This is a genomic window from Pseudonocardia sp. Ae331_Ps2 (genome assembly GCF_001932405.1).
Classification (GTDB): Bacteria; Actinomycetota; Actinomycetes; order Mycobacteriales; family Pseudonocardiaceae; genus Pseudonocardia.
The window spans coordinates 4555923-4613417 of record NZ_MCIM01000001.1 but is presented as its reverse complement, the minus strand read 5'-3'; the positions used below and the strand labels follow the sequence as shown (position 1 = coordinate 4613417).

Annotated in this window: 48 protein-coding genes and 1 pseudogene (1 of these 49 cut by a window edge); 23 read left to right on the top strand and 26 right to left on the bottom strand. The window is 74.8% G+C overall.

The genetic code is table 11. The annotated features are described in order from the left end of the window. Positions 1-738, top strand: partial view of a methyltransferase domain-containing protein gene (locus Ae331Ps2_RS21765; RefSeq protein WP_083695852.1) — the 3' portion only. Its footprint begins 66 nt before the window's first position; the window shows 738 of its 804 coding nt (coding positions 67-804); the start codon falls outside the window, past its left edge; it ends in the stop codon at positions 736-738. Between the two features lie 38 nt (positions 739-776). On the opposite strand, the gene Ae331Ps2_RS21760 is transcribed toward Ae331Ps2_RS21765, so the two are convergent. The 5 genes from Ae331Ps2_RS21760 to Ae331Ps2_RS21740 form a co-directional block, all read right to left on the bottom strand. Beyond that, positions 777-1379, bottom strand: coding sequence for a bifunctional 2-polyprenyl-6-hydroxyphenol methylase/3-demethylubiquinol 3-O-methyltransferase UbiG (locus tag Ae331Ps2_RS21760; protein WP_233147565.1), 603 nt, complete (start codon positions 1377-1379; stop codon positions 777-779). A 9-nt stretch (positions 1380-1388) separates the two neighbouring features. Further along, a complete protein-coding gene (locus Ae331Ps2_RS34350) occupies positions 1389-3041 on the bottom strand; it encodes a hypothetical protein (RefSeq protein WP_212567665.1) in 1653 nt (550 codons plus the stop codon). A gap of 303 nt (positions 3042-3344) precedes the next feature. Continuing rightward, complete coding sequence (locus Ae331Ps2_RS21750; protein WP_075306768.1) at positions 3345-3896, bottom strand: ACT domain-containing protein; 552 nt, start codon at positions 3894-3896, stop codon at positions 3345-3347. 78 nt (positions 3897-3974) lie between these two features. Beyond that, a complete protein-coding gene (ilvD, locus tag Ae331Ps2_RS21745) occupies positions 3975-5657 on the bottom strand; it encodes a dihydroxy-acid dehydratase (RefSeq protein ID WP_075306769.1) in 1683 nt (560 codons plus the stop codon). Between the two features lie 254 nt (positions 5658-5911). Next, positions 5912-7846, bottom strand: a complete 1935-nt coding sequence (locus tag Ae331Ps2_RS21740) for a DEAD/DEAH box helicase (RefSeq protein ID WP_233147566.1) — start codon at positions 7844-7846, stop codon at positions 5912-5914. Positions 7847-8131: 285 nt separating this feature from the next. Here Ae331Ps2_RS21740 and Ae331Ps2_RS32175 point away from each other — a divergent pair, with 285 nt between their 5' ends. Then, on the top strand, positions 8132-8881 hold the full coding sequence (locus Ae331Ps2_RS32175; protein WP_075306770.1) for a tyrosine-protein phosphatase: 750 nt from the start codon (positions 8132-8134) through the stop codon (positions 8879-8881). An 80-nt stretch (positions 8882-8961) separates the two neighbouring features. Here Ae331Ps2_RS32175 and Ae331Ps2_RS21730 read toward each other — a convergent pair whose 3' ends face one another. Next, positions 8962-11493 carry a Tex family protein gene (locus Ae331Ps2_RS21730; RefSeq protein WP_075306771.1) on the bottom strand — a complete coding sequence of 844 codons (2532 nt, stop codon included), beginning with the start codon at positions 11491-11493 and terminating at the stop codon, positions 8962-8964. Positions 11494-11764: 271 nt separating this feature from the next. Between Ae331Ps2_RS21730 and Ae331Ps2_RS21725 the strand changes: the two genes are divergently transcribed. Then, entirely contained in the window at positions 11765-12202 is a 438-nt protein-coding gene (locus Ae331Ps2_RS21725) for a hypothetical protein (protein ID WP_198932185.1), read from the top strand. A 5-nt stretch (positions 12203-12207) separates the two neighbouring features. Next, complete coding sequence (locus tag Ae331Ps2_RS21720; RefSeq protein ID WP_075306772.1) at positions 12208-13872, top strand: GMC oxidoreductase; 1665 nt, start codon at positions 12208-12210, stop codon at positions 13870-13872. Positions 13873-13972: 100 nt separating this feature from the next. Here the strand turns inward: Ae331Ps2_RS21720 and Ae331Ps2_RS21715 are convergent, their stop codons facing one another. Beyond that, complete coding sequence (locus Ae331Ps2_RS21715; protein WP_020622697.1) at positions 13973-15184, bottom strand: cytochrome P450; 1212 nt, start codon at positions 15182-15184, stop codon at positions 13973-13975. Positions 15185-15304: 120 nt separating this feature from the next. Here Ae331Ps2_RS21715 and Ae331Ps2_RS21710 point away from each other — a divergent pair, with 120 nt between their 5' ends. After that, positions 15305-16417, top strand: a complete 1113-nt coding sequence (locus Ae331Ps2_RS21710; RefSeq protein WP_075306773.1) for a YncE family protein — start codon at positions 15305-15307, stop codon at positions 16415-16417. Positions 16418-16506: 89 nt separating this feature from the next. Here Ae331Ps2_RS21710 and Ae331Ps2_RS21705 read toward each other — a convergent pair whose 3' ends face one another. The 3 genes from Ae331Ps2_RS21705 to Ae331Ps2_RS21695 all read right to left on the bottom strand — a co-directional run bounded on the left by Ae331Ps2_RS21705 (position 16507) and on the right by Ae331Ps2_RS21695 (position 19591). Beyond that, complete coding sequence (locus Ae331Ps2_RS21705) at positions 16507-17481, bottom strand: alpha/beta hydrolase (protein WP_075306774.1); 975 nt, start codon at positions 17479-17481, stop codon at positions 16507-16509. 179 nt (positions 17482-17660) lie between these two features. Then, the gene (locus Ae331Ps2_RS21700) at positions 17661-18206 is read right to left on the bottom strand and encodes a DUF4334 domain-containing protein (protein ID WP_060712062.1); all 546 of its coding nucleotides are present in this window, start codon (positions 18204-18206) and stop codon (positions 17661-17663) included. Between the two features lie 92 nt (positions 18207-18298). Beyond that, positions 18299-19591, bottom strand: coding sequence for an MFS transporter (locus tag Ae331Ps2_RS21695; RefSeq protein WP_075306775.1), 1293 nt, complete (start codon positions 19589-19591; stop codon positions 18299-18301). Positions 19592-19779: 188 nt separating this feature from the next. On the opposite strand from Ae331Ps2_RS21695, the gene Ae331Ps2_RS21690 reads away from it, so the two are divergent. The 4 genes from Ae331Ps2_RS21690 to Ae331Ps2_RS31425 are packed head-to-tail and all read left to right on the top strand — an operon-like array spanning position 19780 to position 22680. Beyond that, complete coding sequence (locus Ae331Ps2_RS21690) at positions 19780-20664, top strand: alpha/beta fold hydrolase (RefSeq protein WP_075306776.1); 885 nt, start codon at positions 19780-19782, stop codon at positions 20662-20664. Further along, positions 20664-21407 carry an enoyl-CoA hydratase/isomerase family protein gene (locus Ae331Ps2_RS21685; protein ID WP_075306777.1) on the top strand — a complete coding sequence of 248 codons (744 nt, stop codon included), beginning with the start codon at positions 20664-20666 and terminating at the stop codon, positions 21405-21407. The genes Ae331Ps2_RS21690 and Ae331Ps2_RS21685 overlap by 1 nt, the downstream gene beginning before the upstream one ends. Before the next feature lie 10 nt (positions 21408-21417). Further along, positions 21418-22464, top strand: a complete 1047-nt coding sequence (locus Ae331Ps2_RS21680; protein ID WP_075306778.1) for a DUF4185 domain-containing protein — start codon at positions 21418-21420, stop codon at positions 22462-22464. Between the two features lie 3 nt (positions 22465-22467). Then, a complete protein-coding gene (locus Ae331Ps2_RS31425; protein ID WP_139318745.1) occupies positions 22468-22680 on the top strand; it encodes a hypothetical protein in 213 nt (70 codons plus the stop codon). Here Ae331Ps2_RS31425 and Ae331Ps2_RS21675 read toward each other — a convergent pair. Then, the gene (locus Ae331Ps2_RS21675; RefSeq protein ID WP_075306779.1) at positions 22643-23035 is read right to left on the bottom strand and encodes a hypothetical protein; all 393 of its coding nucleotides are present in this window, start codon (positions 23033-23035) and stop codon (positions 22643-22645) included. The genes Ae331Ps2_RS31425 and Ae331Ps2_RS21675 overlap by 38 nt on opposite strands. A gap of 167 nt (positions 23036-23202) precedes the next feature. Between Ae331Ps2_RS21675 and Ae331Ps2_RS21670 the strand changes: the two genes are divergently transcribed. Beyond that, positions 23203-23865: a TVP38/TMEM64 family protein gene (locus Ae331Ps2_RS21670; RefSeq protein ID WP_075306780.1), complete on the top strand. Its 663-nt coding sequence runs from the start codon at positions 23203-23205 to the stop codon at positions 23863-23865. A gap of 21 nt (positions 23866-23886) precedes the next feature. On the opposite strand, the gene Ae331Ps2_RS21665 is transcribed toward Ae331Ps2_RS21670, so the two are convergent. The 8 genes from Ae331Ps2_RS21665 to Ae331Ps2_RS21630 form a co-directional block, all read right to left on the bottom strand. Further along, positions 23887-25236, bottom strand: a complete 1350-nt coding sequence (locus tag Ae331Ps2_RS21665) for a uracil-xanthine permease family protein (protein ID WP_020625934.1) — start codon at positions 25234-25236, stop codon at positions 23887-23889. A gap of 113 nt (positions 25237-25349) precedes the next feature. Beyond that, positions 25350-26519: an epoxide hydrolase family protein gene (locus Ae331Ps2_RS21660; protein ID WP_075306781.1), complete on the bottom strand. Its 1170-nt coding sequence runs from the start codon at positions 26517-26519 to the stop codon at positions 25350-25352. Between the two features lie 77 nt (positions 26520-26596). Further along, positions 26597-27406 (bottom strand): molybdenum storage protein subunit alpha, encoded by an 810-nt coding sequence (locus Ae331Ps2_RS21655; protein ID WP_075306782.1) that lies wholly within the window; start codon positions 27404-27406, stop codon positions 26597-26599. After that, positions 27403-28230 (bottom strand): uridine monophosphate kinase, encoded by an 828-nt coding sequence (locus tag Ae331Ps2_RS21650; RefSeq protein ID WP_020625931.1) that lies wholly within the window; start codon positions 28228-28230, stop codon positions 27403-27405. The genes Ae331Ps2_RS21655 and Ae331Ps2_RS21650 overlap by 4 nt, the downstream gene beginning before the upstream one ends. A 416-nt stretch (positions 28231-28646) precedes the next feature. Further along, positions 28647-29444: an ABC transporter ATP-binding protein gene (locus Ae331Ps2_RS21645; protein WP_075306783.1), complete on the bottom strand. Its 798-nt coding sequence runs from the start codon at positions 29442-29444 to the stop codon at positions 28647-28649. Then, positions 29441-30562 (bottom strand): iron ABC transporter permease, encoded by a 1122-nt coding sequence (locus Ae331Ps2_RS21640; RefSeq protein WP_075306784.1) that lies wholly within the window; start codon positions 30560-30562, stop codon positions 29441-29443. Before Ae331Ps2_RS21640 ends, Ae331Ps2_RS21645 begins: the two co-directional genes overlap by 4 nt. Next, the gene (locus tag Ae331Ps2_RS21635) at positions 30559-31755 is read right to left on the bottom strand and encodes an ABC transporter substrate-binding protein (RefSeq protein WP_075306785.1); all 1197 of its coding nucleotides are present in this window, start codon (positions 31753-31755) and stop codon (positions 30559-30561) included. Before Ae331Ps2_RS21635 ends, Ae331Ps2_RS21640 begins: the two co-directional genes overlap by 4 nt. Positions 31756-31778: 23 nt before the next feature. Beyond that, positions 31779-32978, bottom strand: coding sequence for a cysteine desulfurase-like protein (locus Ae331Ps2_RS21630; RefSeq protein WP_075306787.1), 1200 nt, complete (start codon positions 32976-32978; stop codon positions 31779-31781). Positions 32979-33085: 107 nt separating this feature from the next. Between Ae331Ps2_RS21630 and Ae331Ps2_RS21625 the strand changes: the two genes are divergently transcribed. Beyond that, complete coding sequence (locus tag Ae331Ps2_RS21625; protein ID WP_233147567.1) at positions 33086-34414, top strand: Ig-like domain-containing protein; 1329 nt, start codon at positions 33086-33088, stop codon at positions 34412-34414. Positions 34415-34445: 31 nt separating this feature from the next. Here Ae331Ps2_RS21625 and Ae331Ps2_RS21620 read toward each other — a convergent pair whose 3' ends face one another. Continuing rightward, complete coding sequence (locus tag Ae331Ps2_RS21620; protein WP_170918287.1) at positions 34446-36050, bottom strand: AMP-binding protein; 1605 nt, start codon at positions 36048-36050, stop codon at positions 34446-34448. Between the two features lie 942 nt (positions 36051-36992). On the opposite strand from Ae331Ps2_RS21620, the gene Ae331Ps2_RS21615 reads away from it, so the two are divergent. Beyond that, positions 36993-38279 carry an acyl-CoA dehydrogenase family protein gene (locus Ae331Ps2_RS21615; RefSeq protein ID WP_075306793.1) on the top strand — a complete coding sequence of 429 codons (1287 nt, stop codon included), beginning with the start codon at positions 36993-36995 and terminating at the stop codon, positions 38277-38279. A 5-nt stretch (positions 38280-38284) separates the two neighbouring features. Here the strand turns inward: Ae331Ps2_RS21615 and Ae331Ps2_RS21610 are convergent, their stop codons facing one another. Together Ae331Ps2_RS21610 and Ae331Ps2_RS21605 are read right to left on the bottom strand one after the other, a co-directional pair. Next, positions 38285-38776: a MarR family winged helix-turn-helix transcriptional regulator gene (locus Ae331Ps2_RS21610; RefSeq protein ID WP_075306795.1), complete on the bottom strand. Its 492-nt coding sequence runs from the start codon at positions 38774-38776 to the stop codon at positions 38285-38287. 46 nt (positions 38777-38822) lie between these two features. Beyond that, the gene (locus Ae331Ps2_RS21605) at positions 38823-39593 is read right to left on the bottom strand and encodes an enoyl-CoA hydratase-related protein (RefSeq protein WP_233147568.1); all 771 of its coding nucleotides are present in this window, start codon (positions 39591-39593) and stop codon (positions 38823-38825) included. 52 nt (positions 39594-39645) lie between these two features. Here Ae331Ps2_RS21605 and Ae331Ps2_RS21600 point away from each other — a divergent pair, with 52 nt between their 5' ends. The 3 genes from Ae331Ps2_RS21600 to Ae331Ps2_RS21590 all read left to right on the top strand — a co-directional run bounded on the left by Ae331Ps2_RS21600 (position 39646) and on the right by Ae331Ps2_RS21590 (position 42979). Then, on the top strand, positions 39646-40785 hold the full coding sequence (locus tag Ae331Ps2_RS21600; protein WP_233147569.1) for an MBL fold metallo-hydrolase: 1140 nt from the start codon (positions 39646-39648) through the stop codon (positions 40783-40785). Between the two features lie 219 nt (positions 40786-41004). After that, on the top strand, positions 41005-41346 hold the full coding sequence (locus tag Ae331Ps2_RS21595; protein ID WP_020626846.1) for an Lsr2 family protein: 342 nt from the start codon (positions 41005-41007) through the stop codon (positions 41344-41346). A 97-nt stretch (positions 41347-41443) separates the two neighbouring features. Continuing rightward, positions 41444-42979 (top strand): acyl-CoA synthetase, encoded by a 1536-nt coding sequence (locus Ae331Ps2_RS21590; protein WP_075306799.1) that lies wholly within the window; start codon positions 41444-41446, stop codon positions 42977-42979. 36 nt (positions 42980-43015) lie between these two features. Here the strand turns inward: Ae331Ps2_RS21590 and Ae331Ps2_RS21585 are convergent, their stop codons facing one another. After that, on the bottom strand, positions 43016-44287 hold the full coding sequence (locus Ae331Ps2_RS21585) for an MFS transporter (protein WP_139318746.1): 1272 nt from the start codon (positions 44285-44287) through the stop codon (positions 43016-43018). A gap of 115 nt (positions 44288-44402) precedes the next feature. On the opposite strand from Ae331Ps2_RS21585, the gene Ae331Ps2_RS21580 reads away from it, so the two are divergent. Both Ae331Ps2_RS21580 and Ae331Ps2_RS21575 read left to right on the top strand, forming a co-directional pair. Then, positions 44403-45938, top strand: coding sequence for a long-chain-fatty-acid--CoA ligase (locus tag Ae331Ps2_RS21580; protein WP_075306801.1), 1536 nt, complete (start codon positions 44403-44405; stop codon positions 45936-45938). 53 nt (positions 45939-45991) lie between these two features. Continuing rightward, entirely contained in the window at positions 45992-46630 is a 639-nt protein-coding gene (locus Ae331Ps2_RS21575; RefSeq protein ID WP_198932186.1) for an MOSC domain-containing protein, read from the top strand. Here Ae331Ps2_RS21575 and trpS read toward each other — a convergent pair. Further along, positions 46608-47669: a tryptophan--tRNA ligase gene (gene trpS / locus Ae331Ps2_RS21570; RefSeq protein ID WP_075306803.1), complete on the bottom strand. Its 1062-nt coding sequence runs from the start codon at positions 47667-47669 to the stop codon at positions 46608-46610. The two genes, Ae331Ps2_RS21575 and trpS, sit on opposite strands and share 23 nt — an antisense overlap. 185 nt (positions 47670-47854) lie before the next feature. Between trpS and Ae331Ps2_RS21565 the strand changes: the two genes are divergently transcribed. The 5 genes from Ae331Ps2_RS21565 (at position 47855) to Ae331Ps2_RS21545 (ending at position 55074) form a co-directional block, all read left to right on the top strand. Next, positions 47855-49003 (top strand): GTP-binding protein, encoded by a 1149-nt coding sequence (locus tag Ae331Ps2_RS21565; RefSeq protein ID WP_075306805.1) that lies wholly within the window; start codon positions 47855-47857, stop codon positions 49001-49003. An 11-nt stretch (positions 49004-49014) separates the two neighbouring features. Next, entirely contained in the window at positions 49015-50451 is a 1437-nt protein-coding gene (locus tag Ae331Ps2_RS21560) for a pyridoxal-dependent decarboxylase (RefSeq protein WP_075306807.1), read from the top strand. A 105-nt stretch (positions 50452-50556) separates the two neighbouring features. Continuing rightward, positions 50557-51543, top strand: a complete 987-nt coding sequence (locus Ae331Ps2_RS21555) for an ABC transporter substrate-binding protein (RefSeq protein WP_020625573.1) — start codon at positions 50557-50559, stop codon at positions 51541-51543. Positions 51544-51595: 52 nt separating this feature from the next. Next, positions 51596-53308, top strand: coding sequence for an ABC transporter ATP-binding protein (locus Ae331Ps2_RS21550; RefSeq protein ID WP_075306809.1), 1713 nt, complete (start codon positions 51596-51598; stop codon positions 53306-53308). Further along, positions 53305-55074, top strand: coding sequence for an ABC transporter ATP-binding protein (locus Ae331Ps2_RS21545; RefSeq protein ID WP_075306811.1), 1770 nt, complete (start codon positions 53305-53307; stop codon positions 55072-55074). Before Ae331Ps2_RS21550 ends, Ae331Ps2_RS21545 begins: the two co-directional genes overlap by 4 nt. Before the next feature lie 52 nt (positions 55075-55126). Here Ae331Ps2_RS21545 and Ae331Ps2_RS21540 read toward each other — a convergent pair whose 3' ends face one another. Both Ae331Ps2_RS21540 and Ae331Ps2_RS21535 read right to left on the bottom strand, forming a co-directional pair. Continuing rightward, positions 55127-55339 carry an MbtH family protein gene (locus Ae331Ps2_RS21540; RefSeq protein ID WP_020625570.1) on the bottom strand — a complete coding sequence of 71 codons (213 nt, stop codon included), beginning with the start codon at positions 55337-55339 and terminating at the stop codon, positions 55127-55129. Between the two features lie 34 nt (positions 55340-55373). Next, on the bottom strand, positions 55374-56768 hold the full coding sequence (locus Ae331Ps2_RS21535; protein ID WP_075306813.1) for a lysine N(6)-hydroxylase/L-ornithine N(5)-oxygenase family protein: 1395 nt from the start codon (positions 56766-56768) through the stop codon (positions 55374-55376). A 149-nt stretch (positions 56769-56917) separates the two neighbouring features. On the opposite strand from Ae331Ps2_RS21535, the pseudogene Ae331Ps2_RS21530 reads away from it, so the two are divergent. Beyond that, positions 56918-57495 (top strand): annotated as a pseudogene (locus Ae331Ps2_RS21530) (transposase); the annotation flags it as partial.

The following is a 57495-nucleotide window of genomic DNA, read 5'->3' as shown; positions in this document are numbered from 1 at the left end:
GCGCAGGACTCGTGCGCCTACCTGCTGGACCGGCTCGCGCCCGGCACCAGCCTGCTCGACGTCGGTTGCGGCCCCGGCAGCATCACCGCCGACCTCGCCGAGCGGGTCGCGCCCGGCCGGGTGCGCGGCGTCGAGGTGGTGCCCGGCCCCCTGGAGCAGGCCCGCGCCGGTGCCGCCGCCCGCGGCCTGGACGTGGAGTTCGCCGTCGACGACGGCTACGCCCTGTCCGACCCGGACGACACCTGGGACGTCGTGCACGCCCACCAGGTGCTCCAGCACGTGTCCGACCCGGTCGCGGTGCTGCGGGAGATGGGCCGGGTCGCCCGCCCCGGCGGACTGGTCGCCGCCCGCGACGCCGACTACGCCGGGTTCCACTGGTGGCCGCACGACCCGCGCCTGGACCGCTGGCTGGAGCTGTACCGGGCCGTCGCCCGCGGCAACGACGCCGAGCCCGACGCCGGACGGCGGCTGCTCGGCTGGGCGCACGCGGCCGGGTTCAGCGAGGTGACACCGTCGGCGTCGGTCTGGTGCCACGCGACCCCGCGGGCCCGCGCCGCCTGGGGCGGGATGTGGGCCGACCGCATCCACACCGGGGTCGGCCGGATGGCCGTCGACCGCGGGCTGGCCGAGGAGCCCGAGCTGGCGGACATCTCGGCGGCGTGGCGGGAGTGGGCCGCGCACCCGGACGGCTGGCTGGTGATCCCGCACGGCGAGATCCTCGCCCGGGTGCCCGGCTGAGCGGGGCCGGCCGGGCGGCCGACGGGGTTCAGTCGCGTTCAGTCGCGCCGGTGCAGCGCGACGACGTAGTCGCCCCCCGACCACGGCTCGCGGTCCCAGGTGGCCCAGCGCGCGACCGGCACGAGCCCGGCGGCGGCGCACCACGCGTCGTGGTCGTCGGGGGTCGGCCAGCCCGGCTGCGTCGCGAACCCGGCGAGCAGCAGCCCGCCGGCGCGCAGGTGCGCCGCGCACCCGGCGACCACTCCGGCACGGTCGCTCGCGTATGGGATCACGTTGCCCGCGAGCACCACCAGCGCGAACCGGTCCGGCAGGTCGAGGCGCTCCAGACCGGTGGCGACCCAGCGCAGCGCGGGCGCCTTGGCCCGGGCCGCGGCGATCATGTCCGGGTCGGGGTCGACGCCGGTGACGGCGATCCCGCGCCGGTCCAGCTCGATCGCGACGCGGCCGGTGCCGCAGCCGCCGTCGAGCACGGGGCCGTCGCCGCACAGCGCGGTGACCAGATCGGCCTCGCCGTGCGGGTTCTCCCCCGCCGCGGCCATCGCCGCCCACTTCCGGTCGTAGTCGGTGAGGTCGACGCGGTCCTTCCAGGAGTCCCAGTCGTCGGGCAGGTTCCCGGGGTCGAGCGTGCGGTCGTCGGACACCCCGACAGGCTAGACGGGGACGCCGGCGGCGAGCCGCCGCCGCAGCCACCGGCCCAGTCCGCGGCGGCGGTGCAGCGGGTGCACCACCACGACGGTCTCGGCACCGGTGTCCGGCGCGGTGAGCCGCGCAGCGACGGCGACGAGGTCTCCCGCCCGCGAGCGCAGCAGCAGGCAGCGCCCGCTGGGTGGCAGCAGCACCGAGCGCAGGTCGGCGTCGGTCCAGCTGGTCCCGGCCTCCGGCGACCCCGCGACGCAGGTGCGCAGCAGCGTCGCGAGCTCGGCGGTCTCGGCACCGGTCGCCGGGGTCGCGGTGAGCGCGTCACCGTCGTCGAGGAGCAGCTCACCGACCGGGCCCGCCGCGCCCGCGCGCAGGAACGCCTCGGCCCGGGCCCGCTCGGTGACGGTGAACGGCGCCCAGCCCCGGCGCGCGACGAGCGGGGTGCCGTCCGGACCGGTCAGCTCCAGCACGTGGGTTCCGGTCGCCGGGCCGGCGACGACGTCGTCGGCGTGCAGCAGGGCGGCGAGGGCCTCGCGCAGCCCGTCCGGGGTGCGGGACGCCGCGACGAGGTCGAGCGCCCGGGTGGGGGTGTCGACGAGCTCGTGCGGGTCGGCCGGGGTGACCCGCACCGTGTCCGGGGCGGAGCCGCGCAGCCGTCGCCGGATCACCCGGGAGAGCCGCTCGGCGGTGACCGGGCCGCCGACCAGCATCTCGTCGACCACCGACCCCGCGTCCTGGGCGTGCACCGACAGGGACAGGATGTTGCCGCCGACCTCGGCGACGGCCGCGGTGAGCCGCGCCAGCGCCCCGGACTCGTCGGGCAGCCGGACCCGGACCTTGTGCAGCTCCGGTGCCCCGACCACCCGCAGCACCGTCGGCTCCGGCAGCGCCGGGGCCTCCGACGGCACCGGGGGCTCCGACGGCGCCGCGACGGCGGGGCGCCCCTCGACGAGCGTCTGCCCCGGCCCGTCGGCGTCACGACCGACCGCGCGCAGCGCGGCCCACACCGTCACCTGGTTCGCGGTGAGGACGGGCTTGCCGAGCTCGCGTTCGAGGCCGGCGACGGCGTCGTAGGTGGCGAGGTTGGTGCACGAGACGAACACCGCCTGCGCGTCGGGGTGGTCGGCGGCACGCACGGCGGCGGCGACGTCGTCGGCGCGGACCTGCCAGATCCCGCCGAGCAGGCCCAGGCCGTGCCGGGCGACGGTGGCGACGCCGTGCTCGGCGAGGAAACCGGCGAGCAGGTCGGTGAGGTCGTCGACGTAGGGCGTGGCGACGGCGAGCCGGGTCACGCCCAGCTCGGCGCAGGCCGTGACGAGCGCTCCGGCCGTGGTGACCGCCGCCGGGGCGCCCGCGTCGAGGACCGCGGCACGCAGTGCCCGCTCCCCCGCGGCGCCGTCGACGAAGCTGCCCGAGGTGCACGAGTACGCGACGACGCCGGGCCCGGGTGTCAGCACCTCGCGCACCGCGGTCCGCACCATGGCCGGGTCCGAGATCAGCCGGGCCTGTCCGGCGTCGGCCGGGGTCTCGACGAACGGGGTGCGCGTGAGGTGCAGCGTCGCCCCCTCGGGGACCCAGCGCCACATCTCGTGGTCCAGCGCGAAGTCGTAGGGCACGACCACCCCGACGCCGCACCGCGGCGTCCCCTGCTGCTGCTCGTCCATGCCGGCCTCCACGCCGATGACGATCGCCGTCGTGGGTTGCGGCGGCGGGTCACCTGTGTTTCACGATGATGAGGACGCCGCCGGAGGCCGTGCGTTCCGTCCCGCCGTGGGCGGTGTGGAGGTCGTGCCCAGTTCTCGGATGTCCTGCGCGCAGGATGGCAGCGCCGCGGACGCGGTCACAAGCGTGCGCGGCGACCGTCGGCGCCGACCGGTGTCGGCACGTCGCCGAGCGCGGTGCCCGACCGGGAGCGTGCGCCGTGCCGCCGTGCCGCAGCGCCGCCATGCCGCAGCGCCGTCGTGCCGTCAGGCCGTCGGCCGGCCGCGCGGGTCGGACTCGGGACGCGTGGCGACCGCCCGCAGGAACGCCTCGGCCCTGGCGACCTCGGTCACGGTGAACGGCGCCGCCCGGCGGGCGACGATCCGGGTGCCGTCGGCGGCGCGCAGCTCGATGTCGTGCTCGTCGCGGGCCCCGGGGTCGTCCGGGCCCGGGGTGCGGACCGACGCGGCGCCGAGCAGCGCCGCGACGCCGTCGGCCGCCGTCCGGCCCGCCGCGACCAGGTCGAGCGCCCGGGTCGGCGGGTCGACCAGGTCGTGCGGGTCGGCCGGCAGCACCATGACCCCGCCGCCGGTGACCGCGTCGCAGATCGCGACCGACAGCTCCCCGACGCTGCACGGCCCCGACACCAGCAGCTCGTCGACGACCGAGTGGGCATCCTGGCCGTGCACCGACAGGGCGAGGATGTTGCAGTCCACCGCGGCCAGGGCCGCGGTGAGGCGGGCCAGGGCGCCCGGTTCGTCGGGCAGCCGCACCCGTACCCGGTAGAGGCCGTTCACGGTCCCGGCATCGGTGCTCATCCCCACCAGCGTCCGTCACCGATGTTGCGAACCCGTGTCGGCGCGATGTCGGCCGGGTCGCGACGGCGCTCGCGCGGGTCAGCCGCAGACCGCCCCGTCGGCCGCCGAGGAGACGAGCTTCGCGTACTTGCCGAGCACCCCGCGCCGGTTCGTCGGCTCGGGGCACGTCCACCCCGCGCGACGCCGCTCCAGCTCGGCGGGCTCGACGCCGATGTCGATCGTGCGGGCCTTCATGTCCAGGGTGATCGTGTCCCCGTCGTGGACCAGCGCGATCGGTCCGCCGTCGGCGGCCTCGGGCGCGACGTGCCCGACGCACAGCCCGGTCGTCGCCCCGGAGAAGCGGCCGTCGGTGACCAGCAGGACCTCCTTGCCGAGGCCAGCGCCCTTGATCCGCCCGGTGACGGCCAGCATCTCCCGCATCCCGGGTCCGCCGCGGGGGCCCTCGTAGCGGATCAGGACGATCGTGCCGGGCCCGATCTCCCCGGCGTCGACGGCGTCGAGCGCGCCCTGCTCGCCGTCGAAGACGCGAGCGGTGCCGGTGAAGGTGGTGGCGTCGAACCCGGCGGACTTGACCACCGCGCCGTCGGGGGCGAGCGAGCCGCGCAGGATCGTGAGCCCGCCGGTGGGGTGGATCGGGTTCGCGAGGTCGTGGATGACCGAGCCGTCGAGGCCGGGCGGGTCGAGCTCGGCGAGGTTCTCCGCGACCGTGCCGCCGGTGACGGTGCGGGCGTCGCCGTGGATGAGGCCGGCGTCGAGCAGGGCCTTCATCACCACCGGCACGCCTCCGACCTGGTCGACGGCGTACATCAGGTGCCGCCCGAACGGCTTGACGTCGGCCAGGTGCGGAATCCGGTCGCCGACGGTGTTGAAGTCGTCCAGGGTCAGCGGCACCTCGGCCTCGCGGGCGATGGCGAGCAGGTGCAGCACCGCGTTGGTGGACCCGCCGAAGGCCATGACGACGGCGATCGCGTTCTCGAAGGCCTCGCGGGTCAGGATCGACCGCGCGGTCAGCCCCTTCGCGATCATCCCGACCGCGGCCTCGCCGGAGGCCCTGGCGACGCCGTCGCGGCGCCGGTCCACCGCGGGCGGGCTGGCCGAGCCGGGCAGCGCCATCCCGAGCGCCTCGGCCGCCGCGGCCATCGTGTTCGCGGTGTAGAAGCCGCCGCACGCCCCCTCCCCCGGGCACATCGCGCGTTCCAGGGTGTCGAGCTCGTCGGGGGTGATCAGGCCGCGGGCGCAGGCGCCGATGCCCTCGAAGGCGTCACCGATGTTGACCTCCCGGTCGCCGACCCGGCCCGGCATGATCGATCCGGCGTAGACGAACACCCCGGCGAGGTCCAGCCGGGCCGCGGCCATCAGCATCCCGGGCAGCGACTTGTCGCAGCCCGCCAGGAGCACCGTCCCGTCGAGCCGCTCGGCCTCGACGACGGTCTCCACCGAGTCGGCGATGATCTCCCGGCTCACCAGCGAGTAGTGCATGCCCCGGTGTCCCATGGAGATGGCGTCGGAGACCGAGATCGTGCCGAACTCCAGCGGGTAGCCACCCGCGGTGTGCACGCCCTCCTTCGCCGCGGTCGCGAGCCGTTGCAGCGACAGGTTGCACGGGGTGATCTCGTTCCAGGACGAGGCGATGCCGATCTGGGGCTTGGCGAAGTCGTCGTCGCGCATGCCGACCGCGCGCAGCATGCTGCGGGCGGCGGTGGCACCGATGCCGTCGGTGACCTGGTGGCTGCGGGGCTTGCGGGAACTGGTGGTGGTCATGCGCGCTCCTCGGCCGGACTCCGGTGGTCGGGACGGGCCGATCCTCCCGCAGATCGCCGGTGCAGGCCCGGCGGCATCGCCTTCCACGGGGGGCGACTCCGGGTCCGCGGGCTGCCTGACGATGCGGGACCAGGACGCGACGGTCTTCCTCGGCACGCTCCGCCACGGTGGCCGGGCCGAGGCGGCTGGCCCTCCCCCACCGACGACAGGGGCCCCGCGCGGATCGCGCGGGGCCCCTGTCGTGTGTACCGGGTCTAGCGGGCGCCGGCGTTGTCCCGGTCGCGACGTACGTTGGCCTTGCGGCCCTTCAGCGTCGTCGCACCGCGCAGCGAGCGCAGCACGTCGTCCGCGGCGTGCTCGGGCACCTCGACCAGCGAGTGGCGCTCGTGGATCTGGATGGCGCCGATGTCGCGGCCGGACAGCCGGGACTCGTTCGCCAGCGCACCCACGATGTCCTGCGGGCGCACACCCGAGGCACGGCCCGCCGAGACGAACAGGCGGGTCGCACCGGCCTTCGGCGGACGGGCACCCTGACCGCGGGCACCGGTCGGACGACCGTCGCGGTCGCGGCGCGGGCCACGGTCACCGGGGCCGCTGTCGCGGCCACCGCGCGAGCGGACCTGCGGGATCTCGATCTCGTCGTCCGGCACCGAGTTGCCGGCGCGGGCGATCCGGATCGCCGCGGCGGCGATCGAGGCGAGGTCGTGGTCGCGGGCCAGCTCGACGACGAGCTGCTCCACACCGTCCTGCGGCGGGGTGTCGGCGTCCTGACCGGCCTGCTCGCGCAGGGCCAGCGCGGTGCGGGCGAGCCGCACGGTGCGCAGGTCCTCCGGCGAGGGCACCGGCGCGCTGGGCACCGACGCGCCGATGAGGCGCTCGATGTTGCGCAGGTGACGCACCGACCCCGGGGTGACCAGGGTGATCGCGACGCCCTCTCGGCCCGCGCGGCCGACCCGGCCGATGCGGTGCACGTAGGACTCCGGCGACGACGGGACGTCGTGGTTGACCACGTGGGTCAGCGAGTCGATGTCGAGACCACGGGCCGCGACGTCGGTGGCGACCAGCAGCTCGGTGCGGCCGGCGCGCAGGCGCTCGACGACCCGGGTGCGGTGCTCCTGGTCCATGCCGCCGTGCAGCGCCTCGGCGCGCAGCCCGCGCGCGGTCAGCGTCTCGGTGACGGCGTCGACGTCGGCGCGGGTGCGGCAGAACACGATCGCCGCGGTCGGCTGCTCCATCTCGAGCACCCGGCCCAGCGCGACGGTGACGTGGCTGCGCGGCACGTGGTAGGCGGTCTGGCGGACCCGCGGGGCCTCGCCCTCGGGCGTGGCCTCCTTCTTGATCCGGATGTCGGCCGGGTCGCTCAGGTGGGTCCGCGCGAGGCTCTGGATGCGGCCCGGCATGGTCGCGGAGAACAGCACGGTCTGGCGGCCCCGCGGCGTGGCGCCGAGGATCGTCTCGATGTCCTCGACGAAACCCATGTCGAGCATCTCGTCGGCCTCGTCCAGGACGGCGACCTCGATCGCGTCCAGCGCGAGCGCACCGCGGTTGACCAGGTCGATCGCCCGGCCCGGGGTGGCGACGACGATGTCGACGCCGCGACGGAGCTGGCCCAGCTGCGGGCCGATGGGCGCGCCGCCGTAGACGCAGGCGACCGAGGCACCGAGCGCGGCGCCGTACTTGGAGACCGCGTCGCCGACCTGCATGGCCAGCTCACGGGTCGGGGCGAGCACCAGGCCGAAGGGCTTGGCGCCGCGGGAGCGGGAGGTGCGGCCGTCGGCGAGGCGCTGCAGCATCGGCAGCGAGAACGCGGCGGTCTTGCCGGTACCGGTGGCGGCCTGGCCCAGCAGGTCGCGCCCGGCGATGAGCGGGCCGATCGCGGCGGCCTGGATCGGGCTCGGCGAGGCGTAGCCCAGCTTCTCGAGGGTGTCGAGCAGCTGGGGCGCGAGGCCCAGGTCGGCGAAGGTCGGGCCGGCGGGGGTGTCGTCGACGGGCTCGTCGGTACGGTCCTCGGTGCGCTCGTCCTCGGCGACCTCGTCCGAGGAGGTGTGCTCCTCGACGGCGGTCGCATCGGGGGTGGCGGCGACCTCGGTGTCGAGCTCGGCGGTGTCGGTGTCCGTCATGGCGGCGGAAGTGGTGATCTCGTCTCCGGAGTCGTTCAGGTCGGGGTGCTGGTCCAGCAGAATGGTCACTCGGTCCTCAAATGGCGTGCGCAGGGGGTGCGCTGTGTCGTCGGGCGGCTCTCGCCCGCTCTCCCAGCCCGCCAGGCCCGCGTGCGGCATCTCGATCCAGATGATGTGCCGGTGAACCCAGACCTCCGGGGCTCGCGGCCGTGCGTCATCGCCTACGGCCGTCGATCGACCAGTGTGCCATGTCCCGACGCGACGCGTGCGCCGGGTCCGGGTGACCGACGCCACCGATGCCCCTGGTCACGCCCCCCCCGGCGCGGCCACGGCGAGATCACCCACCCTGGTCGGGTGACGGCATTCCTCTCCGGCGCGGCGACCCGGCGCCCGGCGAACCTGCGCGATCTCGGCGGTCTCCGCACGACGGACGGCTACCGGGTACGGCGCGGGGTGCTCTATCGGTCCGACGCCCCCCGCCCCGGCGACCCCCACGACGCCCGGTCCCTCGACCTGCCCGACGGCTCCCCGTGGCCGCCGCGGACCGTCGTCGACCTGCGCTCGGCGGCGGAGACGCGCGAGCCGCACCCGCTCGCCGACGTCGCCGACGTCCGGCCGGTCCCGCTCGGCTCGTCGCTGACCCCGGAGCGGGTCGCGACGGCCGCCGCCGGCCAGGACGGGCTCGGATGGGCCTACCGGCTACTGGCGTCGGAGGCAGGCGCCGAGCTGGCCGGGATCGTGCGGACCGTCGCCGACGCGCCCGCCCCCGTCCTCGTGCACTGCGCCGCGGGCAAGGACCGCACCGGGATCGTGGTCGGGGTGCTGCTGGCCGTGCTGGACGTCCCGCGCGCGACGATCGTCGCGGACTACCTGCGCACCAACGAGGTCCTGCCGACCCTGTGGGACCGGCTGCGCGCCTGGGGGCAGCCCGAGCCCGACCACGAGGCGCTGCTCGGGGTGGACGCCGCCGCCCTGGAGGCCGTGCTCGACGACCTCGACGCCCACCCCGGCGGACCGGCGGGCCGGCTGCGCAGCTGGGGCGTGACCGACGACGACCTGCGCCGCCTCGCCGAGCGGCTGCTGGAGCCGGACCTCCCCCGCTGACCCCGCCCACACCCCTCTCCTACGAACGGGCCCCCGTACGCACGGTGCGTACGGGGGCCCGTTCGTGCGAGGGCTCGGGGTCAGGACTTCCCGAAACCCGCCTTGCGCAGGGCCTCGGCCATCGCGTCGTTGGCGGGACCGCGGTCCTGGCGACCGCCGGAGCCGCCGCGACCGCCCTGCCCGGCGGAGCCACCACGGCCGGCGCCCTGGCCACCACGCCCGCCGTCGCGGCCACCCCGGCCACGGTCACCGCCGCCCTGACCGCGCCCGGCACCCTGGCCGCGTCCGCCGCCCTGGCCACCGCCCGGACCGCGCCCGCCGCCGTCGCGGCCACGGCCGCCCTGGCCGGCCCCCTGGCCACCGCCCTGACCCTGGCCGGGCCCGGGGGACCGGCCGCCGCGCTCGCCCGCGCCGGGCTCGTCGTCCAGCCGCAGGGTCAGCGAGATCCGCTTGCGGGCCTCGTCGACCTCCAGGACCTTCACCTTGACCACGTCACCGGACTTGGCGACGTCGCGCGGGTCGGACACGAAGTCCTTGCTCATCGCGCTCACGTGCACGAGGCCGTCCTGGTGCACGCCGACATCGACGAACGCGCCGAACGCGGCGACGTTGGTGACGACGCCCTCCAGCAGCATCCCCGGCCGCAGGTCGGAGATCTTGTGGACGCCCTCGGCGAAGGTCGCGGTGCGGAACGCCGGGCGCGGGTCCCGGCCGGGCTTCTCCAGCTCGGCCAGGATGTCGGTGACGGTCGGGAGCCCGACGGTGTCGTCGACGTAGTCCTTGGGCTTGATCTGGTGCAGCCGCGCGGCGTTGCCCATCAGGGCGGAGACGTCCAGCGAGGTGCGCTCCACCATCTTGCGCACCACCGGGTAGGACTCGGGGTGCACGCCGGTGACGTCGAGCGGCTCGTCGCCGCCGCGGATCCGGAGGAAGCCCGCGCACTGCTCGAACGCCTTGGGCCCGAGCCGCGCGACGCCGGTCAGCGCGGTCCGGTTCCGGAACGGGCCGTTCTCGTCGCGGTGGGCGACGATCGCGGCGGCGAGGGACTCGGAGATGCCCGAGACCCGGCGCAGCAGCGGCGCGGACGCGGAGTTCACGTCCACCCCGACGGCGTTCACACAGTCCTCGACGACCGCGTCGAGCGACCGCGACAGCGACGACTCGGGCAGGTCGTGCTGGTACTGGCCGACCCCGATCGACTTCGGGTCGATCTTGACCAGCTCGGCGAGCGGGTCCTGCAGGCGCCGCGCGATGGAGACCGCGCCGCGCAGCGAGACGTCCATGTCGGGCAGCTCGGCCGAGGCGTAGGCCGACGCCGAGTACACCGACGCGCCGGCCTCGGACACCATCACCTTGGTCAGCTTCAGGCCCGGGTTGGCCGCGATCAGCTCACCGGCCAGCGCGTCGGTCTCGCGCGAGGCGGTGCCGTTGCCGATCGCGATCAGCTCGACCGCGTGCTTCGCGCACAGCGCCGCCAGGGTCTTCAGGGCCCCGGCGCGGTCCTTGCGGGGCTCGTGCGGGTAGATCACCGCGGTGTCGACGACCTTGCCGGTGGCGTCGACGACGGCGACCTTGACCCCGGTGCGCAGGCCCGGGTCGAGGCCCAGGGTCGCGCGGGTGCCCGCGGGGGCGGCGAGGAGGAGGTCGCGCAGGTTCGCCGCGAACACCCCGATCGCGCCCTCCTCGGCGGCGGTGCGCAGCCGGACCCTGATGTCGATGCCGAGCGCGGTGAGCAGCCGGGTCCGCCACGCCCACCGGACGACGCCGAGCAGCCAGGCGTCGCCGGGACGGCCACGGTCGGCGATGCCGTACTCGGCGGCGATCAGCGCCTCGTAGGGGTTCGGCTCGTCGTCGGCGACGCCGGCGTCGAGGGTGACGTCGAGCGCCTCCTCGGACTCGCCGCGGAAGGCCGCGAGGATCCGGTGCGACGGCAGCGTCGTGAACTTCTCGGCGAAGGCGAAGTAGTCCGAGAACTTCGCCGCGGCCGGGTCGTTCTCCTTGCCCTCGCGGACCGTGGTGACCAGCCTGCCGTGGCTCCACATCCGCTCGCGCAGGCCACCGACGAGGTCGGCGTTCTCCCCGATCCGCTCGACCAGGATCGACCGGGCGCCCTCCAGCGCGGCGCCGGCGTCGGCGACCTCGTCGGTCACGTAGCCCGAGGCGGTCTCGTGCGGGTCGAGCGTCGGGTCGGCGAGCAGCGCGTCGGCCAGCGGCTCCAGACCCTGCTCTCGGGCGATCATCGCCTTGGTGCGGCGCTTGGGCTTGTAGGGCAGGTAGATGTCCTCGAGCCGGGCCTTGGACTCGGCGGCGAGGATGGTGGCCTCGAGGGCCTCGTCGAGCTTGCCCTGCGAGCGGATGGAGTCGAGGACGACGGTGCGCCGCTCCTCCAGCTCCCGCAGGTAGCGCAGCCGCTCCTCCAGGGTGCGGAGCTGGGCGTCGTCGAGTCCGCCGGTCGCCTCCTTGCGGTACCGCGCGACGAACGGGACCGTCGAGCCCTCGTCCAGCAGGGCCACCGCGGCCCCGACCTGGTCCGGCCGGGCGCCGAGTTCGTCGGCGATGCGTTGGTTGATCGAGCGGTGCTGCTGGATGTCCGGGGGTGCCGTGCCTGTCACCGCCCCATCGTCGCGAACGGTGTCGCGGGCGCCACCGCCGGGTGGGGGTCGGGCCCGCGCCCGTCCGGACGGGTGCCTCCGGGACCGCGGACAAGTGTCCGACATCCGATGGAGAACCCGGTGGGTGAGCGCCCGCTCACCCGTGCCAGACTTCCGTCGTGACCCGCTGTGGATCATGGCCCGCCCGCGGGCCCGGGTCCCGTCACCTCGTCCCCGACCGCTCCCCCAGGTCCCGGAGGTTCCCGTGAGATCGCTCGGTCCAGTGCTGTCCGTGCTCGTCGCAGTGGTCGTCGCAGTGGCCATCGGCGTGGTCGCAGCCGGGGCGGGTGCGGGGGTCGCGTCCGCGTCCACCTGTGACGACGCCTGCCGGGTCGACGGGGCCCGCGCCTACGTGGCCGCGCTCGTCGACCACGACCCCTCCGCGGTGCCGTTCCACCCGGCCGCGACCCGGGTCGAGGCGGGGCTGCCGACCGGGTTCTCCGGCGACCAGTTGCGCGCCGACCTTCGGTACGGCCCGCAGTACCGGATCATCCGCGGCGTCTCCGACGAGACCTACCGCGTGCGCGAGGACGGCGTCGTGGTCGCGGACTTCACCCTGTCCGTCGGGGTGGGCCCGGTCGGCCTCACGACCGCGCGGGTGCACGAGACCTTCCGCTACGAGAGCGGCCTGATCCGCGAGATCGTCGCCGACATCCGGATCGGGGGCTGACCGGCATGCGGGTGACCAGCCGCCGGGGTTTCCTGACCGGTGCCGCGCTCGGCGCCGCCGCGCTGGGCGCCGCCGGGACCGCGAACGCCGCGCCCGCCCTGCTGCGCCGGGACGTGACCGCGATGTCCGCTCCGGCCGTCGTCGTCGGGAGCGGGCTCGGCGGGTCGATCGCCGCGGCCCGGCTCGCCGAGGCGGGCGTGCGCACCCTGGTCCTCGAACGCGGCCGCCGCTGGACCACCCCGGCCGCCGACACGTTCCCGCCGTTCCTGCGCCCGGACCGTCGCTCGTCGTGGCTGACGCCCGCGCCGGTGTTCCCCGGCCAGCCACCGACGCTGTACAAGCCCTACACCGGGCTGTTCGAGAAGGTGTCCGGGCGCGGGATGAGCGTGCTCTGCGGGGCCGGGGTGGGCGGATCGACCCTGGTCTACGCCGGGGTCTGGATCCGGCCGGACGCGGCGGTGTTCTCCGCGGCGATCCCCGGCATCGACCACGACGAGCTCGCCGCGGTCCACTACCCGCGCGCGGCCGCCCGGGTCGGGGTCTCGCCGATCCCCGACGACGTCCTGGCCCACCCCGCGCACGTCGGCACCCGGCTGTTCCTGGAGCAGGCCCGCCGCGCGGGGCTGACGGCCCAGCTGCTGCCCAACGCCACCGACTGGGACGTCGTGCGCGCCGAGTTCGCCGGGCGCGCGACCCCGTCGATGTCGGTCGGCGAGTACTTCTCCGGGGTCAACTCCGGGGCGCGGCTGTCGTCGGACAAGAACTACCTGCGCGACGCCGAGGCCTCCGGTCTGGTCACCGTCGCCCCGCTGCACCGGGTCACCGACCTGCACGCGCTCGGCGGCGGCCGCTACCGGCTCGACGTCGAGCGGATCGACACCGACGGCGTCGTGCAGGAGCAGATCGCGCTCACCACCGGCGCGGTGTTCCTCGCCGCCGGGTCGACCGGCACCTCCCGGCTGCTCGTACGGGCCCGCGACACCGGGACGCTGCCCGACCTCACCGCCGACGCCGGCCGGTTCTGGGGCAACAACGGCGACCGCATCCAGCTGCGCGTCGGTGTCCCCGAGCCCGCGGGCGGACCGCAAGCCGGACCGATGGCGGCCGGCATCCGCCCGCCCACCGACGACCGCGCCGAGGCCGTCACGCTCACCTACGGTCCCGCGCCGCTGCCGTTCGACATCCGGGCGATGTCGCTGCCCGGGTTCGGGGCCTGCGACCCGGTGGGCGAGTTCCGTTTCGACACCGCCACCGGCGAGGCCGTCCTGCACTGGCCCACCGACGGCGACGCCGACGCCCAGCGCACCGTCCGCGACCTCACCCAGCGGTTGATCGCGCCCGACGCCCCGCTCGGCGTCGGGCTGGGCCGGACCGTGTCCGGCCTGGCCGCGCAGTTGCCGGCGGGCCCGTCCGGGCTGGTCGCCCGCGCCGCGGACGCCCCGACCGGGGTGCTCGACCTGGGCACCCTGGACCCGGTGACGTGGCACCCGCTGGGCGGCGCGGTACTGGGCCGGGTGACCGACGACCGCGGGCGTGTCACCGGGCACCCGGGGCTGCACGTCGTCGACGGGGCGCTGGTGCCGGGGTCGACCGGCAGCACCAACCCGTCCTGGACGATCGCCGCGATCGTGGAGCGGGCAATGGACGGGATCCTGCGCGACGGCCTCTGACCGCCGCGCCGTGGCGACCCGCCGCCGTCCGTGGCACCCCGGGCACGGGGCGCCACGCGAGATCAGCGGGTGCCGCGGTCCGCGGTCACCAGGTCACCGGTCACCAGGTCACCGGCAGCGACCGCACGCCGCCGGTAACCTGCTCGGCCCGCACCTCCAGATCCTCCGGGGCGACGGCGAGGCGCAGCCCGGGCAGCCGCCGGAACAGCCGCGCGAACACCGTCGCGAGCTCGGTGCGCGCCAGGCTCGCGCCGATGCAGAAGTGGCCGCCGTAGCCGAAGGACACGTGCGGGTTGGGCCGGCGGGTCGGGTCGAAGGCGTCGGCGTCGGCGAAGACCTCGGCGTCCCGGTTGGCCGAGGCGGTCGCGATCATGACGGCGTCGCCGCGGCGGATCGTGACGTCGCCGACCTCGATGTCGGTGTGGGCGTAGCGCAGCAGGGCGAGCCCACCCGGCGAGGACAGCCGCAGGACCTCCTCGACGGTGCCGTGCAGCCGCCCGTCGATGTCGGCGACGAAGGCGTCGCGGCGGGCGGGGTCGGTCAGGAGCAGGAGGACGCCGAGGTCGATCCGCCCGACGGTCGTCTCGTGCCCGGCGAACAGCAACGCGGCGGCGAGCCGGGTCATCTCCTCCTCGCCGAAGTCCGGGTCCTGCTCGCGGGCGCGGACGAGGTCGGTGACGACGTCCTCCCCCGGCTGCGCACGCTTGGCATCCGCCAGGCGGCCCAGGTAGGCGCGGAACTCCCCCATCGCGACGTCGGCGTCGCCACCGGAGCGGATCGTGGCGACCCGCTCGGACAGCCCGTGGAAGTAGCCGCGATCGGCGAACGGCACCCCGAGCAGCTCGCAGATGACCAGCACCGGCAGGGGGAACGCGAGGTGGGCGTGCAGGTCGGCGACGCCGTCGGCCGCGTCCTCCTTCGCCGCGACGAGGTCGTCGAGACACCCGTCGACGAGCTCGCCGACGTGGTCGCCGAGCAGCCGCATCCGCTTGGCGGAGAACGCGGGCACCAGCAGCCTGCGCATCCGCTCGTGCTCGGCCTTCTCCCGCTCGAAGGCACCGCTGGGCCCGCCCAGGATCGCGGCCTCCGACACCCGGGCGGCGTTCTCCGGCTCGGGGTGCGAGCGCCCGAGCCGCGGGTCGGCGAACAGGGCACGGGCCTCGGCGTGCCGGGTGACCAGCCAGGCCGGGTCACCGACCGGGGTGCGCACCGGGACGACCGGTCCCTCGCGGCGCAGCACGGCGTAGAGCGGGGCGACGTCGATGATGTTCGGACGGTCGAACGGCAGCTGCGGGGCCTCGGTGGTCGTCACGGTGACACTCCCTCGTGCGCACGGTCTGCGAGCACGTAATGGTAGCCGACTATCGTTTCACGGTGCAAGACGATCTCCGGCCGACGCGCGGCCACCGGCCCGCACGACGATGCTGGGGAGATGGCGACAGTCGGACGCACGACCCGTGGGGCGCCGACCGTCCCGGCGCCCCCGGCGCTCCTGACCACGGCGCTCCTGACCACGGTGCTCCTGACCACCGTGCTCCTGGTGGTGGGCTGTGCGGCCCCGCCTGCCGACACACCGGCGGCGCCGGGGCGGGCGGGCACCCCGGTGCGTTTCGCCGAGCCGCTGCCGCCGCCGGCCGAGCCGGGCGTCGCGCCCCCGGTGACCGGCACCCCGCCCGGGCGGATCGTCGCGGTCGGGGCGGTCCCGGAGGGCATCGTCGCCGACGGGCCGACGCGGCGCGTCGCGGTCGGGGTGCGCCGGCCCGACCGGCTCGTGCTGCTCGACGCCGACACCGCCACCGTCGCCGGGCGGGTGCCACTGCCGGGCGTGCTGCGTCACCTGCAGCTCGCCGGGCCGGGCGGGCCGGTGCTGGTCCCGAGCGAGAGCGCGAACGGCCTGCTGCGTGTCTCGCTCCCGGACGGCCGGGTGTCCTCCGAGGTCATGACCGGCCCGATGGCCCACGACGCGACCGAGACCGCGGCCGGGACCGTGTTCGTCGCCAACGAGGCGGGCGGCAGCGTGTCCGTGGTCCGCGGGGACCGGGTGGTGCGACAGCTGACCGACGTCACCCAGCCCGCCGGGCTCGCCCCGGCCGGGGACCGGGTGGGACTCGTCGACGTCCGCGAGAACACCCTCACCATCTACGACGCCGCGACCGGCGACGGAATCCGCGAGCTCCCGGCCGGGGACGGCCCGACCCACCTGGTCGCCGACCGGCACGGCCGCCTGATCGCGACCGACACCCGGGGCGGGCACCTGATCGTCGTCGACCCGGCCGGCACCCCGGCCGAGGTCGGACGGGTGGACCTGCCCGGGGAGCCCTACGGCATCGCCTACGACCCGGTCCGCGACCGCGTGTGGGTCACCGCCACCGGGGCGAACCTGCTCGTCGGCTACGACATGACCGAGCCGACGCCGCGGGAGGTCGCCCGGATCCCCACCGTGCGCCAGCCGAACACGGTCGCCGTCGACCCGGACACCGGGCGGCTGTTCGTCACCGGCACCGCCGACGGCGTCGTCCAGGTCGTCGACGGGCCCGCCTCGTAGCCCGACGCGACGAGCGCCGGACGGCACGGGCGGGACCCGCTCTCCCCTCGATCATCGACGGCCTGTCGGTGCCGCTCGCCCGGTCGCGATCAGGGCTGTGGGGCGAAGTGGGTCCGCACCGCGTGCCCGAACCACTGGTCACGGAACGCGGCGGCAGCCCGGCTCGCCGACGCCTTCGGAACGAGCACGTCGAAGCCGTGGTAGGCGCCGGCGAACTCACGGAACTCCACCGGGACGCCTGCCGCACGCAGGTTGTCCACGTAGTGGACGGTCTCGTCCCGGAACGGGTCGAGACTGCCCACGAAGGTCATCGTCGGGGGGAGCCCGGCGTGGTCCGTCGCCCGTGCCGGAGCGGCGTACGCCGGAACATCCGCGGCCCCGAACAGGTCGCCGAGGTACAACCGCCACGCCGACCGGTTGGTCACGGAGTCCCAGACCGGCGCGTCGTTGTCCCGCCCGGACTCGGTCTCTCCGCGATCGTCGATCATGGGGTACAGCGGCATCTGGAAGGCGACGGCGACCTCGCCCTCGTCGCGTGCGTAGAGCGTCGTCGCCGCGGTCAGCCCGCCGCCCGCGCTGCCGCCCGCGACCGCGATCTGGTCGGGCCGCACGCCGAGTCGGACGGCGTTGTCCTTCAGCCAGACCAGCGCCGCGTACGAATCGTCGAGCGCAGCCGGGTACGGCGCCTCCGGGCTGAGGCGGTAGTCCGGTGAGACGACGACGGCGCCGCTCCCCGCGATCAGGGGCCGGAAGGAGGACGCCTCGAACTCGGGGGCTCCCGTGGCGTACCCGCCGCCGTGGAGCCAGAGCAGTCCGGGAGCATCGGGCCGGGCGTCCCGCGCCCGGTAGACCAGGATGCGCAGCCGCGACCCGTCCGGCCGCCGGATCCACTCCTCGCTGCGGACCAGACCGGCGGGCACCCGTCTGCGCAGCAGCCGGTCGACGGGCCCGGGGAGGGCGCTCGATCGGCGCAGCTGCTCCTCGGTCCGCGCGGACCGGATCCTGCGGATCAGCGTTCCGCGGCGCCGCAGCTCCGGGTCGATCTGCGAAGGGTGTACGGGCATGGCGGCCCTCCTCGTGGGGTCCGTCGCGTGGCTCTCGTCGTGAGACCGTGGCCCACCATAAGCAGTGGAGCCCTCCGTTTAGCTCTCACGGTCCGGGGCCCCCGGGCTGGTCACCTCGCCCGTCCGGCGGCCGATGTCGTCAGCCTGCTCGCGACCAGCACACTCGGGGAGACACCCGGTCACTCGCGACGCAGGAAGAACAGGAACGGCTGGGGCAGGCCGCGCATGTCCATGGCGCCGAGCACGGTGTCGTCGTCGACGCGACGGAAGACGTCGTGGATCGGGAGGTCGTCGTAGCACATGGTGGCGCTGGCGACCCCGCGGTACTCGGTGGTGCGCAACCGTGCCTTCGGGGCCCGGGTGGCGAGCGCGGGGCCCGCGGTGCGGGCGATCCGCGCGAGGGTCGCGTTGCGCAGCGCGGCCGGGTAGCGCAGCAGCGCGGGCAGCGGGACCAGGGCGGGGTTGAGGGAGAACCGGCCGCCGCGGGGGTGGTCCATGACGAGCGGGTGGACGTCGTCGACGCCGTCGAACCGCTTGCCGTGCCAGCCGAAGCGGCCCAGCAGCCCGTCCATCGGGTTGCCGGTGGGGATCTCACCGCCCGACCAGTCACCCAGCATCTCCTCGACCCCGACGGCGGGCAGCGCGTCGAAGAAGCCGAGGCCCTCCTCCAGGGTGGCGCCGTGCGCGAGGTGTCGGAGCGTGTCGGCCGGTGCGGTGCTGGTCATCGCGAGCTCTCCATCGAAACGTCGGCGTGTCGATCAACGGTACAACCCGCACCTCGCTCCGCCCCTGCTCGCGGGGTACCGGGCTACCGGGGTCAGCTCAGGGCGGAGCCCTTCGTCTCCGGCAGGGTCAGCACCGCGACGAAGGAGATCACCGCCCCGACGGCGACGTAGACGAAGAACAGGATCGCCAGGTCCGCCTCCTGCAGCGAGGCGATGACCAGCGGCGCCGTCCCGCCGAACACGGCGACGGTCAGGTTGTACCAGGCGCCGATGCCCAGGGCGCGGACCGTCGTCGGGAACAGCTCGCTCATGATCGCCGGCGCGACCGAGGTCATCGCTGTGTAGAGCCCCAGCCCGACGGTGAACACGACGAACATGTTCCAGAAGCCGGGCCCGATGAGGAACGACAGCGGGACGACGAGCAGCGCGGTGGCCGCGGACCAGACGAGCATCTGGGGTCGGCGGCCCCAGCGGTCGGCGGCGGCCCCCATCGGGTACTGCAGGAGGACGAAGATCGCCGTGGCGATCGAGAGCGCGAGGAACACCTCGGTCGCGTCCGCGCCGCGGGAGCGGGTGGCGAACGGCGTCAGCGCGGAGAAGAACGTGTAGTAGCAGAGGGTGTGCAGGATGGTGAAGCCGACGAGCTGCGCCACCGCCTTCGGGTGCTCGCGCAGGGTCAGTAGGAGCGGGTTGCGGATCCGGGCCGCCGACTCCTTGTTGTCCTCGAACTGCTCGGTCTCGCTCATCTGACGGCGCATCCAGAGCCCGATGATGCCGAGCACCCCGCCGAGCAGGAACGGGATCCGCCAGCCCCAGGCGGCGAGCTGGTCGTCGGTCAGCGTCGCCGCCAGCACGAAACCGGTGAGCGAGGCGAACAGCACCGCGGTGCCGGTGGAGATGTAGAAGAACGACGAGTAGCGCCCGCGCCGCTCACGGGGGGCGATCTCGGCGAGGTAGGCCGACGCGTTGGAGACCTCCCCGCCCAGCGACATGCCCTGCGCGATGCGGGCCAGCAGCAGCAGGACCGGGGCGAACCAGCCGATCATCGAGAACGTCGGCAGCAGGCCGATCACGAACGAGCCGCCCGCCATCAGCAGGATCGTCACCAGCATCGCGGTCCGGCGCCCCTTGAGGTCGGCGAACCGGCCCAGCAGCAGACCGCCCAGCGGCCGGAAGAAGAAGGCGAGCGCGTAGGTCGCCAGCGTCGAGATGAGGGCTAGCGCCGCGTTCTCGGGCGGGAAGATCTGCGTCGCGAAATAGATCGAGAACGTCGCGTAGATCGTCCAGTCGTACCACTCGACCGCGTTGCCGATGGACGCCGCGACGAGCGTCCGGACCGGAAGGCGGTGACGCTCCGTCGTTCCGGTGCTGGCTGGCTGGGACACGGTTCCCCCTGACGTGTCGGCCGAACGGTCGGCGAACCGTATCCGGTGCGGCCCGACACATCGACCGGACCGATCGGGAGAGGAACGGACCGAGTATCGCTGCCGCGCGCCGGGCACCCCATCATCACTTCTCGGTAGACCGGGCCGGGCGGTCCGGTGCCGCCCCACGACCCCGGAGGATCCCCGCGATGCCACTGTCCACCGCCACCGACGGCTTCCGGCTGGCCTACGACCGCCACCGCGAGCCCGGTGCGCCTCCGGTCCTGCTGCTGCACGGCTGGCCGGGCGACCGGACGGACATGGCCGCCGTCGCCGCACGGCTGGCCCCGGCGCACGAGGTGGTCGTCCCCGACCTGCGCGGGTTCGGCGCGTCCGAGAAGCACGACCGCGACCCGGCCGAGCAGTACTCGGCGGCCGCGCAGGCACGCTCGCTGACCGCGCTGCTGGACGAGCTGGGCCTGTCCGGGGTGGTCGTCGCGGGCTACGACGTCGGCAGCCGGGTCGGCCAGCAGATCGCCGCGGACCGGCCCGACCTGCTGCGCGCGCTCGTCGTCACCCCGCCGGCGCCCGGTGTCGGCAGGCGGATCCTGGGAGAGGACCCGGTGCGCGAGTTCTGGTACCAGTCCTTCCACCAGCTCGACCTGGCCCGCGAGCTCGTCGACGGCGACACCCGTGCCGCCCGCGCGTACCTGCGCCACTTCTGGTCGCACTGGTCCGGGCCCGGGTTCACCCCCGACGACGAACGCCTCGACCACCTCGCCGCCGTCTACGGGGCGCCGGGCGCGTTCGTCGCGTCGATCAACTGGTACCGCTCCGGCGGCGGCGCGGTGGCCCGCTCGCTGGCCGAGACCGCGCCCGACCCGGCCGACCGGGTCACCGTCCCGACGACGTTCCTGTGGCCCGAGCACGACCCGCTGTTCCCGCGCGACTGGTCCGACCGGCTCCCGGAGTTCTTCACCGAGGTGACCGTCACCCCCGTCGACGGCGTCGGGCACTTCGTCCCGGTCGAGGCACCGCAGGTGTTCGCCGACGCGGTGGCCGCGGCGGCCGCGCCGCCGCGGACGGTGCGCTGATGGGGACCCCGCGGGTGCGCGACGACGGCCCCGTCCGGACCGTCACCCTGGACCGCCCCGACGCCGCGAACGCCCTGCACCTCGTCGACGTCGACGCGGTCGCCGCGGCCGTCACCGACCTCCCGGACCGGGTGCGGGTCGTCGTGGTCACCGGTGCCGGGGACCGGGCCTTCGGCGCCGGGATGCACCTCGACGTCTTCCGCGACGCCGACCCCGGCGACGGTCGCGCGATCATCACCCGGCTCGCGGCCTGCCTGCGTGTGGTGCGCACCGCGCCGGTCCCGACCATCGCCCGGCTGAACGGCGCCTGCCTGGGTGCCGCGTTCGAGCTGGCCATGGCCTGCGACCTTCGCGTCGCCCACACCGGGGTGCGGGTGGGGCTGCCCGAGGTGCGCCTCGGGATCCCCTCGGTGGTCGACGCGGCGCTGCTGCCCCGCTACGTCGGCGCCGCGCTCGCCCAGGAGATGGTCCTGACCGGCAGCGTGCACCGGGTCGACGAACCCGGGACGGCCCCGCTGGTGAACCGGCTCGTCGACTCCCCCGCCGGGCTCGACGCCGCCGTCGACGAGCTGGTCGCGGCCCTGCTCGCCCCGACCCGCGAGGTCCTGGCGGCGCAGAAGGAGCTGCTCGAGACCTGGCGCGAGCAGGGCATCACCGGATCGGTGGAGGCCAGCGTCGACACCTTCGCGGAGGTGTTCGCGCTGCCCGCGACCCGCGCCGCGATCGCGCGGTACCGGCCGTAGGGTCGCCGCCATGGCCGTCACGACCAAGATCGCCGACCTGACCGGGCCCGGGCACACCGACCGGTTCGGGATCGGCGGCACCGACCTCGGCATCCTCGCCACCGCGCCGGACGGGCGCCTGGTCGCCGTCTTCGGCGACACCTTCGAGCGGGCCGGCGTCGGTGGGCCCGGCTGGCGCTCCCCGGTCGTGCTGTTCGCCGACCCGGACGGGTTCCGGACCGGCCTGCGCTGGACCGGTTCCGGTGGCGACACCGCGGACTACGCCTGCCGGCTCGTCAGCAAGCCGGCGACGAACTGGTTCCGGCTGCACCGCCGCGTCACCACGATCCTGCCCGCCGACGTCATCACCGTCGGCGACACGATGTACCTGCACGTCATGGCCAACAAGGGCCTCGGCAACGTGCTGTGGAGCGAGATCATCGCCTCCCGCGACAACGGCGTCACCTGGGAGCGCACCGGCTGCGACTGGCCCGGCGACCACCACGACGGCCTGTTCCAGCAGCTGACCTGGTGCGACGGCGACGACGGGTACGTCTACGCCTACACCACCGGCTTCCAGCGCCGCGACGGTCTGCTGCTGCACCGGGTGCCCGCCGACCGGATCACCGACCGCGACGCGTGGGAGCCGTGGGGCTTCGCCGGGGAGCGCTGGGACTGGGGCAACCCGCCGACGCTGACGCTGCCGGGTGCCTTCGGCGAGCTCAACCTGCGCCGGGTCCCGGGCCCGGACGGGCGCGAGCACCTGCTGCTCACCGTCTTCGACGCCGGGAACTACCGGATCGACACGCTGCTGCTCGATCGGCCGAACGCCGACCTGCACCGTGCCCCGCGGACCACCGTGCTCACCGGCTGCGGCTGGGACGACGAGGACCACGCCACCGGCCGCGTCGCGCAGCTCTACGGCGGCTACGTCGTCCCCGGCTCGACGCTCGACGACCTGCACCTCGTCGTCAGCCAGTGGAACACCACCACCCACTGGCCGTACCGCGCGATGCAGTTCCGGACGGACGTCACGGAGCTGCTGCGGACGGAGCAGTCCGAGGTCCGGGCGTCATGAGAAGTGGGTAACGGGGAGCTGGTCCTGCAGGCCCGCCTCGACGACATCGACGCTCCCGCCGCCGTCCGGCGGCTGCGCCGGGTCGTGCCGCGGCTGCTGACCGGGTTCCCCGGTGTCGTCGTCGCGGCCGCCCCCGGGCCCGCACTCCGGCCGAGGAGGCCGTGGCGGTGCCCCGGGGTCAGCCGGGTTCCTGCCCGCCGGGCGGCAGGAGGCTGAGGTACCAGCGGCCCGCCTCCTCGGTGACCGACAGCGTCACCAGCACCGGACCCGAGCGGATCTCGACCCGGTCCGCTCCGGTGGGCAGCACGACGGGTGACCCGGCCGCCTGCAGGCGTTCGACGTAGTCGTCGGCGAAACCCCGGTCCGGGGCGTCGAGCAGCAGCTCGTGCAGCCGGGCACCGCCGTCGGGGCTCCGCAGCGCGGCGCCGGCCCGGTCGTGGAGCGCAGCGGGGTCGTCGGCGCCGCGCTCGCCGGCCGCCGCGATCAGCGCGACCGTCCCGACGATCCACACTCCGACGAACGCGACGGCGATCCACCCCAGCAGGGTGCGGGTGCGCGCAGGACGTCTCATCAGCGCGACAACTGTGTCATACCGGACACCCTCGCACCGGACACCTGTCGGCCGCCGCACACCGGTCGCCGTTCACCGGGTCGTGCCGATGCTCGCCCGAACCCCGCGGGTACCCCGCTCGTAGATCCGGGTGGAGGTGGTCGACGGTGGCCCGATGGTGGCGACCCGTGCTGCTGGTGACGCTGGTGATCGCGGGCTCCGCGGTCCTGCTGGTCACCGGCTGGCCGACGGTCGAGGGCGTCCGTGCGACGACGGCGGCCGCGGGCTGGGCGGCGCCGGTCCTGTTCACGCTGCTGTTCGTCGGGTTCACCCTGGTCCCGGCGCCCGCGACCGTGATGGGCATCGCCGCCGGCGTCCTGTTCGGCCTGCCCGTCGGCCTGGCGACGACGATGACCGCGGTCGCCGTCGGCTCGCTGATCGGCTTCGTGCTGTCGCGGACGCTGGGCCGCGAGGTCGTCGCCGGGATCGGCAGCGCCCGCATCCACCGTCTCGACGCGCGGCTGCGCCGGGGCGGGCTGTGGGCCGTCGCCGGGGGCAGGCTTCTGCCGGTCATCCCGTTCCCGGTGCTCAGCTACGCCTGCGGGCTGACCGCGATCCGGCTGCGCGACTACCTCGCCGGGTCCGTGCTGGGCGTGCTGCCCTCGGCCGTGGCGTTCGTGACCATCGGCGCCTATGGCGGGGACCCGGGCTCGGTGCCGTTCCTCGTCGCGGTCGCCGGGCTGGTGGTGCTGACCGTCGCGGCGCTGGTGGCGTCCCGGACACGGCGGCGGGCCGGGCGGACTGCCCGGCGGACGGAGACGGCACCGGTGCCGCCGGCCCCGGTGGCCTGACCCGCCACGGCCGGCCGGGCCTCACGCGGGCGGTGTGCCCGCCGTCGCGGCGTCCCGCTCGGGACGGCCCGGCAGCACCAGGTTCAGCAGCACCGCCACCACCGCCGTCACGACGACGCCGGACTCCAGCAGCGGGCGCCACTGCCCGGGCACCAGCGCCAGCAGGTTCGGCACCGACGCCAGGCCGCGCCCGAGCCCGACCGACAGCGCGACGACCACCAGGGCACGCTGGTCGAGACCGCGCTCGGTGAGCATCTGGATCCCGATCGCGCACACCATTCCGAACAGCAGCACGACCCCGCCGCCGAGCACCGCGGGCGGCGTCGCCCCGATCACCGCCGCGGCCTTGGGCAGCAGCGCCATCGCGACGAGGACCCCGGCCGCGATCGTCACCACGTGCCTGCTCATCTGGCGGGTGAGCGCGATGAGCCCGATGTTCTGGCTGAACATGGTGGTGGGCAGCGCGGAGAAGACCGCGCCGAGCAGCGCGCTGCCGCCCTCGGCGAGGATCCCGCCGCGCAGCTCCCGGGTGGTGGCGGGGCGCCGGGCCCCGGCCTGGGTGACGGCGTTGACGGTCCCCACGGAGTCGACCATGTTGACCACGCCGACGACGGCCACGGTCAGGATCGCGACCACGTCGAAGCTCAGCCCGAACGCGAACGGCGTCGGGAACGCCACCCAGCCCGCGGGCCCGACCCCGGCCAGGTCCACCATGCCCAGCGCCAGCGCAACGAGGTAGCCCACGACCAGCGAGATCAGCACCGCCGCCGTGCCGAGCAGCCCGCGCCCCCACCGGTTGAGCACGACGGCGAGCACGAGCACGAACGCGGCCAGCCCCAGGTTCGCCGCGGCGCCGAAGGTCGGCGAGCCCGCCCCGCCCGCGGCGAGGGTGAACGCCGACGGCAGCAGACCGAGCCCGATCACCAGGATGATCGTGCCGGTGACCAGGGGCGGGAACAGCCAGGCGATCCGGTGGATGTTCAGCGCGATCACCACCTGGACGACCGCGGTGACCAGCACCGCGCCCCACACCGCGGCGAGCCCGCGCTCGGCGGCCAGCGGCACCGCGACCGAGATGAACACGAACCCCGAGCCCATCATGATCGGCAGCCGGCCGCCGACGATGGAGAACCCGATGGTCTGCAGCAGCGTCGCGAGGCCGGCGCACAGCAGCGCACCCTGGATGAGCAGGGTCCGCTGGGCCGGTGTCGCCTCCACCGCGGTGGCCAGCAGGAACGCCGGGGTCAGGTTGCTGGCGAACATGGCCAGCACGTGCTGGAGCCCGAGCGGGACGGCCTCGCGCAGCGGCGGCATCGTCTCGATGTCACTGCGGTCCGGCGTGGGCGCGGGTCGGGGTGCGGTGGTCGCCATCGCTCCTCCTCGGTCGGATGCGACGACGGTGCCCCGTCCGGATGACCCCCGTGTGACGCGCCGTTACAGCTGTTTCGTCCGGTTCGGGGTGCGCCGGCGCAGCCCGGCTGCGCTCAGGTGCCGATCGCCCCGGACAGGGTCGCGGCGAAGGCCCGGACGTCGTCGAGCAGCAGGTCCGGGGCCTGCAACGCGGCGAAGTGCCCGCCGCGGTCGTGCTCGGTCCAGCGCACCACCCGGTGCGACCGCTCCACGAACGGCCGCACGGCGTGGTCGCCGAGCAGGTTCAGCACCGCGGTCGGCACCCCCGAGGGCGGGCGGGTCTCCCGGAACGCCGTGGGCGCGATCTCCCGGTACAGGCGCATCGCGGACCCGGCGGTGCGGGTGAACCAGAAGCTCGCGACGTCGGCGAGGTAGGCGTCCGGGTCCACGGGGGTCTGCCGGGTCGTGTCCGGGTCGTAGTCGACGAACCACTCGAGGTGCCAGGCCAGCAGCCCGACCGGGGAGTCGATCATCGCGTAGCCGAGCGTGGACGGGCGGGTGCTCTGGATCGCGGCGTACCCACTGCGCCCGGGCCACGTCTCGCCGAGCTCGGCGACACGGGCCCGCTCGGCGTCGGTCAGGCCGGCGAGCGGGTCGGCCGCCGACGGGTCGGGGGACGCGCCGACCAGCGCGTTGAGGTGCACCCCCAGCACCCGGCCGGGGTCCCGGCGGGCGATCTCGGGCGCGATCATCGAGCCGTAGTCGCCGCCCTGGGCCAGGAAGCGGTCGTGGCCCAGGGCCGACATGAGGTCGGTGAGGCAGCGGGCGTGCCGGTCGACGTCCCAGCCGAGGTCGCGGGTCGGACCGGAGAACCCGAACCCGGGCAGTGACGGGGCGACGACGTGGAACGCCGGGAGCGTCGCGTCCCCGGGCTCGGTGAGCGGCCCCAGCAGCCCGAGGAACTCCGCCGGGGTGGACGGCCAGCCGTGCACCAGCAGCAGCCCGACGGCATCGGGCCGCGTCGAACGGCGGTACAGCGCGTGCACCCCGACGTGGTCGGGGGTGTCGAGGACGACGGAGTCCGCGGCCAGCCGCTCCTCCACGGCCCGCCAGTCGAAGCGGTGCCGCCAGCGGTCGGCGAGCTCACGCAGGTGACCGGGCGGGACGCCGTAGGACCACCCCGCACCGGACGGCACGTCCGGCCAGCGGGTGTCGTCGAGGCGGGCGTGCAGACGGTCGATCTCCGCCTGCGGGACGGGGAACGGGTTCGTTGCCGTCGTTGCCGTCGTTGCCGTCGGTGCCATAGGTGCCATAGGTGCCATAGGTGCCATGGCCTCGACCGTGGCACCGAACCCGGACTCCTCCGGTCCGCGTGCCGCGGTCAGGCGGAGACGACGGTCCCGACGTGCTCCCCGGCGAGGGCCTTCGTCACGGTCCCGGCGACGGTGCCGTTGACGATCTGCACCGACCGGACGTGCCGGGCGCGCTGCAGCGTGCGCAGGGCCTCCCGGTCGATCGGCAGGGGCCGGGCGGGGTCGGCGAGCAGGTCGGCCGCGGTCGCCGTGCGCAGCACGGTGCCCCCGTCGAGGTCCCCGTCGAGCACGCCGTCGACGTCGCGGACGTAGGTCAGCGACGCCGCGCCCCAGGCGTCGGCCAGCAGCAGCGCGCCGGTGTCGGTGCGGTGCGGCGGGATCTTCCCCGCCGCCGCGGGCAGCTCGTGCACGCCGTAGGGCGGGTAGCCGTTGGTGACGGCGGCGTTGGACGCGGCCAGGTGCACCGGCAGCTGGTGGGCGACGGTGCCGTGCCCGAGGTAGGCGACGCCCTGCTCGGCGAGCAGCGCGGCGACGAGATGCCCGTTCTGCTCGGCCTCACGACCGGCGATCTCGGCGAGCGCGCCGGTCGGCAGGCCCAGGTCGAGGCCGACGCCGAGCGCGTGCCGAGCGCGGATCCCGGCGCCGGTGGCGATCAGCAGCGGGTCCCCGGAGATCGCGGCGCGCAGCTCCTCGACGATCGGCAGCAGCACGTCGCGGCCGCGGTCGACGATCGAGCGGCCGCCGAGCACGACGACGCGCAGGCGGGGCAGCATCCGGATGACCGGCTGCTGCTGGTCGACGGGGCGGACCTGCTCGCGGTCGAGCAGGGTCTGGCGGGCCAGCGGCGACTCGACGTCCTTGGGGTGGGTGGTGCTCATCGGGCGTCTCCCGCGGTGATGATCGTGCCCACGTGCTCGCCGGCGAGCGCGCGGGTGAGGTTGCCGGGCTTGAGACCGTTGACGATCTGGATCGAGCGGACGTGCGTCGCGTGCCGCATGAGCTCCAGCACCGGGCGCTCGACGATCAGGTCGGGCAGGTCCCGCTCGATCAGCTCGTCGACGGTGATCTCCGGGATCAGCGTCGCCGACGGGTCGTTCTTCGGGTTCGCGGTGTAGAGGCCGTCCTCGTCCTTGACGAAGATCATGTTCTTGCAGCCGTAGGTCTCGGCGACGAGGTAGCAGCCCGCGTCGGTGCGGTAGGGCGGGATCACGCCCTCGTCGGGCAGGGGCTGCCACATCGCGTACGGCGGCATGCCCGCGAAGATCGCCGCCCGGACCTCGGACAACGACAGGGGCAGCGCGTCGAACCCGCCCCCGGCGACGACCGGCACCCCGTGCCGGGCCATCAGGTAGCCGAGCATGGTGGCGTTCTGCCCGGCGACGGCGCTGCCGACCGAGCTGAGCACACCGGTGGGCAGGCCGAGCTCGGCGGCCAGGGAGTACGCGTGCCGGGCGCGGGTGCCCCCGCCGGTGCCGATCAGCAGCCGGTGCGTCGACCGGGCCTCCAGCAGCTCCTCGACCAGCGGGAACACCGCCTCACGACCACGGTCGATGAAGCTCTGTCCACCGACCTTGACCACCGACACGTCGGGTAGGACCCGGGTGTCGGACGTCCGCTCGGTGGCCGCGGCGAGCTCCGGGTCATCGAGCGACCGGGTCAGCAGCAGCGACTCGAGCTCGGCCGCGCTCGCGGCGTGCGTCATCGCATCTCCTCGTGTTCGGGTGCGCGCACCCGGACGGGCTGCGCGGTCGAGGCGAACCTAGCGACTCCGGGCCACGTCGTGCCGCCGACGCCACGGGCGCCATCGGCCGGGCTGCGGTACCGGACCCGGGCGGCGCTCCGTCGGCGCGGCCGGTCGCGCTCGACCGGCCCGCATCCGCTGGTCACGACGCCGTCCGGGTGATCCCTGCCACTGGCCGGAGCCCGCTCCGCAGCTCCGGCCCACTCCGCGCTCCGCCCCCGCACCCACGGCACACCCCCGCTACGCGCGGCGTCGCACGGGTTCCGGCCCCGCCGCTCGTGTCCCGGGACGCCGAGCACGAGCGGACGGGGCGACGGCCGGACGGGTGCAGGGCAGCGCGCCAGCACGACGGCACGGCAGCGCGACGGCACGGCGCCTCAGACGCGCAGACGGAACGTGCCGGTCGACGCGTCGAAGGCCAGCTCGTCGGTGTCGAACGCCGCCCCCACCGCCCCGGAGGCGGCCAGCTCGCCGGGCGTCCCCGTGCACAGCGCGCCGGCGCCGTCGAGCAGCCAGGCCCGGTCCGCCAGGCGCAGCGCCGGTTCCAGGTCGTGGGTGGACAGCAGCACCGCGAGGTCCTGCTCCCCCGCGAGCCGGCGCAGCGTCCCGAGGAGCGCGACCCGCGAGGAGACGTCGAGGAACGCGCTCGGCTCGTCGAGCAGCAGCAGCGACGGCTGCTGGGCCAGTGCGCGGGCGACCATCATCCGCTGCCGCTCACCGTCGGACATCCGGGCCATCGGACGTCCGGCGAGGGGGCCGGCGCGGACCGCGTCGATCGCGGCGTCGACGGCGGCCTCGTCCCCCGCGGTGAGCACACCGGCGGCGCCGGTGTGCGGCAACCGCCCCAGCTCGACGACGTCGCGGCCGGTCAGCTGCCCGGGGTCCGGCCGGTCGGTCAGCACCACACCGACCCGGCGGGCCCGTTCGGGCGGCCGCAGCGCCAGCAGGTCGGTGCCGTCGAGGGTCACCGCGCCGCCCAGCGCGGGCGCCAGCCCGGCGAGGGTCCGCAGCAGCGTCGACTTGCCCGTGCCGTTCGCCCCGAGCAGCACGGTCAGCTCGCCCCGCGCGGCGACGGCGTCCACCCGGGACAGCACCGGGCACACCCGGGCCCGGCGCAGCGTCCTGCCCTGCGCGTACCCGGCGACGAGCCCGGTCAGCACCAGCCCGGCGTTCACGAGGCCGCGCCCAGGCGTCGGGAGCGCAGCAGCACCGCGATCACCACCGGTGCCCCGACCAGTGAGGTCACCACGTTCAGCGGGATCACCGTGCCGACCCCCGGCGGGTTCGCGACGACCGCACACGCCAGCCCGACCAGCGCACCGGTCAGCGCGGTGGCCGGGACGAGCACCCGGTGCCGCGAGGTGCCGACCGCCAACCGGGCCAGGTGCGGCACGGCGATGCCGAGGAACCCGATCGGCCCGCAGAACGCGGTGACCGTCCCGGCGAGCACCGCGGCGACTCCCAGCACTGCCAGCCGCACCCGGGCGACGTCGACGCCCGCGGTGCGGGCGTAGTCGTCGCCGAGCAGCAGTCCGTCCAGTGGCTTGGCCAGCACGAGGACCCCCACCAGCCCGGCCGCGACGATCCCGCCGAGGATCGGCAGCTCGCCGCGGCCGACGCCGGACACCGAGCCGAGGCCCCACATCAGGTACTGCTGCGCGGTGCGCGGGTCGGTCCAGACCAGCAGCAGGCTGACCACCGAGGTGACCGCCGACCCCAGCATCACGCCGATCACCAGCAGCGCGGTCACCGACCGGGCGAACCGCGACAGCGCCAGCACCAGCGCGAGCACGGCGGCGGCACCGACCGCCGCGGCCGCGACCGTGGTGAACCGTCCCCCGACGACCGGTGTGGCCCCGAGCCCACCGGTGGCGAACGCGGCGGCCCCCGCAGCCGCCCCGAGGGTGGTCACCAGCGCGACGCCGAGCCCGGCGCCCGCGCTGACCCCGAGCACGTAGGGCTCGGCCAGCGGGTTGCGGAACAGGGTCTGGGTGAGCAGCCCCGCGGTGCCCAGCCCGACACCGACGGCCGTCGCGGTCACCGCCCGCGGCACCCGCAGGTCGGTGACGAGCAGGTCGAGCCGGGCGTCGGGGGTGCCGGTGCCGAACAGCGCCGACAGCGTCCGATCGAGCCCGATCACCACCGAACCGGTCGACACGGCGAGGGCGAACAGCACGACGACCCCGACCGCGAGCAGCATCAGGACCAGCGGTGCGCGGCGCCCCGAGCGCTGCCCGGCCCGGTCCGGGACCCGGCTCGCCGCGGCGGGCGACGCCGGTGCGGCCGGCCTCATCCGGCGGGCACCTGCCGGTAGTAGGTGAAGGCGTGGCCGGGCAGGACCTGTGGGTGCAGGATCGCGACGAGGTCGGCGAGGATCTCGTCCTGGTGGAGCGCGCCGCGCTCGTAGAGGGGGTTGCCGCCGTCGGGGGTGGTGGCCCTGTCGCGGGTCCACAGCTGCCCGCCGGGGCGGACCGCGGCGAGCGAGGACAGCCGCGGGTCGACCGCGGCGACGTCGGCGGTCGTGGCGAACGGGCCGTCGGCGAGCCAGATGCGGGCGTCGCCGTCGTCGGCCAGCACCCGCTCCAGCGACTGCGCCTGGGTGCCGGTGCCCGGCATCCCGGCACCCAGCCAGGTGGCACCGGCGTCACGGAAGAGAATGCCGGCGGTCGACTCGGCGGCCGGGACGTTCCAGGTGCCCTGGTAGGGCTGACCGGCGACGATCGGGGTCGGCGGCAGGCCACGCACGCGACCGACGAGGTCGGCGTAGCGGCCCGCGATGCCGCCGAAGATCTCCGCGGCGCGGGCGTCCTGACCGGTCAGCGCCCCCGCGACCTTGATCCACTCGGCCTGGCCGAGCGGGCCGGTCTCCAGGTAGTCCGCCCAGCCGACCACCGGGATCCCGGCCGCGGACAGTGCCGGGAACGCCGCGTCGTCGGTCCCGGCCGAGAGCACGACCGGCGGCGCGGCGGCGACGACCGCCTCGGCGTCGATCGTCGAGTTCGGCGCGAAGTCGACGGCGGCGCCGGAGGCGACGCGGGCACGAACGGCCGGGTCGGTGACCAGCGCGGCCCCGCCGACGCCGGTGATCCGGTCGAGCCCGCCCAGCTCGGTGATCATCGGCAGCTGGGTGGTCGAGCCGGCGAAGATCCCGCTCACCGGGGTGTGCACGACCGGGGCCCCGGCGAGTGCCGCGGGCAGCGCCGGGTCGCCCTGCCCGCAGCCGACGAGCACCACCGACTGCGGCTGCCCACCCGGGAAGGGCGTGCGGACGGTCAGGACCCGGTAGCCGTCGCCGCCGGTGATCGTGACGTTGGTGGCGTGGGTGAAGGCGACCGTGTCGTCCGGGGCGGACGCGGCGCCCGGCACGCAGTCCTGCGCCGCGGCGCCGGCCCCACCGGGGGCGGGCGGTGCCGTGGCGGGCGCGGAGCAGCCTGCGACGACGGCCAGTGCGAGCAGGGCCGCGAGGACCCATCGATGACACGTCACCTGAACAGTCTCACATATGTGGATCAGGCCCCGACGAAGGCGGAGAGCCCGTCCAGGAGCCGGTCGACGTCGTCGTCGGCGGTGTAGCAGGCCAGCCCGATCCGCAGGGAGCCGGTGTCCCCCAGGCCGAGCCGCCGCGAGCACTCCAGCGCGTAGAACGACGAGGCCGGCGCCGCGATCCGCCGCTGCGCCAGGTACCGGTAGGCCTCGACCGGGTCGCGGTCGTCGAAGGTCACCAGCAGGGTCGGGGTCCGCCGGGCCGCCCGGGACCGCACCGTGACCCCGGGCAGCGCGGCCAGGTGGGTCTCGATGCGCTCGCGCAGCGGGCGCTCGTGCTCCTCGACCGCCGCCATCGACGCCAGCAGGCGCGCCCGGCGGTCCCCGGTCGCCGACGGGTCCAGCGCGGCGAGGAACTCGACGGCGGCGGTGGTGCCGGCGAGCAGCTCGTAGGGCAGGGTGCCGAGCTCGAACCGCTCGGGCACCGCGTCGCTCGACGGCGCCAGCTTCGCCGGGCGCAGCGTCTCCAGCAACGCCGGGTCGGCGGCGAGCACCCCGCAGTGCGGGCCGACGAACTTGTAGGGCGAGCAGGCGTAGAGGTCGGCGCCGATCGCGGCGAGGTCGATCGGTGCGTGCGCCGTCAGGTGCACGCCGTCGACCATGAACAGCGCCCCGGCTGCGTGCACGGCGGCGGCGATCGCGGGCAGGTCGGGGCGGGTCCCGACCAGGTTCGACGCACCCGTCACCGCGACGAGCCGGGTGCGGTCGGACAGCAGCGGCGTCACGTCGTCGAGCTCGGTGGTGTCGGGGTCGAAGTCCAGCCACCGCACCGTCACCCCGGCGGCCTGCGCGGCGATCACCCAGGGGCGGATGTTCGCGTCGTGGTCGAGGCAGGTCACGACGATCTCGTCGCCCGGCGACCAGGTCGCGGCCAGCGTCCGGGCGAGGTCGAAGGTCAGCGCGGTCATGCTGCGCCCGAACACGATCCCGCGCGGGTCGGCGCCGAGCAGGTCGGCCATCGCGGCGCGGGCGCCGAGCACGATCGCGTCGGCGGCGCGCTCACCGCTGGTGACCGTGCCGCGGTTGGCCAGCGGGGAGGTCATGGCGGCCGCGACCGCCCCCGCGACCGAGTCCGGGACCTGGGAGCCGCCCGGCCCGTCGAAGTGGGCGATCCCGGCGCGCAGGGCGGGGAAACGGCTGCGGACGGCGGCGACGTCGTAGCTCATGACCGCACCCTGTCACGCCGGCGCCCGGCCCACGCCCGGACAACGAACACATGTCATCGGGGTGTCGTACCGCCCGTGTGGGTGACACGCGGGCCATGATTCCTCCCATGTCGAGGTCCTGGGAGCACTCGCGCGGGCGCCACGCCCCACGTCGACGGCGACGCTCGGTGCACCGTCGCGCTTGGGCGGTGCTCGTGACCTCGCTGGTCGCACTGGTGGTCCTCGTCGCGGGCGGGACCGCCGCGATGGCGGGCGGGCGGATCGGTGACGCCGTCAGCGGCGGCGTCGACTCGCTGGCCCGCAACCTCGCCGGCGCCGTCGACCGCCTCCGGCCGGCCCCGGCCGTGCCCCCCGCACCCCCGGTCCCCGAGGTCCTCACCAGTGTCCCGGCCGGTGAAGCGCCGGTCGCCCCGCGCGGCCCGGTCCGCACCGAGGTCAGCACCGGGACCCTCGAGGGCGTCGCGCTCACCGCCGACTCCGACGACGGACCGGTCACCGTCGCGGGCACCCTGTCCCCCGACGGCCGCAGCTGGACCGCCACGGAACCGCTGGACTTCGCGACCACCTACCACTGGTCGGGCAGCTGGGTGCTGGGCCCGCAGGACCGTCGCCCGGTGCCCGCGGCCCCGTTCACCACCGTCGACCCGGACGACACCGTCGACGCCACCATGAACATCCGCGACGGCGGCGAGGTCGGCATCGGCGCCCCGGTCGTGCTCACCTTCGGCGAGAAGCTCCCCGACGCCGCGAAGGCCACCGTCGAGCGGGCGCTGAGCGTCACCACGTCGCGGCCGGTCGAGGGCGCCTGGGCGTGGCTGCCCGACACCGCCGAGGGCTCGCGGGTGCACTACCGGCCGAAGTCCTACTGGCCCGCGCACACCCGGGTCCAGGTGCGGGGCGCGCTGCGCGGACTCGACCTCGGCGACGGCACCTTCATGACCGAGGACCTCGACCGGACGTTCACCGTGGGGCGCAGCCAGGTCGTGAAGGCCGACACCCGCAGCCACGCGATCGTCGTCGTCCGCGACGGGAAGGAGATCGCCCGCTACGACGCCTCCTACGGCCTGGAGTCCGACCCCCGCCGGGTGACCCGCTCCGGGATCCACGTCGTCATGGCGAAGTCGGAGAAGGTGCTGATGAGCAACCCCGACTACGGCTACGTCGACGAGCCCCAGTTCTGGGCGGTCCGGATCTCCAACAACGGCGAGTTCATCCACGCCAACCCCGCCTCGTCGTGGGCGCAGGGCAGCCGCAACGTCAGCCACGGTTGCATCAACCTGTCCACCCGCGACGCCAAGGAGTTCTTCGCGAGCGCGACCTTCGGCGACCCGGTCGAGGTGACCGGCAGCTCGCAGCCGCTGACCGCCCGCGACGGCGACCTGTACGACTGGACGATCCCCTGGGACGAGTGGCGCTCGCTCAGCGCCCTGTCCTGACCCCGCTGTCCCGAGCCGCTGTCCCGACCCGCTAGCGGATCCGGCGTTCCTGCCCGGCCCACGCCTCGTCGCGCAGGACGAACTTCTGGATCTTCCCGGTCGAGGTCTTCGGCAGCTCGCCGAAGGTGACCCGCTTCGGTGCCTTGAACCGCGCCAGCCGCCCCCGCACGTGCTCGACGATCTCGTCCTCGGTGGCGCTCTCGCCCTCGCGCAGCGTCACCCAGGCGGCCGGGACCTCGCCCCACCGCTCGTCGGGGACGGCGATCACCGCGACCTCCAGAACGGCCGGGTGGTCGGCGATGGCCTGCTCCACCTCGACGCTGGCGATGTTCTCCCCACCAGAGATGATCACGTCCTTGGAGCGGTCCCGGAGCTCGACGTAGCCGTCGGGGTGCATGACTCCGATGTCGCCGGTCCGGAACCAGCCGTCCGGTGCGGCGTCGCGGGTGGCCTGGTCGTCGTCGAGGTAGCCGAGCATGACGTTGTTGCCGCGCAACGCGATCTGGCCGGTCGTCGCCCCGTCGCGCGGGACGTCGGCACCGTCGTCGTCGATCACCCGGACGGCACAGGCGATCATGTTCCCGACGCCCTGGCGGGCCTTCATCCGGGCCTGCGCGTCGGCGTCGAGGTCGCTCCACTCCGGACGCCAGTCGCAGATCATCGCGGGCCCGAAGGTCTCGGTGAGCCCGTAGAGGTGGGTCACCTCGAACCCGAGTTCGGCCATCCGGCGCAGGATCGCCGGGCTCGGCGGCGCTCCCCCGGTCGCGACGGCCACCGGCGTCTCCACCGGCCCGGCCTCGGGCGCGTACGCGATCATCGACAGCACGGTGGGGGCGCCGTTGAGGTGGGTGACGCCCTGCTCGCGCACGAGCTCCCAGATCCGGGACGGCTCGACCTTCGGCAGGCAGACGTGGGTGGCGGCGGCGGCGGTGACCGCCCACGGGAAGCACCAGCCGTTGCAGTGGAACATCGGCAGCGTCCACAGGTGCACCGACGACGCGGTCAGCCCGGTGTGCCCGACCATGGCCAGCGCCTGCAGGTAGGCGCCCCGGTGGTGGTACATCACGCCCTTCGGGTTCCCGGTCGTCCCGGACGTGTAGTTGATCGACAGCAGGCCGCGCTCGTCGGCGGGACGCACCGCGGTGGGCTCGCCGTCGGCGACGAGGCGCTCGTAGTCCGGGCCGACCCGCACGGTGTGCGGCGGGGTGTCGAGGCGGGCGAGCACCTCCGCGACGAGCTCGTCGAACACCGGGTCGGCCACCAGCACCGAGGCGCGCGAGTGCTCGAGGATGTAGGCGACCTCGCCCGCCGCCAGCCGGGTGTTGACCGCGACCAGCGCCGTCCCCGACCACGGCACCGCGTGCGCCGCCTCCAGCCCGACGTGGGTGTTCGGCACGAGGACCGCGACCGGGCGCCCGTCGTACAGCGCGGCGAGCGAGCCCGCCAGGCGCCGGCAGCGGTCGCGGAACTCGGTGTAGGTGAACCGCAGGTCCCCGTCGACGACCGCGACCCGGTCACCGTGCGCCGCCGCGGCCCGGTCGAGGAACGCCGTGGGGGTCAGCGGCTCGAACGACAGGTCCACCAGATCGGCCGGGACACCCGCCGGGTGCGTGGGGACGGGAGCCTCGTCGGTCATCCCCCGAGCCTCCCCCGGCGACGCGGACGCGCGCAATGTCGCCGCCCCGCGACCCACCGTCGCGCGGGCCTCCTCCCCCGGCGCGTCGGTGATCGCCCGCCCGATCCCCCGCCGCCCGGCAGCCCACCTGCACGGTCGCCGTCCGCCCGGCCCGCCGCCCGCGGTGCCCACCGTGCGCGCGCTGCTGCACCGGCGCGCGGTGATCCGTCCGGCGCGCGCCGATCCGTCGCGCGCACGATGATCCGCTGGGCGCTCGGTGATCCACTGGCCGCGCGGTGATCCGCTGGGCGCGCGGTGATCCGCTGGGCGCGCGCGTCACAACACACGCGCGGAGCGGATCAGCGCGCGAACTGTCGATCACCGACGCGTCACCGAACCTGTACCCCTCGACGCGCCGCGCCGGAGTCGACGCGCCGTGCCCGAGTCAACGCGCCGCTCCACCGGGCACGGCTATCCGCCGTGCGCGTGCTGATCCACCGGCCGCACTGTGATCCGCCGGGCACGCGGAGATCCGTCGGGCGCGCGCGTCACAACACACGCGCGGAGCGGATCAGCGCGCGAACTGTCGATCACCGACGCGTCACCGAACCTGAACCCGTCGACGCGCCGCGCCGGAGCCCACGCGCCGATCCACCGAGGGCACAGCGATCCGCCGGGCGCACGATGGTCCGCCGGACGCGCGCCGCTCCACCGGTCGGACGGCGATCCGCCGGGGCGTGCCCGATCTACCGGGCGCGCATGGAGATCCGCCTGGCGCGCGATGATCCGTCGTCCGCGCGCGTCCGAGCACACGCAGGATGCGGATCACCGCGCGGACTGTCGATCACCGGGGTGCCGCCGGGACTCCTCCGCCCCGTCGTCCTGTGTCGCCGGAACTCCCCCCGTCGTCGCGGGCTGTATTACGTTCGCGGTGGCAACGAGGCTCGTCGGGAGGCGGACGCGATGGCGTGGGACTTCAGTACCGACCCGGAGTTCGAGGAGAAGCTGACGTGGATGCGCGGCTTCGTCCGCGACGAGATCATCCCGCTGGAGACCCTCGACCTGGACCGGGAGACCTTCGCCCGGATCACCGCGCCGCTCAAGGAGCAGGTCCGCGAGCAGGGTCTGTGGGCGGCGCACCTGCCCCCGGAGCTCGGCGGCGGCGGGTTCGGCCAGGTCTCCCTCGGGCTGATGCACGAGATCCTCGGCCAGTGCCGCTACGCGCCGGGGGTGTTCGGCAACCAGGCGCCCGACTCGGGCAACGCCGAGCTGCTCGCGATCGGCGGATCGCCGGAGCAGAAGGAACGCTGGATGCACCCCCTGCTGCGTGGTGAGCTGCGGTCCTGCTTCTCGATGACCGAGCCCGGCGCCGGCGCGGACCCGACGATGCTGTCCACCCGGGCCGTGCGCGACGGCGACGACTACGTCATCAACGGCCACAAGTGGTTCTCCTCGAACGCCACCGGCGCGGACTTCCTGATCGCGATGGTGGTGACCGACCCGGACGCACCGCCGTACCAGCGGGCCTCGATGATCATCGTCCCGACCGACACCCCCGGGCTCGACGTGGCCCGCGACATCCCGGTGATGGACCACCCAGAGGTCGGCGGCGAGATCTACGGCGGCCACGCCGAGGTCTTCTACCGCGACGTCCGGGTGCCGGCGACGAACCTCGTCGGCAACCCCGGCGACGGGTTCAGGCTCGCCCAGCAGCGGCTCGGCCCGGGCCGCATCCACCACGCCATGCGCTGGCTCGGCCAGTCCCGGCGGGCGTTCGACATGATGTGCGAGCGCGCGGTGTCACGGTCGGCGAGCGGCACGCGGCTGGCCGACAAGCAGATGGTGCAGGACATGGTCGCGCAGTCGGCGGCGGACATGGCCGCGGCCCGGCTGCTGACCCTGCACGCGGCCTGGACGATGGACCAGGTCGGGGCCTCGAACGCCCGGATCGAGATCGGGATGATCAAGTACTGGGGCGCGAAGGTGCTCCACGACGTGATCGACCGCGCGATCCAGGTGCACGGTTCGCTCGGCTTCTCCGGGGACCTGCCGCTGGAGCAGATGTACCGCGCGGCCCGCGCCGCTCGGATCTACGACGGTCCCGACGAGGTCCACAAGGAGTCCGTCGCGCGGCGCATCCTGCGCGGCTACACCCCGGTCGAGGTCCCCACCGAGCACGTCCCGACCCGCACCGAGGCCGCGCGACGCAAGTTCGCCGAGTACCTGGACACGGCGACGGCGAACGCCTGACCGCGTCAGGCCGGTGCGGGCCTCGGCTCCGGCGAGGCTGCGAGGTCGGCGCGGTAGTCCGCGACCAGCGCGTTCATCGCACTGAGGAAGCGGGCCGCCGCGTCGAGCTCGTCGTCGTCGAAGCCGGCGAGCAGGGCGTCCATCCGGGCGCCGAGCGGGCCGAAGAACGCCCCGCCGACCTCCGCGGCGTTCTCGGCCTGGCGCAGGGTCACCCGCCGCCGGTCGGCGGACTCGCGGCTGCGGCGCACGTGGCCCGCGCGTTCCAGGCGGTCGACGAGCGCGGTCGTCGCACCGGTGGACAGGCCGAGCCGGGCACCGAGGACGCCCGGGGTGAGCGGTTCACCCGCGGAGTCCGCGCGCATCACCGCGAGCAGCGCGTGGAGGTCCGTGGGATGCAGCCCGTGCCGCCCGGCGAACTCCTGGCCGAGCAGCTCGGACTCGCCCGCGTAGTCCTGCAGCAGCGCGACCAGGTCCTCGCGTCGCGTCCGGGCAGGCATGCCGACGAGCCTAGTCGCCGTCAGCGGGCCCGTGCCGGGCGCAGGGTCAGCGCCCCGTCCACCGCGGCGGGCGCTTCTCCAGGAACGCCGCGACCCCCTCCGTCCTGTCGGCCGAGCGCAGGATCGCCGCGGTGGCGACCTCGGTGGCGCTCCAGCCGCGCTCGTCCGGCTCGGACACCACGCGTTCCAGGGCGCGCAGCGACACCGACACCGCGAGCGGCGAGTTCTCGCAGACCGTCGCGGCGAGCTCCAGCGCCGCGGTCTCGGCCCGCCCCGGCTCGACGAGCTCGTTGACCAGCCCCAGGGTGTACGCACGGTCGGCGTCCAGCGGGCGCCCGGTCACCAGCAGCTGCTTGGCGACGTTGAGCGGCAGCGGCCGCGGCGCGCGGAACAGCGCACCGCAGTTCGCGACCAGGCCGCGGGCGACCTCGGGCAGGCCGAACCGCGCCGTCGTCGAGGCGACGACCATGTCGCAGGCCAGCACGATCTCGAACCCGCCGCCGTAGGCGACGCCCTCGACGGCGGCGATCAGGGGGCGCCGCCGGTCCCGCCGGACGACGCCGTAGTTGCCGCCGCGCGGGGTGGGGCCGCCGGCTCCGGCGGCCAGGTCGGTGCCCGCGCTGAACGCCGTCGCGTCCCCGGCGAGCACGCCGCACCACAGGTCCGGGTCGTCGTCGAGGGTGTTGAGCGCCTCGTCGAGGCCGGCCGTCATCGCCGCGTCGACGGCGTTGCGCTTGTCGGGCCGCGTCATCCGGATCAGGAGCACGTGCCCGTGCCGCTCGGTGCTCACCCTGGTCCCCGCCATGCCGTCGGTCACGATCGTGACTGTAGGTGGGAACCGCGCCCGGGGCGTTCGTAGTCTGGTGATCGTGTCCCGCAGCAAGCGCCTCCCCACCGCGGCCGTCCTGTCCGTCCCGCTCGCCCTGACCGGCGCCCTGGCCGCGCTCGGGCTGCACGTGCGCCGGAACATGGGGGCCCGCCCGGGCGAGCTGCGCCGGATCGCCTCCGCCTCCCCGAACGCCGTCGACGGGCTGTTCGCCAACACCGAGCCCGGGCTGCCGCGGGCCAAGGCCTCGGCCCGGATGATCCTGAACATGCTGGTCGGCCGCCGCTCCGCGGGCGGCGCGCCGGCGACGGTGCCGCTCGCGCCGCTGCGGACCCCCGCCGAGCCCGCCGGGCTGGCGGTCACCTGGCTGGGCCACGCCGGGGTGCTGCTGGAGATCGACGGCCGGCGGGTGCTGGTGGACCCGGTCTGGTCGGAGTACGCCTCCCCCGTGCCGCGCTTCGGGCCGCGCCGCCTGCACCCGCCGGTCGCGCCGCTGTCCGAGCTCGGCTCCCCGGACCTCGTGGTGCTCAGCCACGACCACTACGACCACCTCGACCGTCCGACGGTCACCGCGCTGGCCCGCGACACCTCCGCGGTGTTCGTCGGGCCGCTCGGGGTGGGCGCGCACCTGCGTTCCTGGGGCATCCCAGGGCACCGGGTCGTCGAGCGCGACTGGGAGGGCGTGGTGACCGTGGCGGGGCTGGAGCTGACCTGCCTGGAGACCCGGCACTTCTCCGGGCGCGGGCTGCGCCGCAACACCACGCTGTGGGCGGCCTGGAAGGTCGCCGGACCGCGGCACACCGCCTACCTGGGCGGGGACACCGGCGCCACCCGGGCGCACGCGCGCACCGGGGCCGTGCACGGCCCGTTCGACCTGACGGTGCTGCCGATCGGCGCCTACTCCGACCTGTGGCCCGACATCCACGCCGACCCGGAGCAGGCGGTCGCCGCGCACCGCGAGCTCGGCGGCCGGGTCCTGCTGCCGATCCACTGGGCGACGTTTACGCTCGGCTTCCACCCCTGGGACGAGCCCGCCGAGCGGGCCCGCAAGGCCGCCGCCGACCAGGACGTGGTCCTGGCCCTGCCGCGCCCGGGCCAGCGCATCGACCTGACCGGCGTCACCACCGTCGACGACGCCCGCGCCGCGGTTCCCACCGAACCGTGGTGGCCGACCACACGCTGATTCGCGTCACCGTCACCGCTGCCCCTTTCCGCCCATTCCCGTCACCCGGACGCCGTATCCCCTCCCCGGAAACGCCGGCACCGGACCATTTCCGGGGAGGGGTTCGACAGATCGGTTCGGTATCCCTTATCGTTCTGCTCGAAGAATCGGTTCCGGTACCGACCGGGCGATTCCCGTCTCCGGCCGGGTCCGGCGATTCCCCGCGGAAGGAATGACGACGTGGCGCAGCAGACGACCATCACCCTGGTCGACGACCTGGACGGCACCGAGGCCGACGAGCAGGTGGAGTTCTCCGTCGACGGCCGCGCCTACGAGATCGACCTGTCCACGAAGAATGCCGAGAAGCTGCGCGAATCGTTGGCACCCTACGTCGCGGCCGCCCGTCGCGGGTCCGGTCGGCGCAGCACCTCTTCCGGCACCTCGTCGAACGGTTCCAGTGCCTCGGAACGCGCCGCGAACCGCGCGGTGCGGGAATGGGCAACGGCCCAGGGCATGAAGATCTCCGAGCGCGGGCGTATCCCGTCCTCGGTTCTCGAGGCCTATCGGAACGCGCACTCCTGACCGCTGCCGCCGCCGGGGCCGCCCCGGATGGCAGGATCAGGGCCGACGAGAGACGTGCGCCGGGCGATCCGCGGCGCACACCGACGGAGAGGGCCCGATGTACCCAGGCACGCATGCCGCGACGACCCCCGACAAGCCGGCCGTGATCATGGCGGGCTCGGGCGCGAGCCTGTCCTTCCGTGAGCTGGAGGAGGGGTCCGCACGGCTCGCGAACCACCTGCGCGCCGCCGGACTCCGGCGGGGCGACGTCGTGGCGCTCGTCGCGGAGAACTGCGCGCGGGTCTACGAGGTCTACTGGGCGGCCCAGCGCTCGGGGCTCTACATCACCGCGGTGAACCACCACCTCTCCGCGCCCGAGGCCGCCTACATCGTCCGCGACTGCGGTGCGAAGGCACTCGTGGTCTCGGCCGGTGTCGCCGGTCTGGCCGCGGCGATCGAGGACCACGTCGACACCCCGGTGCGGCTGGCCTTCGGCGGCGAGATCCCCGGCGCGTCCCGCTACGCCGACTACGACAAGACCCTCGCGTCGGTCTCCGCCGAGCCGCCGGCCGACCAGCCCCGCGGGGCGGACATGCTCTACTCCTCGGGCACCACCGGGCGCCCCAAGGGCATCAAGCCCACGCTGCCCGACCGGCAGATCGACGAGCCGGGCGACACCTACCAGGCCCTGTTCGGGCCGATGTACGGCTTCGGCACCGACACCGTCTACCTGAACCCGGCCCCGCTCTACCACGCCGCGCCGCTGCGGTTCACCGCCACCGTGCAGGCGCTCGGTGGCACCGTCGTGGTGATGGAGCGCTTCGACCCGGAGAAGGCGCTGGAGCTCATTCAGCGGTACTCGGTCACCCACTCGCAGTGGGTGCCGACGATGTTCGTGCGCATGCTCAAGCTCCCCGAGTCCGTCCGCTCCGCCTACGACGTGTCCTCGATGCGGGTCGCGATCCACGCGGCCGCCCCGTGCCCGGTGGACGTCAAGCAGGCCATGATCGACTGGTGGGGCCCGATCCTCCACGAGTACTACGCCGCGACCGAGTCCAACGGGGTCACCTTCATCGACTCGGCGCAGTGGAGCGAGCGTCCCGGGTCGGTCGGCAGGGCCGGGCTGGGCACCATCCGGATCGCCGCCGACGACGGCACCGTGCTCGGGCCGGGCGAGATCGGGACCGTCTACTTCGAACGCGACGAGCGCCCGTTCGAGTACCACAACGACCCGGGCAAGACCCTCGCCGCGACCCACCCCGAGCACGAGAACTGGACCACCACCGGGGACCTGGGCTACCTCGACGAGGACGGCTACCTCTTCCTCACCGACCGCAAGGCGTTCATGATCATCTCTGGCGGGGTGAACATCTACCCGCAGGAGGTCGAGGACGCCCTCGCGCTGCACCCGAAGGTGCTCGACGTCGCCGTTATCGGAGTGCCCGACGACGAGATGGGCGAGAAGGTCAAGGCCGTCGTCCAGCCCCCGGAGGGCGTCGACGCCGGCCCGGAGCTGGAACGCGAGCTGATCGAGTTCGTGCGGGAGCGGATCGCGCACTACAAGGCGCCGTCGTCGGTGGACTTCACCGACTTCCTGCCGCGTACCCCCACGGGCAAGCTGGTCAAGCGGGAGCTGCGCGACCGCTACGTGTGACCTCGCCGCGAGCCCGGGGCGTGACCGGGGCGGGGGTCAGGCGGCGCGGCGGGCGTAGCGGGCACGGGCCAGGGCCGCGACCAGAGCCAGCGGCACCGAGGCGACCAGGGCGGCGGCGAACAACGGGGCGAAGCGCCCGGCGTCGGCGAACGGGGCGCCGAGCGCGGTCCCGGCCGAGCTGCCCAGGAACAGCAGCGTCGCGAACAGTGCGACGGCGGTCGCGCGGGCCTGCGGGACGACCTCGGTCGCCCAGGTCTGCAGGGTCGAGTGCAGGAACGCCCACGCCCCGCCCAGGCAGAGCCCGGCCGCGGCGACCGTCACCGGGTGCACCGTCACCAGCGGGAACATCCAGGCGACCACGAGGAACCCGCCGCCGACGCCGGCCAGCGCGGCCGGGCCGAGTCGGCCGACCAGGCGTCGCACGACCCGGGAGAACAGCACCGCACCGACGCCGTAGCCGCCGGCGGCGAGCCCGGCCAGCGCGGCGGAGCTGCCCCCGGCCTGCAGCGACGGCGCGAGGTAGGTCAGCACCCCGAGCACGACCGCACCCTCGACGAAGGCGAGCGCCAGCACCAGCCGGGCCCAGCCGTTCCCGGCGACGGCGGCCAGCGGGCGGAGCACCGCGTCGGTGATCCCGCGCGACGGCGTGCGGGCGCCGTCGGGTTCGGGCAGCGCCCGCAGCGCGACGAACAGCACCGCGCAGCCCGTCGCCGTCGCCCCGAGGACGACGCGCCACCCGGCCAGGTCGGCGAGCAGACCCGCCCCGGCCGTGGCGACGGCGGTGCCGAGCGCGGTCGCGGCGAGCAGGTCCGACAGCGGCCGCTGCCGGACGGCGGCGGGCCAGGTGTCGCCGACGTAGACCAGCGCCGCCGGGATCAGTGCCGCCGTGCACGCGCCGGTGAGGACCCGCGCGACGACCAGCACGGCCAGCGTCGGGGCCAGCACCGAGGCGACCCCGCCCAGCACCGCGCCGACCAGGGCCAGGCGCATCACCCGGACCCGGCCGATCCGGTCGGACAGCACGCCCCACACGACCTGCATGAGGCCGTAGGCGAGGAAGTAGCCCCCGGCCGCGCCGGCCGCCGCCGCCAGCGGCGCGTCGAACGACGCGGCGATCGGCACGAGCAGCGGCGCGATCGCGAACCGGTCGACGGTGCTCGTCAGCGACGCCAGCTGCAGCAGCCGGAGCCGCCGGGTGCCGTCGGGGACGGCGCCCCCGGGGTCGGCCCCGCCGGGACCGCTGCGGTCGAGGCCGCCGCCCTCGGGACCGCTGCCGTCGGGACCGCTGCCTTCGGGGGTCGTGCTCACCGGCGTCACCCTCCACGGCGGGACGAGCTGTTGCCCCACCGGGGTGGCCGGGACCACAGTGACAGGGCAGTCGAGGCTCGGGAGGCCACCGGTGGGCACGATCACGGGACACGGGATGACGGCGGCGGACATCGTCGCGCGGCACGCACGGACCACACCGGACGCTCCGGCGCTGGCCGACCCACGGACGTCGCGGACCTGGGCGCAGCTCGACGACCGGGTGTCCCGGCTGGCGACCGTCCTCGCCGGACGCGGGGTCGACCGCGGGGACCGGGTCGCGGTGCTCGGGCTCAACTCCGTCGAACTCGTCGAGAGCTACCTGGCGGTGCTGGGGATCGGCGCGATCTGCGTCCCGCTGAACTTCCGGCTGACCGCCGGCGAGATCGCCTTCCAGCTGACCGACTGCGGCCCCACCGCGGTCGTCTGCGACGACCGGTTCGCCGCGACGGTGGAGACCGCCCGGGCCGACGCGCCGTCGGTGCGGACGGTGCTGGGGCTCGGCGAGGGCCTCGACGCGCTGCTCGCCGAGGCCGGGCCCGGGTCCTGGGGCGACGACGTCGCCGACGAGGAGCCCGCCTACATCATGTACACCTCGGGGACGACCGGCCGTCCCAAGGGCGCCGTGCTGACCCACCGCAACCTGCTGCTGCACGCGTTCCTGTCGATCACGCACATGGGCACCGCCGGCGACGACCGGGTCTCGCTGTCCGGGGCGCCGCTGTTCCACATCGCCGGGCTCTCCGGGATGCTGCCCACCCTGATCGCGGGCGGCCGGGTGATCATCCCGCCGTCGGGCGGCTTCGACCCGGTCGCGACGGTCGACACCCTGGAACGGGAGAAGGTGTCGTCGTGCTTCTTCGTCCCGGCGCAGTGGCAGGCGATCTGCGCGGTGCCCGGCCTCGCGGAGCGGGACCTGTCGGCGCTGCGCCGGATCAGCTGGGGCGCGGCACCGGCGTCGACGACGCTGATCCGCACGATGATCGACACGTTCCCGCAGGCCACCGTGGTGACCGCGTTCGGCCAGACCGAGTGCAGCCCGATCACGTGCGTGCTGCGCGGCGAGGACTCGGTCCGCAAGATCGGCTCGGTGGGGACGCCGATGATCGGCGTCGAGGTGCGCGTGGTCGACCCGGAGATGAACGACGTGCCACGCGGCGAGGTCGGCGAGATCGTCTACCGCGGACCGACGGTGATGCGGGAGTACTGGGGGCGTCCGGACGCGACGGCCGAGGCGTTCCGCGGCGGCTGGTTCCACTCCGGAGACCTGGTCCGCGAGGACCCCGACGGCTACCTCTACGTCGTGGACCGGGCCAAGGACATGATCATCTCGGGTGGTGAGAACGTCTACAGCGCCGAGGTGGAGGACGTGCTGGCGGCGCACCCGGGCATCGCCGACGTCGCGGTCATCGGGGTGCCCGACCCACGCTGGGGCGAGACACCGCTGGCGGTGGTCGTGCCCGCCGACCCCACCGCGCCGCCGGACCTCGACGCCGTCGTCGCGTGGTGCGCCGACCGGCTGGCCCGCTACAAGCGCCCGACACGGATCGCCGTCGTCGACGCGCTGCCGCGCAACCCGACGGGCAAGGTGCTCAAGACCGAGCTGCGCCGCGACCACGGCGCGCTGGACTCGGTCTCCGCGCCCGCGCAGTAACCCGGTCGCCGACCCGGTCGCGACGGCGGCGGGGCTCGCCTACCGTCGCGACCGTGAGCGTCGTGGAATCGGTGAACACCGGGGTGTCCCGCCCGATCCTCGCCAAGGCGGGGGCCTCGGGGATCGACAAGCTGCCGGTGGCCGGACCGGTCCGGGTGGCCGTCCCGGCGGCTGCGGCGAGCGGGCTGGCCGGCGACACGATCTGCGACGCCGACCACCACGGCGGCCCGGACAAGGCCGTCTACGCCTACGCCCGGGAGGACCTGGAGTTCTTCGCCACCGAGCTCGGGCCGCTGCGGGCGGGGACGTTCGGGGAGAACCTGACGACCCGCGGGATCGACGTGTCCGGGGCCGAGCTCGGCGAGTGCTGGCGGGTCGGCGGGGTGGTGCTGCAGGTGACCGCGCCCCGCGTGCCGTGCCGGACCTTCGCCGCGCACCTGGAGCGGGCGGGCTGGGTGAAGCGGTTCACCGCGGCCGCCCGCCCGGGCGCCTATCTGCGGGTCCTGTCCCCCGGCGAGATCCGCGCCGGGGACACCGTGACCGTCGAGCACCGGCCCGGGCACGGCGTCACCGTCGCCGACGCCTTCCGGGCGCTGCTCGGCGAGCCCGACCGGCTCCCGGACCTGCTGGCCGCGGGCGAGCACCTGCTGCCGCAGATCCGGGACACCGTCACCCGGCGGACCGCGTCCTGACCCGGTCGTAGCGCATCCCCATCGCCGCACGGACCGCGTCGAGGGTCTCCTCCGCCAGCTCGTTCGCACGCGCGTTGCCCCGCGCCAGCACGTCGTCGACCAGCCCGGGGTCGCGGGCCAGCTCGGCGCGCCGCGCGCGGTGCCCGGCGAGATGGTCGTTGACCGCCTCGGTGGTGAGGCGCTTGAGCGCGGCGGCCCCGTCGAGGGTCGCGGCCAGCTCGTGCGGGTCGCGCCCCAGACACAGCGCCGCGGTCGTGAGCAGCCCGTACACCCCGGGCCGCCCCTCGGGGTCGACGGTGATCCGCCGCTCGGAATCGGTACGGGCGCGGCGCACGATCGCCGCCGTCTCGTCGGCGGTCGCGCCGAGCGGGACGGCGTTGCCGCGGGACTTCGACATCTTGTGCCCGTCGAGGCCGGGCAGCTCCGGGGTGTCGGTCAGCATCGGCTCGGGCGGGGTGAACACCGGGCCGTAGCGCTCGGCGAAGCGCCGCGCCAGCACCCGGGTCAGCTCGATGTGCGGGAGCTGGTCCTTCCCCACCGGTACGAGGTCGGCACGGCAGGACAGGATGTCCGCGGCCTGGTGCACCGGGTAGGTCAGAAGCAGCCCCGACAACGCGCGCCCGGACGCCGCGTGCTCGGCCTTCACCGTCGGGTTGCGGTGCAGCTCGGCCTCGGTGACCAGCGACAGGAACGGCAGCATCAGCTGGTTCAGCGCGGGCACCGCGGAGTGGGTGAACACCGTGGTGCGGTCCGGTTCGAGCCCGGCGGCGAGCTGGTCGAGCACCGCGCCGCGCACGTGGTCGGCCAGCCGGTCCGCGACGTCGCGGTCGGTGATCACCTGGTAGTCGGCCAGGATCACCAGCACGTCCACACCGGACCGTTGCAGCCGTACCCGTTCGGAGATGGTGCCCACCAGGTGCCCCAGGTGCAGCGGGCCGGTCGGCCGCTCCCCGGTCAGCACCCGGTGCGACGACGGGTCGGCGGCGACGGCGGCACGCAGCGCGGGCATCCGGGCGACGGTGGCAGCGAGGGAATCCATGATCAGCTCCTGGGAACGGGGAGCTGCACGAGACACACCGGGTTGCGCCGGGCTGCTCGGGCAGCCCGGGGTGACGGTGACGTGCGTCTACGCGGCTGCGGGGAGCAGCCGCCACCAGACGGGACGGGAGGAACGCACGGAGGCAGCCTACACCCGCCTAATCGACTATCGTTATCATCATCGGTATGGCCGACCGTCGCGTTCCCGTCACGATCCTGTCCGGCTTCCTCGGCGCGGGGAAGACGACGCTGCTGGAGCACCTGCTCGCGAACCGGGAGGGCAGGCGGATCGCCGTCGTCGTCAACGACATGAGCGAGGTGAACATCGACGGCGCGCTCGTCGATCTGCACCGCAGCCAGGAGAAGCTGGTCGAGCTCACCAACGGCTGCATCTGCTGCACGCTGCGCGAGGACCTGCTGACCACGGTCGGCGAGCTGGCCGCCGAGGGGCGCTACGAGCACGTCGTCGTCGAGTCGACCGGGATCTCCGAACCGATGCCGGTGGCGGCGACGTTCGAGTGGACCTTCGACGACGGCACCGCGCTCTCCGACGTGGCGCGGCTCGACACCATGGTCACCGTCGTCGACGCCTCCACCTTCGAGCACCTGCTGACCAGCGAGGACTCGCTCGCCGACCGGGAGCTGCAGGCCGCCGAGGGCGACGAGCGGACGCTGTCGGACCTGCTCGCCGACCAGGTCGAGTTCGCCGACCTGCTGGTGCTGAACAAGACCGATCTCGTCGCGCCGCACGCGCTGGGCCGGATCGAGGCACTGCTGTCGCGGATGAACCCGGGCGCCCGCATCGTGCGCGCCGTGCGCGGGGACCTGCCCATCACCGACCTGCTCGACACCCGTCGCTACGACCCGGCGGCGGCCTCGGCGACACCGGGCTGGGCCCAGGAGCTCAACGGCTCGCACACCCCCGAGACCGAGGAGTACGGGATCGCGAGCGTCACCTGGCGGGCGGCGCGCCCGTTCCACCCGGCACGACTGCTCGACGCGCTCGGCGACTGGCCGGGCCTGCTGCGCAGCAAGGGCTTCTGCTGGCTGGCCACCCGGCCCGACGTCGCGGGCCTGTGGTCGCAGGCCGGGCCGAACATGGCGCTGGACCCGGCCGCGCCGTGGTCGTCGTTCGACGGGCCGCGCGGGCAGGAGATCGTGTTCATCGGGCTCGGCCTGACCCGCGACACCGTCACCGCCCGGCTCGACCCGGCCCTGCTCACCGACGACGAACTGCTCGCCGGGCCCGACTCCTGGCGCGACCTGGACGACCCGCTGCCCGCCTGGGACCTCGACGACCTGCACGACCACGAGCACGCCTCCGTGGCCGGGTAGCGTCGGGCCGCGTGCCCGACCTCACCCCGGACGAGTTCCGCGCCCTCGGCCACCTGTTCGTCGACGCCGTCGCCGACGCCCGCGACGGGATCGAGCGTCGCCCGGTTCGCGACGTCGTGGAGCCCGGCACCGTGCGGGCCCGCTTCCCCCGCGAGGCGAACGAGGACCCCGAGCCGCTCGCCGCGTTCCCGTCGCTGGTCGAGGCCGTCACCGGCGACGCCGACACCCGCTGGCAGCACCCCGGCTTCCACGCCTTCTTCCCGGCGAACGCCTCGCTGACCTCGCTGCTCGGTGAGCTGCTCTCCGGCGGCGCCGGGGCGCAGGGGATGCTCTGGTCCACCTCGCCCGCCTGCACCGAGGTGGAGCAGGCGGTCACCGACCAGCTGGCCAGGGCGCTCGGGCTGGACGAGTCGTTCACCCACGACGGCGGCGGGGGCGGCTCGATCCAGGACTCGGCGTCCTCGGCGGCGCTGGTCGCGCTCACCGCCGCGCTGCACCGGGCAGCCCCGGACCCGGGCTCCGGCTGGCGGGCGCGCGGAGTGACCGGGCGGGAGCGCGTCTACGTCACCGCCGAGACGCACTCGTCGCTGGCCAAGGCGGTGCGGGTGGCGGGGCTCGGCTCCGACGGGCTGCGGACGGTCCCGTGCACCCCGGGCTCCCGGGCGATGGACCCGGCGGCGCTGGCCGACACCCTCGCCGCGGACGTCGCCGCCGGGCTGATCCCGGTGCTGGTGTGCGCGACGGTCGGGACGACCTCGACCGGGTCGAGCGACCCGGTCGCGGCGCTGGTCACGGCGGCGCGGCCGCACCGGGCCTGGGTGCACGTCGACGCCGCGTGGGCCGGCGTCGCGGCGCTCTGCCCGGAGCACCGCTGGGTGCTCGACGGCGTCAATCCCGGGCCGGGCCACGGTGTCGACTCCTTCTGCACCGACGCCCACAAGTGGCTGCTCACCGCGTTCGACGCCTCGCTGCTGTGGGTGCGCGACGCCCGCGCGCTGCCGGCCGCGCTGTCGATCACCCCGGCCTACCTGCGCGACGCGCACTCCGACTCCGGCACCGTCGTGGACTTCCGGGACTGGCAGGTCCCGCTCGGGCGGCGGTTCCGGGCACTGAAGCTGTGGGCGGTGCTGCACGGGCAGGGCCTGTCCGGGCTGCGGGCGCACCTGCGCGGGCACGTGGACCTCGCCGCCGAGCTGGCCGAGCGGGTCCGCGGGCACAACGACCTGGAGCTGGCGTGTACACCGGTGCTGTCGCTGGTCTGCCTGCGCTCGCGTGCCGGCGACGCGGCGACCACCGCGCTGCTGGAGCGGGCCAACGCCGACGGTCGGGTGCTGCTCACCGGCACCGAGGTCGACGGGCACCCGGTGGTGCGGGTGGCGTTCGGCGGGGTCACCACCGGCCGCGCGCACCTCGATGTCGTCTGGGATGTCCTGTCCGCCCGATCGTGACCGCCATGGGTAAGGTTCGCCTGTCCACCCAGAAGGGTGTACTGACCTGATCCCCCGGCGCCCGGTGCACCCGCCCGCACGGGTCCCGTCGAAAGGACCGCCCCCATGCCCCGATCCCTGCTCCGTGCGCTCGCCGCGTGCGTGGTCCTGCTGCTGGCGCTGGCCGGCTGTGCGTCCGGGGGTACCGGCGACACCGCGCAGCCCGCCCCCAGCGGCGAGGCCGCCGGAGCCTTCCCGGTCACGCTGAAGCACGCCTTCGGCGAGACGACGATCCCGGCCGCACCGCAGCGGGTGGTCACCGTCGGTTTCAACGACGCCGACTTCGCACTGGCCGTGGGGGTGAAGCCGGTCGGGGTCCGCGAGAACATCGGCGACTACGACTACGCGAAGCGCCCCTGGGCGCAGGAGGCGCTCGGGGGGACGCAGCCGCAGCTGCTGACCGGAGCCGAGATCCCGATCGAGCAGGTCGCCGCGCTGAAGCCCGACCTGATCCTCGGCGTCTACTCCTTCATGGACCAGGCGACCTACACCGCGCTGTCGCAGATCGCGCCGACCGTCGCCCAGGGCACCCCCGACGGCACGAACCCCGCAGGCTGGGAGGAGCAGACCCGCATCACCGGGCAGGCCACCGGCCGCACCGAGCAGGCCGAGCAGGTCATCGCCGCGACCCGCGCGAGGTTCGACGAGGCCAAGGCCGCCCACCCCGACTTCGCGGGCAAGAACCTGAAGATGGACTTCTTCATCGAGGGTGTCCCCTACGACATGGGCACCGACGACCTGCGCGCCCAGATCTTCGCCGGCCTCGGTTTCGCCGTCCGGCCGGACTCGCAGACCCTCTCGCTGGAGCGCCAGGGCGACCTCGACAGCGACGTGCTCGTGGTGCTGGGCCGCTCGCGCGCCGAGTCCGAGGCCGACCCGGTGTTCCGGGCGATCCCGGCGGTGCAGCAGGGCCGGGTGGCCTACCTCGGGCCGTTCGAGACCGAGTTCGCCGCCGCACTGGGCTACTCCAGCCCGCTGTCGCTGCCCTACGCACTCGACACCGTGGTGCCGCAGCTCGATGCGGCGCTGAAGGGGCAGGCACCGGGGAACTGAGCCCACCGCCGACCGCGTCGGGCGTCGATGTTGGCAAGGCTATCCTGACACAATGGACGTTCCCACCCGCCAGGCGGAGTCCGGCCGGTCCGTGTTGCGGGGGTCGCTGGGGGCCTTCCGTGGACGGCTCGCCGCGGCGTCGGCGCTGTTCTGCGGCCACCAGGCGGGTGAGGCACTCGTCCCCGTCCTCGTCGGGGTGGTGATCGACCGCGGGATCGCGGCCGGCGACCCCGTCGCCCTCACCGGCTGGTTGCTGGTCCTCGGACTGGACTTCCTGTTCCTGTCCACCTGCTACCGCTTCGGCGCCCGGCACGCCTGGTCGGCCGACGTACGCGGCGACGCCCGGCTGCGGCTGCAGGTGGCCGGGCGGCTGCTCGACCCCCGCGGCGGCGCCGAGGCCGGACGGCTGCCCGGTGAGCTGGCCTCGATCGCGGTGTCCGACGCGAAACGTGTCGCCGTGGTCAGCTTCATGCTCCCGCTCGGGCTGGCCGCGGTGACCGCGGTCGTCGTCGCGGCGATCGCGCTGCTCACCATCTCGCTGCCGCTGGGGCTGCTCATCCTGCTGGGCTCCCCGCCGCTGCTGTGGGCGATCCAGCGCATCGGCACCCCGCTGGAGCGGCGCAGCCACGCCGAACAGGAGCGGGCGGCCGCGGCCTCCGGGGTCGCGGCCGACCTGATCGACGGCGTCCGGGTGCTGAAGGGGCTCGGGGTCGAGCCGGCGGCCCAGCGTCGCTACCGCCGGGTCAGCCGGGAGGCGCTGGGCGCGACCCTGTTCGCCACCCGGGCCGAGGCCGGCTTCCTCGGCTCGGTCCAGCTGGTCAACGGGCTCTTCCTCGCCCTCATCGCACTGGTCGGCGGGCGACTCGCCGCCGACGGCCAGCTCAGCATCGGCGGCCTCGTCGCCGCCGTAGGCCTCGCCCAGTTCCTGGTGGGCCCGCTCGAGGTGTTCGGCGCGGTGAGCCGCCAGCTCGCCCAGGGCCGCGCGTCCGCCGGCCGGATCGCGACGCTGCTCGGCAGCGAGCACGCCGTCACCGCCCGGCCCGGGTCCGGCTCCGGGAGCGCCGCCGCGGCCGGGGACGGCGGGCTGACCCTGCGCGGGGTCCGCACCGTGGGCCTGTCCGGCGTGGATCTCGACGTCGCACCGGGAACCATGCTGGGTGTGGTCACCGACGACGCGGCGACCGCACTCGGGCTGGTCCGGCTGCTGGGCCGCGAGACCGACCCCGTCGACGGCCGGGTCGAGGTCGGCGGGACCGACCTCACCGCGCTGGAGTGCATCGACGCCCGCGCCGGTGTTCTCGTCGCCGCGCACGACGCACACCTGTTCGCCGGCACCGTGCGCGACAACGTCCTCGCCGGGTGTGCGCCCGGGACCGACCCGGCCCCGGCGATGGCCGCGGCTCGCGCCGACCAGGCCGCGGAGGTCCTCCCCGACGGGGCGGACACCGCGGTCGCCGCCCGGGGCAGCTCGCTGTCCGGGGGTCAGCGGCAGCGGATCGCCCTCGCCCGGGCCCTCGCCGCCGACCCCCCGGTGCTCGTGCTGCACGACCCGACCACCGCGGTCGACGCCGTCACCGAGGCCGCGATCGCCGACGGGCTGCGCGCGCTGCGTCGCGGCCGGACCACCGTCGTCGTCACCACCAGCCCGGCGCTGCTGGCCGCCGCCGACCGGACCGTCGTCCTGCGCGGCGGCCGGATCGCCGCGGACGGGACGCACAGCGAGCTCATGGCCGACCCCGACTACCGGAAGCTGGTGACCGGATGACCACCCGCCTGCCCGTCGCCGACGGGGCACGGATGCGGGCCGTCCTCGGCGAGCTGCTGCGGCCCCAGCGCGGCACCGCGCTGCTCGGGCTCGTGACGCTCGTCGGGGCCGCCGCGGTCAGCCTGCTCACCGCACCACTGCTCGGCCGGATCGTCGACCTGGTCGCCGACGGCCGGGGTGCCGACGCCGTCACCGCCCCGGTGCTCGGCCTGGTCGGGGTCGCGGTCGGGCAGGGCGTGCTCGCGATGCTCGGCGTCGCCCTGGTCGCCCGCGTCGGCGAGACGGTGCTGGCCGGGCTGCGCGAACGGTTCGTCGACCGGGCGCTGCACCTGGACCTGGAGCAGCTGGAACGGGCCGGGTCCGGGGACCTGACCTCGCGGGTCACCGACGACGTCAGCGTCGTCGCCGAGGCCGTGCGCGAGGCGCTGCCCGAGTTCGCCCGCTCCGCGCTGCTGATCGGCCTGACCCTCGTCGCGCTGCTCGCGCTGGACTGGCGGCTGCTCCTCGGCGCGCTGCTCGCCGTCCCGATCCAGGCCTGGACCGCGCGCTGGTTCCTCGCCCGGTCCGGCCCGATCTACGCAGCACAGCGGATCGCCTACGGCGACCAGCAACAGCAGCTGCTCGACACCGCCGCGGGGGTGTCGACCGTGCGGGCGTTCCGCCTGCACGACCAGCACCGGGACCGGGTCGCCGAACGCGCCGACGCCGTCGTCGGGCTCGCCATGCGGGTGATCCGGCTGCAGACCCGGTTCTTCGGCCGGCTCAACGCGGCGGAGTACCTGGGTGTGACCGGTGTCCTGGTCGCCGGCTTCTGGCTGGTGACCTCCGGTGAGGCCACGATCGGCACGGCCAGCGCGGCGGCGCTCTACTTCATCAACCTGTTCGGCCCGGTCAACGTGGTGCTGTTCCAGCTCGACGTCGCCCAGTCCGCGATCGCCGGGCTGCGCCGGATCGTCGGGGTCGCCGACCTCGCCCCCGAGCCCGATCCCGCCGAGCCCGCCCGGCCGGACGGCTCCCGTGTCCGCGCCCGCGGCCTGACCCACGCCTACGTCGACGGACACCCGTCGCTGCGCGGTGTGGACCTCGACGTCGAGCCGGGCACGCGGGTCGCCCTGGTGGGCGCGAGCGGCGCGGGCAAGTCCACCCTGGCGAAGCTGGTGGTGGGGCTGCACCGGCCGTCGTCCGGCCGGATCGAGATCGGCGGCGCCGGCCTCGACGAGCAGGGCCCGACCGTCCGCCGGGACACCGTCGCGCTGGTCACCCAGGAGGTGCACGTGTTCGCCGGGACGCTGGCCGAGGACCTGCGCCTGGCCGCCCCGGACGCCGACGACGCGCAGCTGCGCGCCGCGCTCGACACCGTCGGGGCGCTGGCCTGGGCCGAGGAGCTGCCCGGGGGCCTGGCGACCCCGGTCGGGAACGGCGCGCACGAGCTGGACGTCGTGCAGTCCCAGCAGCTCGCGCTGGCCCGGCTCGTGCTCGCCGACCGGCCGGTCGTGATCCTGGACGAGGCCACCGCGGAGGCGGGCAGCTCCGGGGCCCGGGCGCTGGAGGACGCGGCGCTCGCCGCGGCTCGCGGGCGGACGACGGTGGTCGTCGCGCACCGTCTGACCCAGGCGGCCACCGCCGACCGGGTCGTCGTCCTCGAGGACGGCCGGGTCATCGAGCAGGGCCGTCACGACGAGCTGGTGGCCGCCGGGGGCACCTACGCCCGGCTGTGGAGTGCCTGGTCGGGTCTGCGACCCGACCAGGCACCCGATCTCGGCTGAGTGGCGCGGCGCCCCGGACCAGGCGGCGCCGGGGATCAGGCGTCGGTGCGGATCAGGCGTCGGTGCGTTCGCGCAGGCTGCGCGGTCGCAGGTCGGTCCAGTTCCGTTCGACGTAGTCCAGGCACGAGGTCCGGTCGGCCGGCCCGTGGACCGAGGTCCAGCCCGCCGGGACCTCGGCGAAGTCCGGCCACAACGAGTGCTGACCCTCGTCGTTCACCAGCACCCGGAAGGTGCCGTTCTCGTCGTCGAAGGGGTTGGTGGACATGGTTCTCCTCCGGTGCGGGGACGTGGTGGGGAGCTCAGACGGTGGCGGTGTCGCGTCCGCTCGCCTCCGGGGAGGCGACCGCCGTTCCCCGGACGAGCGAGGCGACGATCTCTCCGGACCGCACGGCGATGTTGGACAGCAGGGTCGAGGTGATGCCGTGCGTGTGCTCGGTCGGACCCTGCAGGTAGACGCCGGCCCGGACCGTTCCGCCACCGGGGAGCGCACCGGTGCGGACGCGGTAGTCGCGCTGCACGTCGAGCCGGCCCTGTCCGTCGCGCCCGCAGGCCTGCTGCAGGCCGGCGTCGAGCAGCCACAGCGGGTCGGCCGACCGGTACCCGGTCGCGTAGACCACGGCGTCGGCGGTGATGACCTCGCGCTCGCCGTCGATGAGCGACTCGATGGCCAGTTCCACCCGGTCCCCGACGTCGACGACGTCGGCCACCCGGGAGACGTTGCGGAAGCGCAGCCGCTCCCGGCCGGCGACCCGCTCGTGGTAGTGCGTGCGGTACAGGCCCTCGATCAGCTCGGGGTCGACCACCGAGTAGTTGGTGTTGGCGTGGTAGCCGAGGATGCGGTCCTTGACCTCGTCCGGGGCGGTGAAGAAGTCGTCGACGGCGGCCGGGTCGAAGATCCGGTTGGCGAAGGACGTGTCGTCGGCGGGGCTGTAGCCGTAGCGGGCGAACACCGCGTGCACCTCGGCGGTCGGGAAGGTGCGGTGCAGGTGCTCCACGGTCTCCGCCGCGCTCTGCCCGGCCCCGACGACGGCGAACCGCGCGGGCGAGGCGCCGGCGAGCTCGCGGGTGCGGAAGAGCAGGTCGCGGTTGTGCCAGATGCGTCCACCTGCGGTGATCCCGCGCGGGAGGACCGGGGTGAGCCCGCAGGCGAGCACGACGTTGCGGGTCCGCAGCCGCTCCACCCGTTCGCCGGTGCGCACCACGACGTCGAGGAGGTCGACCACCCCGTCGCCGGGCACGGGCTCGATCTCGACGACCTCGCTGCCGTAGTCGACGGTCACCGGGGAGCCCGCGGCGTCGCTGACCTCGCCGACCCGTGCGGCGGCCCACTCCAGGTAGTCGTGGAACTCGCGGCGGGTGGGGAACGACGAGCCGTAGTTGATGAAGTCGGCGAGCCGGTCGCGGTCGTGCAGGTAGGACAGGAAGGAGAAGCCGCTGGTCGGGTTCCGCAACGTCACGAGGTCCTTGAGGTAGGACACCTGCATGGTCGCGTCCTCGAGCAGCATCCCGCGGTGCCAGCCGAACCGATCCTGGCGCTCGACGAACCGGGCGGTCACCCGCGCGTCGGCCGGGGCCGCCGCGTTGTGCTCCAGCAGGGCGATCGCGATGCCGAGGTTCGACGGCCCGAACCCGACCCCCACTACGTCGAGTACCTCCGGGGCGGAGTGGGGGTTCGCGTTCGCGGGGTTCGCCATCACGGTCCTTTCGTTGCTTCGGCACGCCTCAGATAAGAGGTCGCGCGGATTGATCACAGCTGGGTCGCGGCCGGGTGTCGATGGTGAGGGGCGGGCACGGGCCTGTCGATCATGAAGTTGTTGACTCTTCGTGATCGTCTGGAGGCCGCGTGCCCGCCCTGCCATCATGGCTGACCGAGCCGTTGTGGGACCAGTTCGCCGCGCTGCTGCCGCCCCGGGTCGAGTTCGATCCCACTCATCCGTGGGGCTGTCACCGCCGCCGGATCGCGGATCGGGTCGTGTTCGACAAGCTCCTGTGAGGTACTGCGGTTCGGCTGCCCGTATCAGGGCATCGCCGACAGCACCTGCTCGGCGACCACCATCCGCGATCGCCGTGACGAGTGGATCCGGCTCGGGGTCTTCGCCCAGCTACGCCGGATCGCCCTGGACGCCTACGACCGCATCGTCGGCCTGTTGCTTGACGACGTTGCCGTCGACGGCGCCATCACCAAGGCCCCCGGCGGCGGTGAGGTCGCCGGACCGTCACCGGTCGACCGGCGCAAGGGGCCTGAAGCGATCGGTACTCGTCGAGGGATACGGCATCCCACTGGGCCGGGTCCTGGCCGGGGCACACCGCCACGACTCCCCGCTACTGGGCCCCACTCTCGACCACCTCGACGCTCTCGGCCCGCTGCCCGACGACATCACCGTGCACCTCGACGCCGGCTATGACTCCGGTAAGACCCGC

Coding starts and splice junctions, on each gene's coding strand:
- Ae331Ps2_RS21580 (WP_075306801.1), top strand. CDS start 44,403: ATGACGGCGGCGGACATCGTCGCGCGGCACGCACGGACCACACCGGAC.
- Ae331Ps2_RS21650 (WP_020625931.1), bottom strand. CDS start 28,230: ATGACGCACGCCGCGAGCGCGGCCGAGCTCGAGTCGCTGCTGCTGACC.
- Ae331Ps2_RS21565 (WP_075306805.1), top strand. CDS start 47,855: ATGGCCGACCGTCGCGTTCCCGTCACGATCCTGTCCGGCTTCCTCGGC.
- Ae331Ps2_RS21540 (WP_020625570.1), bottom strand. CDS start 55,339: ATGTCCACCAACCCCTTCGACGACGAGAACGGCACCTTCCGGGTGCTG.
- Ae331Ps2_RS21705 (WP_075306774.1), bottom strand. CDS start 17,481: ATGCCCGTACACCCTTCGCAGATCGACCCGGAGCTGCGGCGCCGCGGA.
- Ae331Ps2_RS21620 (WP_170918287.1), bottom strand. CDS start 36,050: ATGACCGACGAGGCTCCCGTCCCCACGCACCCGGCGGGTGTCCCGGCC.
- Ae331Ps2_RS21615 (WP_075306793.1), top strand. CDS start 36,993: ATGGCGTGGGACTTCAGTACCGACCCGGAGTTCGAGGAGAAGCTGACG.
- Ae331Ps2_RS21550 (WP_075306809.1), top strand. CDS start 51,596: ATGGACGTTCCCACCCGCCAGGCGGAGTCCGGCCGGTCCGTGTTGCGG.
- Ae331Ps2_RS21555 (WP_020625573.1), top strand. CDS start 50,557: ATGCCCCGATCCCTGCTCCGTGCGCTCGCCGCGTGCGTGGTCCTGCTG.
- Ae331Ps2_RS21750 (WP_075306768.1), bottom strand. CDS start 3,896: ATGAGCACCGATGCCGGGACCGTGAACGGCCTCTACCGGGTACGGGTG.
- Ae331Ps2_RS21680 (WP_075306778.1), top strand. CDS start 21,418: ATGGCCGTCACGACCAAGATCGCCGACCTGACCGGGCCCGGGCACACC.
- Ae331Ps2_RS21590 (WP_075306799.1), top strand. CDS start 41,444: ATGTACCCAGGCACGCATGCCGCGACGACCCCCGACAAGCCGGCCGTG.
- Ae331Ps2_RS21700 (WP_060712062.1), bottom strand. CDS start 18,206: ATGACCAGCACCGCACCGGCCGACACGCTCCGACACCTCGCGCACGGC.
- Ae331Ps2_RS21675 (WP_075306779.1), bottom strand. CDS start 23,035: ATGAGACGTCCTGCGCGCACCCGCACCCTGCTGGGGTGGATCGCCGTC.
- trpS (WP_075306803.1), bottom strand. CDS start 47,669: ATGGATTCCCTCGCTGCCACCGTCGCCCGGATGCCCGCGCTGCGTGCC.
- Ae331Ps2_RS21640 (WP_075306784.1), bottom strand. CDS start 30,562: ATGAGGCCGGCCGCACCGGCGTCGCCCGCCGCGGCGAGCCGGGTCCCG.
- Ae331Ps2_RS21660 (WP_075306781.1), bottom strand. CDS start 26,519: ATGGCACCGACGGCAACGACGGCAACGACGGCAACGAACCCGTTCCCC.
- Ae331Ps2_RS21655 (WP_075306782.1), bottom strand. CDS start 27,406: ATGAGCACCACCCACCCCAAGGACGTCGAGTCGCCGCTGGCCCGCCAG.
- Ae331Ps2_RS21625 (WP_233147567.1), top strand. CDS start 33,086: ATGTCGAGGTCCTGGGAGCACTCGCGCGGGCGCCACGCCCCACGTCGA.
- Ae331Ps2_RS21710 (WP_075306773.1), top strand. CDS start 15,305: ATGGCGACAGTCGGACGCACGACCCGTGGGGCGCCGACCGTCCCGGCG.
- Ae331Ps2_RS21630 (WP_075306787.1), bottom strand. CDS start 32,978: ATGAGCTACGACGTCGCCGCCGTCCGCAGCCGTTTCCCCGCCCTGCGC.
- ilvD (WP_075306769.1), bottom strand. CDS start 5,657: ATGACCACCACCAGTTCCCGCAAGCCCCGCAGCCACCAGGTCACCGAC.
- Ae331Ps2_RS21610 (WP_075306795.1), bottom strand. CDS start 38,776: ATGCCTGCCCGGACGCGACGCGAGGACCTGGTCGCGCTGCTGCAGGAC.
- Ae331Ps2_RS21535 (WP_075306813.1), bottom strand. CDS start 56,768: ATGGCGAACCCCGCGAACGCGAACCCCCACTCCGCCCCGGAGGTACTC.
- Ae331Ps2_RS21685 (WP_075306777.1), top strand. CDS start 20,664: ATGGGGACCCCGCGGGTGCGCGACGACGGCCCCGTCCGGACCGTCACC.
- Ae331Ps2_RS21720 (WP_075306772.1), top strand. CDS start 12,208: ATGCGGGTGACCAGCCGCCGGGGTTTCCTGACCGGTGCCGCGCTCGGC.
- Ae331Ps2_RS21545 (WP_075306811.1), top strand. CDS start 53,305: ATGACCACCCGCCTGCCCGTCGCCGACGGGGCACGGATGCGGGCCGTC.
- Ae331Ps2_RS21690 (WP_075306776.1), top strand. CDS start 19,780: ATGCCACTGTCCACCGCCACCGACGGCTTCCGGCTGGCCTACGACCGC.
- Ae331Ps2_RS21665 (WP_020625934.1), bottom strand. CDS start 25,236: ATGGCGACCACCGCACCCCGACCCGCGCCCACGCCGGACCGCAGTGAC.
- Ae331Ps2_RS34350 (WP_212567665.1), bottom strand. CDS start 3,041: ATGGACGAGCAGCAGCAGGGGACGCCGCGGTGCGGCGTCGGGGTGGTC.